Raw genomic sequence first — 57,671 nt, 5'->3', positions numbered from 1 at the left:
CCCTGCTGCTGTCGGTGCTGCTCTATATCGTCGTGCCGGTCATCGTCTCGCAACTCTGGCGCCGTGCGTTGCTGCGTAGCACGGACGGGGCGTTGGAGCGCGCCTTGCGGGTGCTGCAACCGGTCTCGCTCGTGGCGCTGCTCGGGACGCTCGTGCTGCTGTTCGGCTTCCAGGGCGAGCAGATCCTGAAGCAGCCGGTCGTCATCGCGATCCTGGCCGTGCCGATCCTGATCCAGGTCTATCTGAACGCGGGGATCGCCTATTGGCTGAGCCGCCGGCTCGGCGTGGCCTGGTGCGTCGCGGCTCCGGCCGCCTTGATCGGCGCCAGCAATTTCTTCGAGCTGGCGGTTGCCGCCGCGATCAGCCTGTTCGGGCTCGACTCGGGGGCTGCGCTCGCGACCGTCGTCGGGGTTCTCGTCGAAGTCCCCGTGATGCTCTCGGTCGTGCGCATCGTCAAGGCGACGCGTCGCTGGTACGAAGCGGGCCTGCCGGCCTAGCCTTGGTCCGTGCCTTGGTCAGAAGCCGGTTCGCCTCACCGCCGCGGCTCGTCCTGATCGTCGTCGTCGCCTTCGCGGTCCCGGCGCGCGGGCTCGTAGCTCAGCAGCTGGCTGTCGGCCCGCGCATGCAGCGCCGCGAGATGCGCATAGGCCGCCAGGGTGCCGACATCGGCACGGGCCACCGGCACCAGCGTGGGTGCCGTCTCCCGGCCGGCTTGTGACATCCCCAGGAGGCCGCCCAGCCCCGCCAGCACGGCTGCCAATGTCATCGTCTTACGCATTCTCGTCTCCGAACTCACCGCGCCCCCGGCTCGCTCCGTCCGGGCGGGATCATGTCGCAACGAGGCTGACGGCATCCTGTCAGGTTGAGTCAGCGAGACGTCAGCTTGTCTCGGGCAGGATGCCGATCCCTTGCGAGTTTCCACCCGCGCATCGGCCTGAGCGCAATTCCGACATCGGAAGTTCAAACTAAAATCCGCACCAGCTCCTTAGCATCTGCGAACGCTCCGCAAGTCGACCCCCGCAATTCGAACCCAGTGGCGCGCGCGCAACGAATGACGACGAGCTTTGAAGATCAGAGCGTCAGGCCCCGGGAAGATCATGCATTTGCCTCAAATCGGACGGTTCATGCGCATCACGGCATTTGCGATGCTGATCTCGACGGCGGCGTCCGCGGCGACGGTGGCGCGCGAGGACGATCGCGAGCGCCGTGATGCCGTGCGTCGCGCGGTGGAGGCGGGCGACGTCCTACCGCTGTCGCAGATCCTGCCGAGATTGCGCGGCCGGATCGCCGGCGACGTGATGGGAATCGATGTCGACCGCCAGCGTGGCCGCTGGCGGTATGAGTTTCGGGTGATCGGCCGTGATGGCCGCGTGCGCGAGGTCTATGTCGATGCGCGCAGCGGCGAGATCGAGCGGATCGAGGAAAAATAGATGCGTGTGCTGCTGGTCGAGGACGATCCGCGGCTGTCGTCCGACCTGGCGCGGACGCTGCAGGCGGCGGGCTATCTGGTCGAAACGTCCGACAACGGCGAGCAGGCCTGGTTTCTCGGCGACACGGAGGATTATGGCGCCGTGATCCTCGATCTCGGCCTCCCCGGCATGGACGGCCTGTCGGTGCTGAAGCGCTGGCGCGGCGCGGCGCGGCATATGCCGGTGCTGATCCTGACGGCGCGCGCGAGCTGGGCCGAGCGGGTCGACGGCATCGATGCCGGCGCCGACGATTATCTGCCGAAGCCGTTTCGCAACGAGGAGCTGCTGGCGCGACTGCGCGCGATCATCAGGCGCTCCGCCGGCCATGCCGCTCCGGTGCTTTCGTCGGGCGACCTGATGCTCGACGAGCGCCAGATGAAGGTCAGCCTGTCCGGCGTGCCGGTGACGCTGTCGCAGCTCGAATACCGGCTGATCGCCTATCTGCTGCGGCAGAGCGGCCGCGTCGTGCCGCAGCATGAGCTGGAGGAGAACGTCTACGGTCTCGGCCACGAGCACGACTCCAACGCGCTCGAGGTGCTGATCCGGCGCGTGCGCAAGAAGCTCGGCGCCGACATCATCGAGACCCGCCGCGGCTTCGGCTACATGATCCCGGAGACGACGGAATGAGGCTCGGCTCGCTGCGGCTGCGACTGGTGGCGGCGGGCACCATCGCGCTGCTGGTCGCGCTCGGCGTCGCCGGCTTCGGCATGGTCGTGCTGTTCAAGCGCCACGTCGCGCGCACGCTCGCCTCCGATCTCGACATCCACCTGCGTCAATTGCTGAACGGCCTCGAGGTCGATGCGGAAGGGCGCATCGTGGTCGCGCGGCCGCCGGCCGATCCGCGCTTCGTGGTGCCGCTGTCGGGGCTGTACTGGCAGATCTCGGACGATCACGGCCAGTTGCTGCGCTCGCGCTCGCTGTGGGACACCATCCTGCCGCTGCCCATCGACGAGCCCGGACCGAGCGACGTGCATCAGCATGAGCTCGCCGGGCCGGATGGCGAACACGTGCTGGTTGCCGAGCGCGGCATCCTGATGAATCCGGAAAGCCAGATCCGCGTGCGCGCGGCCGTGGCCTACGACCTCGACGGCGCCACCAGTGCGGTGCGGACCTTCGCCAAGGATCTGTCGATCGCGCTCGCCGTGCTGGCCGTCATCCTCGCCGTCGGCACCTCGGTTCAGGTCACGCTCGGCCTGCGTCCGCTCGGCGTGCTGCGCCGTGGCGTCGCCGAGATCCGCAGCGGCCGGCGCCAGCATCTTCCCGTGGACGTGCCGACCGAGGTGGCGCCGCTGGTCGAGGAGGTCAACGCGCTGCTCGATGCGCAGAGCCGCGAGATCATGCGCTCGCGCAGCCGTGCGGCCGATCTCGCCCACGGCTTCAAGACGCCGCTCGCCGCACTCGCGGCCGACGCCGCGCGCTTGAAGGAGCTCGGCCAGATCGAGCTGGCGCGCAATGTCGAGGATGTCGCCGAGGCGATGAGCCGGCAGGTCGATCGCGAGCTGGCGCTGGCGCGGCTGCGCGGCAAGGCTCGCGGCGGGCCGGAGGCCGCAACCGAGCTGGCGCCGCTGGTGAATGCGCTGCTCGGGACGCTCGGCCGCACGCCGGCGGCCGCCCATGTCAGCTTCGATGGCGAGGTGCCTCCAAGCCTGCGCGTCGGCATGGACCGCACGGATCTCGCCGAGGTGCTCGGCAATCTCCTGGAGAACGCCGCGCGTCATGCGGCGAGCACGGTTCGCATCGTCGCCAGTGCGACCCCTCTGATCGTCACTGTCGAGGACGACGGTCCGGGCATTCCGGACGCGAAGATCGGCCGCGTGCTCGAGCGCGGCGGCCGCCTCGATGAGCAGGGGCCGGGCAGCGGGCTGGGGCTCGCGATCGTGCAGGACGTGCTCGAAGCCTATGGCTGGCGGCTGCACATCGGACGTTCCCAGCTCGGCGGCGCCAGGATCACGATCGCGCCGGCCATCGTCTCGGCGCTCCGCTGGTCGCAGCCCGCGACGTCGCAGGCCACCCCGGCGCCGTCCATTCTGACAGCAGGCTGACATCCCGCGTCAGCGGCGCAACGCCCCCGGTCGGCTATTTCCTCCGGTCCTACCACCCCGCGCTCCGGCCTGCCGGCAGCGGGGCCCAATGGCCGAAGGAAGCTGATCATGCGCATTCGAAACTCCGCCAAGACGTATGGCTCCGTCGCGATCGCACTGCACTGGATCGTCGCCGTGCTGGTGCCGGCGGCCTGGATTTCAGGCCATCTCGGCGACGTGCTGCCACGTCCCGCTCATGACATGGGCCTGTTCATGCACGTCTCGCTCGGGCTGTCGATGCTCGGCTTCGCGCTGGCGCGCCTGGCCTGGCGCCTGGCCGATCCGCCGCCGGTGCCTGAAGCGACCAAATTCGGCGCGTGGACCGTTCATGTCGGCGAGATCACGCATCTGCTGATCTACGGCATCATGTTCGCCATTCCGGTGCTTGGCATCGTCACCCAGTTTGCCCGCGGCTACGGCTTGCCGGTGTTCGGCCTGTTCGAGATCGCCTCACCCTGGATCGGCGACCGCGGCTTCGCCCACGACATGAAGGAGATGCACGAGGCGCTGGCCAATGGCCTGATGATCCTGATCGGCCTGCACGCAGGCGCCGCCTTGCTGCACCATTACTGGCTGCACGATCGCACCCTGCGGCGGATGGTGCCGGGACTGCGGTGATCGCGCCTGTCATCCGGGCCTGCTAAGAAGGTCTCCGTCGAACACGCCATCGGAGGCCGCCATGCCGGCAACGCCGCACATCGAAAAGCACTTCACCGCGTCGGAGGTCGTCCGCGACGTCGTCATCGGCATGGCCGACGGCCTCACCGTGCCGTTCGCGCTCGCCGCCGGTCTTTCGGCGGCGGTCGCCAGGACCGACGTGATCGTCACGGCCGGCCTCGCCGAGGTCGTCGCCGGCGCGATCGCGATGGGGCTCGGCGGCTATCTCGCCGCCCGCTCCGACGCAGAGCACTACGCCGCCGAGGAGAAGCGGGAGCACGACGAGATCGAGAAGCTCCGCGGTCGCGAGGTCGAGGAGGTCGCGGCGATCTTTCGCGGTTATGGTCTCGAAGGCCAGGCCTTGACCACCGTGGTCGACGCCATCGCGTCCGATCGCAAACGGTGGGTCGACTTCATGATGCGCTTCGAGCTCGGTCTCGAACGCCCCGATCCGAAGCGCGCGCCGGTCAGCGCCGTGACCATCGGCGGCTCCTACGTGATCGGCGGCCTGATCCCGCTGATCCCCTATATGCTGGCACCCGATATCTCATCGGCACTCCGCATCTCCGTGGTGGCCACCGGCATCGCGCTCCTGATCTTCGGCGCCATCAAGGGCCACTTCACCGGCGTCAACAAGATCAAGTCCGCGCTGCAGACGGCGCTGGTCGGCGGCCTCGCCGCCGGCGCCGCATTCTGGCTGGCGCATCTGTTCGGGTAGGGCGGGATAGGATTGCGGCTGCGACATTCGCGAGCCCGTCACGGGTCTTGGTGGTTCCGCCTGCCATGCGGCGCAACGCGTCCGCACGTCACTTTGCCAACCGCAGCCAAGATATCTCCCCACGTCATTCCGGGGCATCGCGAAGCGATGAGCCCGGAATCCATAACCACGAACTGCTGTGGCGTGCGTGACGGCGGCGACGAGCTTCTTGGGCCCTAGGGGCATCCTGAGTATGGATTCCGGGCTCGCGCTGACGCGCGCCCCGGAATGACGACGAGAGGAGAGCTGCCAAGCGCACTTGCATCCGTGCGTGCAGGACCATTCCACGTAGATCGTCAATCCATCGGGGACGAGGAAGCATAAGCGACAACGCCGCGTCGCATCGTGCCCACCACATTCGGGCGGTGGCAATGGTGGTCACGCGCAGCCGGACGGCAGGGCGTGCCACCTCGACGCAAGCGTCAAGAATGATGGCACGCCGGATCAACGAGCACGGTGTCGTCCCGGCGAACGCCGGGACCCATAACCCCAGGGAGCGGTTTGGGGCAGGCACGTTGGCGCGGATGCACGGCGGGCACGCGCCGCCCTTGCCAGCTCGACGCAGCGTCAACAATGATTGATGGCACGCTGGATCAACGAGGTGTCGTCGGGTGGGCAAAGGCGCGCCGGGATACGGCCTCGTCAGGCGAGCTTTCGCGCGAGCCGTGCCCACCGCCCGCACCCAGCGCCCCGATGGTGGGCACGCGGCCTTTGGCCTCGCTTTGCCTACCCTACGGCGGCGTCTGCCGCGGGAAGCCCGGAGCCGTCGGAACTTGATGCGGCTCTTCCGAAACGTGAAACGTATCTTCCCCGTAGGACAACTGATGCTGCCTCCGCCGGTCAAAAAACATCCAAGCCGGACTTTTTGACCAATCACCCTTGAAGTCTGCCTTGAGGGTCGCTGGAGCGACTTTCTCAAGAAGATCTTCGGGTGGTCGATTCGTTGCTTCAGCGACGGCCGAAACGATGCGTGGCCTTTCAGTTTCGCTTACGCCGTCAAAATAAGGATTGCGATCGAAGCTAAACCCTCGCCATGCTTTCGGTTCATCAGCGCTGTCCAAGAAGTAGCCGTCATATCTGGCCCCATCGACCCCAGTTCGATCTCGACTTATCCCAAGGCAGAGTCGGGCTATGTCCAACTTCTTATGTTCTTTCATCGCAGCCTTGAATGCGTCGTCTATCGCGCCAGCTTTGGGCCCACTATCCCACGGTTCGGCATCCTGCCCTCCTGCGAACTCTTTCACCGCAGCCCGGCAAAGACCCGCATAGACAACAACAAGACGATTATCGCTCAAACGAAACGGCAGGACGGAACCGATTTCTTGCCTGCACACGCCACCTGTGCTGATCCGAATGTTCTGCAACTCCCCGGTTGCCGCTGAGGCGTACTGTTCGCCTTTGACCTCAATCGTGACATTCAAGCGATATGCAAAGCGAACACCGCAGAAGGGATTAAGTGAAAACCGGGGCTGGTCTCGCTCGTAAGCAATGACGAGCGCTGCAATCGCGCCGACGAAGACAAGGCAGACTACCCAGACCATAGAGCGGCGGAACATTATATCAGCCCGAGCAAACGACTCTGTCGCAGCTATGTTACGCACAAATTGATGCTTCGTGAAATGCACCTCGCGCATTGCTTAGATGTTCGCTTAGGGTCAGAAACCGACTACCAGTCACCGTCTCAGGCGCGATAGGAGCGCGGCCGCGTTCGACTGCCTCGCAGCCCACCTGATGTTATGTTCGCCATCGATCTGCACCCAACCTGTACGTTCAGGCATGTCGCTCCCATCAAGTGAGTTGAAAGTGCATGTTGCCCTTTCGCGAATGACGGCACCGATAGGCTCCTGAGCTTGGTAATCGATCAGCGCGACATACTGAACCGGCGACACTCGCGCGACTTCGGCTATAGCTTCCCTGGCTGCTGGAGAAACAGCTCGTATCGGGTCCTTGAAGAACTCGTCGAACGTGATTGTCTTGCGAGAGTCGTCTACACTAATGCGTTCATAGGTGGAGGGAACAGCCAGCCTCTCCTTAATGGCTCTATCACATGTCTGCACAAAATGAGACGTGAAGGATGGATAGCCACGCGGGTAATTCGCTTATCTCCAGTCGCTGGCCTTTTTCCAACTGCACCTCTCTGATGAAGTCATCGAGAATTTGCTGCGCTGTCTTTGCCACGGCCTGACCATTCACTGTTGTAAGCACAATCGGGTTACCAAAGACGCTATGGCACGGAGAGCTCGCGACGTCAGCAACGGGGTCAGAAGCGCCCGTCACTGATTGGGTTTCGCGAGGTCGGACAAGCGCGGCGCATCCCATATCGTGCTCCAATCGCCAATGCCGTTTCGCCGGACCTCTACGCGAAGAAGCACAAAATTAGACGGCGGCCCGTCGAACCGATACGTATATCGTGCAGGGATATTTGAGATATCCGATGTTGTTTCAGCTCTGAAGAAGCCAGCGTCTTTGTCCCAAGTCAAAAAGCCAGGAGCGTCACCAGATGCTCCGATCCCATCCGGGTAAGCGAGGAACGGGAATTTAATGGCCAATGGCTTCTGCAAGTCTGACAGGTCGAACGCCCGTTGAGTTGTCTTCAATGGCCCTCCACAAGGGACAAGAGCGAGACGGCCATGCGCAACGCGGATGAAATGAATTGGCGCCACCCTAAGACCATCCTCATACCGGCAGCCGGATTGTTCAACGGCCAGCTTCAGAAAGTTCGGCACGTGCTGAGGGTCGGAAACTTCGAACGCCGTCCGCCCTTGAGCGAGGTTGAACCACTCTCGGCGGAGGTCCCGCAAAACGTCTGCGCCCGAGCGGTCTTGTGAAAGTCCTGCTGTTAAAAACGTGAGTAGGAACAGGCCTGCCAGGAAGATGGGCGAAAGAATTGCATTGATACCGCGCATTCTATCACCCTACTCACCCGAGGACGGCGCATCGATGTGCAAGTTCCGCTGTGGGTCATAACCGCCGGTCGGGATCCCGAGACACAACGTCCGGCCTGTGCCGGACATCGTAGAGACCGTTAGTATCCCAAATGATGCGCAGGCAGTTAATGAACTTTAACCGAAGAGGCGTCACTACCGGTCGAAATTCGCCTCACTTGATTGCGCAGAAGCGTCGCTTGTTCATTGCATTCGCCAAGCGTTGCATTGAGCGGCAGCCCTAACCGACGCAAACGGCCGACGATAATCAATGTCGAGAGAACGGACGCGAGCAAACACGAAAAGAGAATTGCGCTGGTGGGTTGTCCTTGCCAAAGAAGGATCGGAATAAGACCGAGTACAACCCACAAAACATTGTTCAGAACCATCGGCAGGCTATTCATCGAGCGGCCTCATTTCGGCGGTTGTGCAAAAAGTATGGCACAGCCTTGAGCCAAGTGTCCATCCGCGAGCTTGCGATGCTACCTCCCAGCTCCTAGTCAGCTCCGGGTCTTGGTCGTGTAAAAACGGACACAGCGAGGGGCAAAACCGGACGTGGCTTTGTCGCTCGTATGGGGGCTGACGTCCTGCATCCAAATCCTTCTTGAAGCACGGCGCAAATCGGAGTGCTCGGGTCGACTCCGGTCGCGGGCTCCCGCCTTTCGTTCGGCCGACCGGCGCAAGGACAGCCCGACCGGCACCCCTTCGAACGCGTGCGAAAAGGCGCTCGCCGTCGACCAAAAATTTCTATTTCGCGTTTCCAGAAAACGTGCTACAGCATCACCATCCCGTGCTCCTCGAGAGGGGCGCTTCGCGATCGTCACGGAACGTTGGGCGCGGGATGCGGTGGCTGCAGGGTGACGCAGCGTGGGGCGACCCGCGCGGACGAACGGCAGCTTGCGGACGCGAAGTCGCGTGGTCCTGGCGCCCCGACGCTGGCGCCAAGTCCTCGGGCGATGATCCCGAGGGCGACGGTGGCTCACAAGCCGGACACCGGGGAGATCGCGTATAAGCGTGAAAACCATCGCGCGGGGAATGCCGGGATGTCTCGGTTGAACCTGTGGTGACTGCCGCCTGCTTTTTTTCTGCAGGCGGGCCATGGGGGCGGCCAGCTCCCGGCATTCCCCGTGCCCTCTGCCTGATCAGGGGGCAACATCGATGACATCCCTCGGGCGCATGGCGCCGCGCGGTCGGTGACGCACGTCTTCGTGGCGACGCCCAGAGGGGAGGGAGCCCCGTCGCGGGAACCAAATTCCGCAGCCAAGGTTAGCTGGCATGCAGGAGACCCCCCACATGCGCCGTCCGAAAATTCAGCCGTCCCGCAACAAGCTCGACATGGCCGATCAGGCCCAGGTCCGCGTGGTGACCAAGCGGCTGAAGATGTCGCCCGGCGAGTTGGCTGCGATGGTCGAGCGCATCGGCAACTCCATCGCGGCCATCACCAAGGAAGTCGCGCTGCAGCGGGCCGCGAAGGCTTCGGCGCCGGAAGGAGCGGTCATCGCCTCGGTGACGGTGACCGAGACCAAGGCGGAAGTGATCATGCCGGACGAGACGCCGGCGGCAACCTAGCAAGCGGCGGCGCGGATCATCGAGACGCCCGGCAATCAATCCGGGCATTGGACGAAGGGGGCAAAGGATGGACCAACGCACCGATCACGGTGACGCTTTGATGCAGGCCGCGTTCAACCTGCGCAAGGCCAAGATCAGCGAAGGCCGTCCGTTTCCGCTGGGCGCGACCTGGGACGGTCTCGGCGTCAATTTTGCGATCTTTTCCGCGCATGCGACCAAGGTCGAGCTGTGCCTGTTCGACGACACCGGCGAGACCGAACTCGAGCGCATCGAGCTGCCGGAATACACCGACGAGGTGTGGCACGGCTATCTGCCGACCGCCCGTCCCGGCACGGTCTACGGCTATCGCGTGCACGGTCCCTACGAGCCCGACGCCGGCCACCGCTTCAATCCGAACAAGCTCGTGATCGATCCCTATGCCAAGCAGCTCGTCGGCAACCTGCGCTGGGGTCCGGAGCTGTTCGGCTATCAGCTCGACCACGCCGACAAGGACCTGTCGTTCGACGGCCGCGACAGCGCGCCCCTGATGCTGAAGTGCCGGGTCATCGATCCCGCCTTCACCTGGGGCACCTCGCGCAAGCCGGAAATTCCGTGGGAGCGGACGATCTTCTACGAGATGCACGTCAAGGGCTTCACCAAGCTGCATCCGCTGGTGCCCGAGGCCGATCGCGGCACCTTCGCCGGTCTCGCGCACCAGGACATTCCGGCCTATCTGCGCTCCCTCGGCATCACCTCTGCCGAGTTGCTGCCGATCCATGCCTTCATCGACGACAGCTATCTGGTCGAGAAGGGCCTGCGCAACTACTGGGGCTACAATTCGATCGGCTTCTTCGCGCCGGAGCCGCGCTATCTCAAGACGCCGCTCGCGACCGAATTCAAGACCATGGTCAACCAGTTCCACGCCAACGGCATCGAGGTCATCCTCGACGTGGTCTACAACCACACCGCCGAAGGCAACGAGCTCGGGCCGACCCTGTCGTTCAAGGGCATCGACAATGCCAGCTACTACCGGCTGATGCCGGACCAGAAGCGCTACTACATCAACGACACCGGCACCGGCAACACCGTGAACCTGTCGCACCAGCGCGTGCTGCAGCTCGTCGCGGACTCGCTTCGCTATTGGGCGACGGAGATGCGGGTCGACGGCTTCCGCTTCGATCTCGCCACCATCCTGGCGCGCGAGCCCTACGGCTTCGACGAAGGCGGCAGCTTCCTCGACGCCTGCCGGCAGGATCCGGTGCTGTCCAGCGTCAAGCTGATCGCCGAGCCCTGGGACATCGGTCCGGGCGGCTATCAGGTCGGCCAGTTTCCGCCGGGCTGGGCGGAGTGGAACGACAAGTTCCGCGACACCGCGCGCGCGTTCTGGAAGGGCGACGGCGGCACGCTGGCCGATTTCGCCAAGCGCATCTCGGGCTCGGGCGATCTGTTCAACAAGCGCGGCCGAAGGCCCTGGGCGAGCGTGAACTTCATCACCGCCCATGACGGCTTCAACCTCAACGACCTCGTCTCCTACAACGAGAAGCACAACGAGGCGAATGGCGAGGACAATCGCGACGGCCACAGCAACAATCATTCCTGGAATTGCGGCGTCGAAGGGCCGACCGAAGACCCCGAGATCACGGCGTTACGCGAGCGCCAGAAGCGCAATCTCCTGGCCACGATGCTGCTGTCGCACGGCACGCCGATGCTGCTGGCGGGCGACGAGTTCGGCCATACCCAGAACGGCAGCAACAATGCCTATGCGCAGGACAACGAGACCACCTGGCTCGACTGGATGGGCATCACGCCGCAGGGCAGGGCGTTGCGCGAGTTCACGCGCAAGCTGATCGCGATGCGCAAGGCCTTCCCGATCCTCTATCGCAGCCGCTTCCTGGTCGGCTCGCACAATGAGGAGCTCGACGTCAAGGATGTGACCTGGCTCGATCCGTCCGGCGAGGAGATGACGACCGAGCAGTGGACCGACGATCATGCGCGCTGTTTTGGCATGCTGCTCGACGGCCGCGCCCAGGAGACCGGCGTCAAGCGGCGCGGCTCGGACGCGACGCTCTTGCTGGTCTACAACGCGCATTACGACGTCGTGAACTTCACGCTGCCGTCCGTGCCCGAGGGCCACAACTGGCTGGCGCTGCTCGACACCAACCAGCCGGACGCGCAGCCGCAGTCGTTTCCGTTCGGGCATGTCTACGAGGTCACGGGGCGGTCCATGCTGGCGCTCGGCCTGTCCTCGGAGCAGCAGCCAATGCGCGGCCTGCGCCACGGCCTCGGCGCGCTGCTCGACATCGCGGAGGCGCCGCTGGGGTAGGGCGGCGACACAGCCCGGCGCCGGCTTGTCGTTCGCGGGATGTCGTGCAAAAGCTGTCCGGGTGAAACGCCCGGACAGAGGTCAAGAAAAGCTCAAATGCGCACCCATTCCATCGCCGCCATTCCCGCCGACGGCATCGGCCCCGAGGTCATCTCCGAGGGCGTCCGCGTGCTCGAGGCACTCGCCAAGCGCGCGGGCGACATCAGCTTCAACGTCAAGACTTTCGACTGGGGCTCGGACTACTACAAGAAGCACGGCGTGATGATGCCGGCCGACGGCCTTACCGAACTCAAGAAATTCGATGCGATCTATTTCGGCGCGGTCGGCGCGCCCGACGTGCCCGATCATATCACGCTGTGGGGTCTGCGGCTGCCGATCTGCCAGGGTTTTGATCAGTACGCCAATGTGCGCCCGACCAAGATCCTGCCCGGCGTGGCCTCGCCGCTGCGCAATGTCGGCGCCGGCGATATCGACTGGGTGATCGTGCGCGAGAATTCCGAGGGCGAATATGCCGGCATGGGCGGCCGCGCGCATCGCGGCCTGCCGGAGGAGGTGGGCACGGAGGTCGCGATCTTCACCCGCGTCGGCGTCGTCAGAATCATGCGCTACGCGTTCAAGCTGGCGCAGTCGCGGCCGCGCAAGTTCCTCACCGTCGTCACCAAGTCGAACGCTCAGCGCCATGGCATGGTGATGTGGGACGAGATCGCCGCCGAGGTCGCGCGCGAATTCCCCGACGTGAGCTGGGACAAGATGCTGGTCGATGCGATGACCGTGCGCATGACCCTGCAGCCGAAGAGTCTCGACACCATCGTCGCGACCAACCTTCACGCCGACATCCTCTCCGATCTCGCCGGCGCGCTCGCCGGCAGCCTCGGCGTCGCGCCGACCGGCAACATCGATCCGGAGCGGCGCTTCCCGTCGATGTTCGAGCCGATCCATGGCTCGGCGTTCGACATCACCGGCAAGGGCATCGCCAATCCGGTGGCGACGTTCTGGACCGGCGTGCAGATGCTCGAGCATCTCGGCGAGAGGGACGCGGCCGTGCGATTGATGGCGGCCGTGGAAAAGGTGTGTGCAGCCGGCATCCTGACGCCCGACGTGGGCGGCAAGGCGACGACCAAGGAGGTGACCGACGCCGTCATCGACGCGATCCACGGCTCCAACGTCTGAGGCGTGCCACTCTCTTGCACAATTTCGGCGTGTTCCGCGTCGCGCTTGCAATGGACGCTGCGGGGCGTATATCAGCGCTTCCGCTGCGTCAGCGCATGCTAATCACATGCATGTCATAGTGACGCGAGACACGGACTTAAGTGGCCTGGGCTTCAGGAGAAAGGACACATCATGCGTCGTCACCGTCGAGCCAAGATCGTCGCGACTGTCGGTCCCGCGAGCAATTCTCCGGAGATGCTGAAAGCGCTGTTCCTCGCCGGTGTAGACACATTTCGTCTCAATTTCAGTCACGGCACGCAGGCCGATCACGCCAGGGTCCATGCCGCGGTCCGCGCCCTCGAGAAGGAGGTGCAGCGGCCAATCGGCATCTTGATGGATCTGCAGGGTCCGAAGATTCGTGTCGGCACGCTGCGCGACAAGAAGATCCAGGTCGAAGCCGGCGAGACGATTCGGTTTGTCCTCAACGGCACCGAGGGCGACAAGACGTCGATTCCGTTGCCACATCCGGAGATCTTTGCGGCGGTCGCGCCCGGTCACGATCTTCTGATCGATGACGGCCGCGTGCGGGTGCGCGTCATGGGCCTCGGCGACGACTGGATCGAAGCCAAGGTGATCGTCGGCGGCGCGATCTCCAATCACAAGGGCGTCAATCTGCCGGGCACGATTCTGGAGCTGTCGCCGCTGACGGCCAAGGACCGCTCCGATCTTGCCTTTGGGCTCGACCTCGGCGTCGACTGGGTGGCGCTGTCGTTCGTGCAGAAGCCGTCCGACGTGCTGGAGGCGAGGGGCCTGATCAATGGCCGGGCCGGCATCATGTCCAAGATCGAGAAGCCGGCGGCGCTGGAGCGCATCGACGACATCATCCAGCTGTCGGACGCGATCATGGTCGCGCGCGGCGATCTCGGCGTCGAGATTCCCAACGAGGACGTGCCGGGCAAGCAGAAGGAGCTGGTGCGCGCCTGCCGGCTCGCGGTGAAGCCGGTGATCGTCGCGACGCAGATGCTGGATTCGATGGTCGCGACGCCGACGCCGACCCGCGCCGAGGTCTCCGACGTCGCGACCGCGATCTATGACGGCGCCGACGCGGTGATGCTGTCGGCGGAATCGGCCAGCGGGCAATACCCGCGCGAGGCGGTCGCGATGATGGACAGCATCATCAAGGCAACCGAGGGCCACAAGATGTACCGCTCCATCGTCGAGGCGACGCAGCCGGGCGAGGAGCAGACCGCACCGCATGCGGTGGCGACCGCCGCGGCCGACCTGGCGTCGGCGATCCACGCCAGGGCGATCGTGGCCTATACGTCGAGCGGAACTTCGGCCTCCCGCGTTGCGCGCAAGCGGCCGAGCCTGCCGATTCTGGCGATCACGCCGAACGAGGACACCTCGCGGCGCATGTGCCTGTTGTGGGGCGCGCACAGCGTGCTGTCGCAGGACGTGCAGAACTACGAGGAAATGGTCGAGCGCGCGACCTTCTTTGCCATGCAGGAGGAATTCGCGGAAGCCGGCGACCTGCTCGTCGTCGTCGCCGGCATCCCGTTCGCGCAGGCCGGCACCACCAACAATCTGCGCGTCGTCACTATGCCGAGATAGGACGCCGATTTTCCCTGTTCGCGCCGCCCGCCTGTCGCCTGATTGTCGCACCCCGCTGGTATCGCGGGGCAGTGACGAGGGACGTCGCGAGTCGTCGCACGAGCGGTGTCCGGTCGCGGTCCGGCAGGATGGGTTCTGCCGGTGCGGCCGTTCGTCATCGCAGTGTCATCAGGGGCTGTTAGGTGGGCGCGCATGGGACTTGAGACTGCTGGTGAAGAAAGCCCGGCTCGGCGCTTTCGGACGTTGTTCATCTCGGACGTTCATCTCGGAGCCCGCGGCTCGCAGGCCAATCTCCTGGTCGATTTCCTGCGCCACCATGATGCCGATACGATCTATCTGGTCGGCGACATCATCGATGGCTGGGCGCTCAAATCGAGCTGGCATTGGCCGCAGTCGCATAACGACCTGGTGCAGAAGATGCTGCGCAAGGCGCGCAAGGGCGCCAAGGTCGTTTACGTCCCCGGCAATCACGACGAGTTCCTGCGCGGCTACTACGGCACGCATTTCGGCGGCATCGACGTCGTCGAGAACATCGTGCACACCGGCACCGACGGAAAGCGCTATCTGGTGATCCATGGCGACATCTTCGATCTGGTCGTGCAGAACGCGCGCTGGCTCGCCCATCTCGGCGACAAGGCCTACGATTTTGCGATCCAGATGAACCGGCTGGTCAACTTCTTCCGCCGCATGTTCGGCGTGCCCTATTGGTCGCTGTCGCAATGGGCCAAGCAGAAGGTCAAGAACGCGGTGAACTATATCGGCGCGTTCGAGACGGCACTGGCCTCCGAGGCGCGGCGGCATGGCGCTGACGGCGTGATCTGCGGCCACATCCATTGCGCCGTCATCCGCGACCAGGACGACATCCGTTACATGAATTGCGGCGACTGGGTCGAGAGCTGCACGGCGCTGGTCGAGCACGAGGACGGCCGTTTCGAGATCCTCACCTGGACCGATCCGCAGCGGCAGCCCGCGCCGGTTCCGCAGCTGGCCGCCCGCGCCGCCTGACACCGGCTCCCTTGCCTCTCGGCAATCGGGCGCGGTAAAATAGGGATATGACAGCTCATTCCCCGATCCTGCCCGTGACCGCCGCCGACATCGATGCGGCGGCACGCGTCCTCGCGCCCGTGGCCGTGCGGACTCCGCTGCTGCCGGCTCCCGTGCTCAACGAGCGGTTCAAAGCGAACGTCTTCGTGAAGCCGGAGGTGCTGCAGCGGACCGGCTCGTTCAAGTTCCGTGGCGCCTACAACAAGCTGGCGTCGATCCCGCAAGCAGCGCGCGGCAACGGCGTCGTCGCATTCTCCTCCGGCAATCATGCGCAGGGCGTCGCCCATGCCGCCACATTGCTGGGCATGGACGCCACGATCGTGATGCCCTCGGATGCGCCGGCGGCCAAGCGCGAGCGCACCAAGGCGTTCGGCGCCGACGTCGTGCTCTATGATCGCGACCGCGAGGACCGCGAAGCGATCGCGCGCGGCATCGCTGCAAAGCGCGGCTCGACGGTGGTGCCGCCCTATGACGATCCCTTCGTCATCGCCGGGCAGGGCACCGTTGGCCGCGAGATCGCCGACGACCTTGCTGCGCTCGGCCTGTCACCGGATCTGGTGATTGTGCCTGCTTCCGGCGGCGGGCTGCTTGCCGGCGTCTCGACCGCGGTGAAGGCGCGATATCCGCAGACGCAGATGATCGTTGCCGAGCCAAGCGGCTTCGACGACCATGCGCGCTCGCTGCGGGCCGGTCACCGCGAGGCCCACGATGCAAAGGGCCGGACCATCTGCGACGCGCTGATGGCGGCGATTCCGGGCGAGATCACCTTCGCGATCAACAGCCAACTTCTGTCGGCTGCGGTCGAGGCCTCGGATGAGGAGGTGGGGCGGGCGGTCGGCTTTGCCTTCCGGGAGCTGAAGCTCGTGGTCGAGCCCGGCGGGTCGGTCGGGCTCGCGGCATTGCTGGCCGGCCGGCTGGACGCGGCGGGCAAGACTGTGGTGATCGTGCTCTCCGGCGGCAATGTCGACGCTGAGCTCTACGCCCGGCTGATTGCCTGACGATCAAGCCTCAGCGAAAGCCGAGGCCGCCTCTTGTCGATCCTCCACCACCCATCCGCGGTCCGGACTGCGCGACGTGCGGCGCGCCCCGCGTCAGGCCGCCTTGACCCCGCGCCATCGACGGATGCGACGCGTTGATGTTCGGCTTGAACGGTCCGGAATTGCCGGGGAAGGGACGCCGGACCTCGCGGGTGTCGAATGGCCGACCAGGACTGCGCTTCAGTGGGTCGCGCTGGATTTTCGTAGTCACGGGCGGATTTGCCGGCGGCATGATCCTGTCGCGCAATTTCGTCTGAGAGATCGGCCCGGGATCGACGACCTTTTTGGGAATCGCGTTGTTGACGGCATCGCCTTTCGTGACGACCGTGGGCGGCAGCGGCCCGCGCGGCGGCATGGTGGTGGTCGGCAGCTTCGGCTGCGGGATCTGGGCGCCCGGATTGAACGGTCGCGCGATCGGCGCCAGTTGCGGCGGCATCATGAGGCGGCTCGGCTGCAGCAAGGGGATGGGCCGAGGCTGCCCCTGCAGCCGCAGCGCGACCGGCGCATATGGACTGTCGGCATAGGATTCACGGAAGCTCCGATAGGCGGCCGGCGAATTCGCCAGTACGGCCTCGTGCCACGCCGCGGCCTGCACGAGGCCGGCGAGCAGGGCGCGGATGCGGTCGGCGAGCGGATCGCGCGGATACATCGCGATGAACTCGCGATAATATTGCGGACGGTTCTCCGACAGCACGTAGTCATAGGCCTGCCGCACGGACCGGCTGGGCAGGTCGGCCGCCATCTGGATCACCGGCGCATTCTCGGCAGGGCGCGCGGCCGCGACCAGCGTATCCCCGAAGAAGGTGAATTCGCCGGTGAGCGAAGAGCTTTCCCACGGCGTCTGCCGGCCGTCGGTGGTCTGGTTGACCTGCAGACGGATGCGCTTGAACAATTGCTCGATCGGCAGGTTCGGCTGTCGCGCGAGGTCGAGGAAGGCCTGCGCATAAGGGCTGTGCTCGCCGCGGCCGTCGAGCGCCTCCGCGCCGGGCGAGGTCGAATATCCGAGGATGGAGCCGTTCGGCGCGTCGACGATGGCCAACCCGCGTCCGGCATCGTTGATGGCAGGGAATGGATTGTTGCGGCAGGCGTCCAGCACGACGATCCGCATGCGGCTCGGGATGGCGTCGAGCGTTGCCATCAGATCCACCAGCCGGATGGTCCCCGTCGTCAGGTCGGAGGGCGCTGAGATACGGGCATCGATCGGGATTAGATAGTTCTCCCCCGCGAGCTGAACCCCATGGCCGGCGTAGTAGACCATTGCCACGGTGTTCGGCCCGTGTGCTGCCACCCGGCTCGAAAAATCCTCCACGACCTTGAGCATCTCGTTCTGCGTCAGGTCGGTCGCCGTGATCACCTCGAAGCCGGCCGAGTTCAACAGCTTGGCAACAGCATGGGCGTCGTTGTCCGGGTTCTCCAGCGGCGGCGCGTTCTGATAGCCCGCATTGCCGATCACGAGCGCGACGCGTGGCTCGGCTCCTTGAGGGATCGCGGCGGGCCTGTTGCTCTCCCTTGCCGGTGAGGGAGCTGCCAGCGCGCGCGGTGGCGTGTGAAGGTTGTCGAGCTCACCGCCGGCGGCGAACGCCGAGTCCGGGCCGATCCAGGCCATCAGGCCCAGAAGCGCGGACATGAGCAGGGATTTCCAGGCGGACGTTACAGCGCGAAATTTCGGAACGGGCACGGCGTTCTCCTCGAGCATGCGCAAAGCGAATGGCTTGAGGATCAGGCTACGCAGATCACGCAGTGGCGTACGTGATCAGCGTCACCCATCAACGCGGCACCCTTGGTGCTCAGTGATCGAGGTTCAACAGGAGGTGGCCGAGATGCTCTCGGCCTACGAGAAGAATGCGATCTTCTCAGGCTGGGTCATGCGACGGATCGGCGCCAGCGAGTCATTGGCGGGCGCCTGTGGCCGCTGCAGAAGGCCGTTCGACAGGAGTGTCGATCCCAGCGACGGCTCGTAGGCAGGCTTGGGCATCGCGGATGCGCTGGTGCTGTGAGCCGCGGCGGCGGTCGGGCGGAACTGCTGGCTCGGCAAAACGTCGGCCTGCGGGGCCGCTGCGGGAGATTGAGCTGCGACCGCAGCCGCCACGGCGGCCAGGGTCTCGATGGTGATCGCCTCCGGAAGCGGTGGCGATACGGGCGCGCTGGGGATTGGCGCCGGGACTGGAGGCGATGCCATGCGCGGGGCCGCCGTGGGCGGGGCCGGCATCGGAGGGGCAGACATCGACGGAGCAGACACCGGCGGGGCAGACACCGGCGGGGCAGGCATCGTGGGCGCAGCCGGAGCCGGCGCCGCCGTGGCAACCGGGGCTTCTGCCGTGGTCAGCACGAGATCCGGCTCCGACGGCGCTGTCTCGCTGAAGCTCGCGACGATGTCGTCGTCGACCGAGGTCGGCTCCTCAATGTCGAAGCCGAGCGTCCTGACCCGGCTGAACTCCTCGTCGTCGATCGGGTCGAGGACACCCATCTCCGCCGCGACCAATTCCAGAATAGCTTCGTCTTCGGCTTCTGCGGCGGCGGCGTCATCCAGGGCCGCCGCGGCGTGCTGCTCGATCTCGAGCAGGGCTTCGTCCACCGACGGCTCCGTCGCAGCTTCCGGGGGCTGCACCACTGCCGCAGTTTCGGCGTCAACGATCCTGGCGTCGACTGCTGCGGCCGCCACGATCACAGCGTCAGCAGCCGAGGAGGTCTCAACCACTTCCATCGCGGCCACCGCCGCAACGAGCGGAATGGCGATCTCGAGCGCTGCCTGGGACGCCTCGCTCTGTTCCGGTGCAGGCTCCGGCTCCGAGACCACCATCTCGGCGGACGGACTTGATGCGACATAAGGCGCTGGCGAAGCGGCGGCCTCGGCCGCCGGACTGATCTCGTCGGCCGCAGGCGGAACGCTCGCTTTCTCCGCCTCGAGCTCCTTCAGCCGCGTCTTGATGATCTCGAACGCCGCAAGCAGCGCGAGCTTGGGGTCGGCGCTCGCAAGCTGATCGCAGGCGGCCTCGATCGATGTCACCTGCGAATCGATCAGGTCACAGATCCGGGAATCGGCGCCGATCTCGCGCCAGCGCCAGGAAATCTCCTTGATGATTCGGATGCCCTTGCGCACCGGCGCCAGGTTCTGCTCGAGGGCCATGCGGTCGACCGCAGAGGCGGCGGCCAACGCGGCGTCTTCGACCGTGGCGCGGATCGCGGCGAGCGCTTCGGGCAGCGCCTTGCTGTCCGCCTGCTCGAATTCCTGCTGCTGCTGACGCTGCGAGGCAAGAGCGTGCTCGATGCGGGCGACGGCGTCGAGCACCATGCTGGTGTCAGCATTGCGGTTGCGCTTGGCATATTCACCGAGGAACCAGCGGCCTCGGGACGTCTCCATGAAGGCGTCGCGGATCGCCTCGTAATCGGCCTCGTTCGGCTGAGCCGCACGGGCGGATATCGGCGAGAGGGCGAAGACTTCATCGACCATGGCAAACCTATCGCGCACATTGCTGCGCGTTGGCATAACGATCACCATGATATTGATCGAATCGCAATTGAATTGATGCCACTGTCCCGACAAATCTCCACCACATCGCCGGTATTGTCGCGCCGATTCGCGGACAGGTTGGGGCTGTTCTATGGCGCGGTGTTCATGCTGTCGGGCACGCATCTGCCGTTCTTTCCCGTATGGCTACGGGCGATCGGGCTGGATGCCGCATGGATTGGCGTCATCATTGCGGTTCCCGCCGTAACCCGCTTCACCGTCCTGCCGCTGATCACTGCGGTCGCCGAGCGCCGGCAGGCCCTGCGCACCGCGATGGGGCTGGCCACCTTCGCAACGGCATCGGGCTTTGTGGTTCTTGCCTTCCAGCGCGAACCCTGGCTGGTATTCCTGGTCTACGTGGCGACCTGCTGCCTATGGACACCCGTTGTCCCGCTGACGGACGCCTATGCGCTTCGTGGCGTGATGAGCTATGGCCTGAACTACGGTCGCCTGCGGCTGTGGGGATCGGCGGCCTTCATCGCTGGAACGCTGCTGTGCGGCGGGCTGGCCGATCTCGCGCCGTCGTCCGAGCTGATCTGGATCATCGTCTCGGTTGCGCTGTGCGGTGCGGCAAGCAGCCTGCTGCTGCAGGCGCTGCCGCCCTTGCCGCAAGGCGCCGCCCCGTCCCGGGACGGCCGCAGTCTGCTGGGCAATCCGAGCTTCCTCTGCATCATCGCAGCTTCGGCGCTGATTCAGGCCAGCCATGCGGCCTACTACACGTTCTCCGCCATCGAGTGGAAGGCGCAGGGCTTCAGCGGGCTGACCATCGCTTGGCTCTGGACCATGGGCGTGCTCGCCGAGATCGTCGTGTTTGCCCTGTCGCCACGGTTCACGCTGGCGCCCGCCAGCCTGGTCATGATCGGTGCGATGGCGGCCGTGCTGCGCTGGAGCCTCACGGCGCAGGAGCCGCATGCGGCGGGGCTCGCGGCGGTCCAGATCAGCCATGGCTTCACTTTCGGGCTGACGCTGGTCGGAACCATGGGGCTGCTGGTGCGCCAGGTGCCGGCGCATCTGACCGCGCGCGGGCAGGGCTATTATGCCGCCGCCAGCGGCGTGGTCGGCTCGGCGGCGTCGGCCCTCTCGGGGCCGGTCTATGCGGCCTATGGCCCCGGCGTCTACTACGTGATGGCTGCGATGGCCGGAGCGGGCGGCGCGCTGATGTGGCTCGCGCGCCGCGGCGTCTCGCTTCAGCCCCACAACGCCTGATCGGGCGGATAGACCAGGCTGTCCTCGTAGTGCAGGCCGTGCTCGCAATCCTCGGCGAGCAGCAGCGGTCCGTCCAGATCGACGAAACGGGCGAACGGCGTCAGCAGCATGGCCGGCGCCATCGACAGCGACGTCGCCACCATGCAGCCGACCATGATGTCGAAGCCGAGCGCGCGCGCGGCATCGGCCATGGCAAGCGCCTCGGTGAGTCCTCCGGTCTTATCGAGCTTGATGTTGACGGCGTCGTAGCGCCCACGCAGCGCGTCCAGCGAGCTGCGGTCGTGCACGCTCTCGTCGGCGCAGACGGCGAGCGGGCGCGCGATCCTTCCGAGCGCTTCGTCGTTGCCTGCGGGCAGCGGCTGCTCGACCAGCGTGACGCCGGCGGCGGCGCAGGCTGCGAGATTGGATTCCAGGACGGCCTCGGTCCAGGCCTCGTTGGCGTCGACGATCAGTTGTGACTGCGGCGCCGCGGCTCGCACGGCTGCAATCCGCGCCGGATCGCCGTCGCCGCCGAGCTTGATCTTGAGCAGCGGGCGGTGCGCGGCCTTGGCCGCAGCTTTGGCCATCACATCGGGGGTCCCGAGCGAAATCGTGTAGGCCGTGACGCACGGCGCCGGTGCGCGGCGTCCGAGCAGGTCCCAGATGCGCCGGCCGTTTCGTTTGGCTTCGAGGTCGAGCAGCGCGCAATCGAGGGCATTGCGCGCCGCGCCCGGCGGCATCGCCGTCTGCAGGGCGTTGCGGTCGAGACCAGAGGCGATCGCATCGCGCATCGCGAGCAGGGCGCTCAGCGCCGCATCGGGCGTTTCGCCATAACGCGGATAGGGCACGCATTCGCCGTGGCCAACCATCGTCCCGTGTCGCAGCTCCGCGATCACTGTCACGGCTTCGGTCTTGACGCCGCGGCTGATCGTGAAGCTGCCGGCGATCGGCCAGTGGCCGATCCGGGCGTCCAGTATTGGAAAACCGTTGGAAGTCATTTGAAAGTCTGGCGCTTTGTGAACCGGAATGAGGCGCTTGGGACTTGCGCGATGTGACCGACTATGGCTGTTGATAGTGGTCTCCGGCAAGGTGGTAGCGACGCGGTGGGATTTTTCTCGTCAAGGAGCGGACGTCCAAGGCTCCGAGGATGGCCGTCGTGAAGGGCGGCCCTGATCTGCAGCGCAGTGGCGATGGCAATGCGCTGTCGCTGCGCGCGACCGGCGCCTGGACTGCGCCCTTTGCGCCGTCGCTCGAACGGCTCGTCGCCGATGCCGAAAAGCTCGCCGGCAAGAAGATCGATGTCTCCATCGACGTCTCCCAGGTGTCCAAGCTCGACACGTTCGGCGCCTGGCTGATCGAGCGGCTGCGCCGCAGCTTCACGACCGGAACCGTCGAGGTCCGGATCGATGGGCTCTCTGCGAACTACGCCAGCCTGGTCGACGAGGTTCGCCGCGTCAGCACCGCGCCCAATGGCGACGCGACGATGGTGACCATCACCGGCATGCTCGGCCAGATCGGTCTCAGTGTCGCCGGCATCTTCGGCACGGTCGCCGCACTCATCGACATGCTCGGCGCCGTGATCGTCGCTAGCGGCCGGGTCCTCATTCATCCCCGCAGCTTCCGACTGACCTCGACCATCCATCATCTCGAGCAGGTGTGCTGGCGTGCGGTGCCGATCATCGTGCTGATCACCTTCCTGATCGGCTGCATCATCGCTCAGCAGGGCATCTTCCATTTCCGAAGGTTCGGCGCCGACATCTTCGTCGTCGACATGCTCGGCGTGCTGGTGCTGCGCGAGATCGGCGTGCTGCTTGTGGCGATCATGATCGCCGGCCGGTCGGGCAGCGCCTACACGGCCGAGCTCGGCTCGATGAAGATGCGCGAGGAGATCGACGCGCTGCGCACCATGGGCTTCGATCCGATCGAGGTCCTGATCCTGCCGCGCATGCTGGCGCTGGTGATCGCGCTGCCGATCCTGGCCTTCCTCGGCGACATCGCCGCGCTCTATGGCGGCGGGCTGGTGGCCTGGTTTTATGGCGGCGTCGATCCCGAGGCCTTCCTGCTGCGCCTGCGCGATGCGATCTCGATCGATCATTTCAAGGTTGGCCTGCTCAAGGCGCCGGTGATGGCTGCCGTGATCGGGATCGTCGCCTGCGTCGAAGGACTGGCCGTGCAGGGCAGCGCCGAGTCGCTGGGGCGCCACACCACTTCGTCGGTGGTGAAGGGCATCTTCTTCGTCATCGTGATGGACGGCGTGTTCGCGATCTTCTTCGCCGCGGTCGGGATGTGAGCTGAGATGGTGCAGCAGGTCTCCGATCCCATCATCCGCGTGCGTGACGTCACCGTGCAGTTCGGCAAGACGCGCGTGCTCGACGGACTCGACCTCGACGTCAAGCGCGGCGAGATCCTGGGCTTCGTCGGTCCCTCTGGCGCGGGCAAGTCGGTGCTGACGCGCACCATCATCGGCCTGGTGCCGAAGCTGTCGGGCAACATCGAGGTGTTCGGCGTCGATCTCGACGCCGCCGATCGTGCCGGCCGCCGCGCCGTCGAGCGGCGCTGGGGCGTGCTGTTCCAACAGGGCGCGTTGTTCTCCTCGCTCACGGTGCGGCAGAACATCCAGTTCCCGGTCCGGGAGTATCTCAAGGTCTCGCAGCGTCTGCTCGACGAGATCATGATCGCAAAGCTGGTGATGGTCGGATTGCGGCCCGATGTTGCTGATCGTTTCCCGAGCGAGCTGTCGGGGGGCATGATCAAGCGGGTCGCGCTGGCACGCGCGCTCGCGCTCGATCCGGAACTGGTGTTCCTCGATGAGCCGACCTCGGGACTCGACCCGATCGGCGCCGGCGATTTCGACGAGCTCGTCCGGACCCTGCAGCGCACTTTGGGACTGACGGTTTTCATGGTAACCCATGATCTCGACAGCCTGTATACGGCGTGCGACCGCATCGCCGTGCTTGGCGACGGCAAGATTATCGCCGCGGGATCGATGGCCGACATGCAGGCCTCGGAACATCCGTGGCTCCGACAGTATTTCCACGGCAAGCGTGCCCGAGCCGTGATGGGGTAGCGCGACGCGCCCCAGGGACGATTTTTGTGAGCGGGAGTGGGGACTGCCGCGACAAAGTTGATGGGGTGGGTGCCGCTGTCCGGCGCCAACCGACAGTGCGCGGAAGCGGGGGCTGGATGACCGCCGTGACGTGCCGGTACCGGAGTTGGTAATGGAAACGCGGGCGAATTACGTCCTGATCGGGTCGTTCACGCTGGCAGTGATTGCCGCGGCGATCGGGTTTGTCCTCTGGTTTCAGAGCCTGCACACGACCAAGCAGCGCAGCCCGCTGCGGGTCGTGTTCGAGGGGCCGGCCGCGGGTCTGCGCAACGGCGGCAGCGTCAACTTCAATGGTATCCGGGTCGGCGAGGTCATTTCGGTCAAGCTCGACAATCCGCGCCGCGTCGTGGCGCTGGCGATGGTCGAGAACAACGCGCCGATCCGCAAGGACACCCTGGTCGGGCTCGAGTTCCAGGGCCTGACCGGCGTCGCCGCGATCTCGCTGAAGGGCGGCGAGGAGGCTGCGCCGCCGCCGCCGCTCGACGAGGATGGCGTGCCGGTGCTGCGTGCCGATCCGACCCGGCTGCAGGACGTGACCGAAGCGATCCGCGCCACCTTGCAGAACATCAACAAGGTCGTCGCCGACAACCAGGACGCCGTAAAGAACTCAATCAAGAATCTCGAGGTGTTCACCCAGTCGCTGGCCCGTAATTCCGAGCGCATCGATGGCGTCATGAGCCGGGTCGACGGCATCATGGGCAAGGCCGATACCCTGATGCTCGGTCTCAACACGCTGGCCGGCGGCAAGGATGGCGGCGAGCTGTTCCTGACGGTGAAGTCGATCCGCGAGCTCGCCGAGGATCTGGACAAGCGCTCCGGCGCGCTTATGGCCGATGGACGGCGTACGCTGTCCGACATCAGCCGCGCCGTGAACAATTTCGACCGCAATCCGACCCGGGTCCTGTTCGGCGCCAGCAACTCCAGCCCGAGCAACGCCCAGGCCTCGCAGCCGGCGCCCGCGCCCTCCGCCAGCGGACGGCGGTGAGGCCTTGGCGAATAGGGAGTAGCGAATAGGGTGCGTGAGCTCTCCTGCCGCGCGCCGCTGGTGGCTCCTTGGTCGGTGCGTCGTCGTCTCGTCTGACGGACCGTGACGTCCGAGTCCTGGGCGACCTCGACTGCAGGATGCGCCACCCGGCGCCAGGCCTTCCTGTCCGGTTGAGCGGAAGCGGGGCGGGAACGAGCGAAGCCGGAAAAAGCGTTGCTGGACCTGCAAAAGCAAAACGGAGGCCTCGCGGCCTCCGTTTGTTTTTCGATCGTTGGTCGGCTACTCGCCATTCGCCCCCTTCGTCACGCCAGCCTTCCGGCGGCGTGGGCGAGCAGGGTGTAGACCAGCCCGGTCTCCGAGGTGAGCTGGGCACGCAGCGCCTGCGGATTGCGGTCGTCGCGGGCGACCTCGTCGAGCAGTCGCTCGAACTCGGTGATGTAGCGGTCCACCGTCTGCTTGAAGGTGCGGTCGGCGCGGTACTTGCGGGCGACCTCGTCGAATGCCTTCTGGCCGGCCGGGGTGTAGAGACGCTTGGAGAACGCCTTGGTCTCGCCGCGCTGGTAGCGGTCCCACATCTCGGCCGCGAGATTGCGGTCCATCAGCCGGGCGATGTCGAGCGACAGCGACTCCAGTGGATTGCCCGACTGCTGCGCCGGACCGCGGCCACGCGGAGGCTGCGGCTGGCCGGCGGTGCTGTTGTCGGCCCGGTTGAGCAGGTCGGACAGCCAGTTGTCGCTGCGCTGATCGGCGACCGGACCCATCGGCGGCGCTTCGACCCGGCGTGGCTGCGGCGGCGGGGCCGGCGGCTGCATGCCGAGATCCGGCGGCGGCAGGTTGGCGACGCTGGTCGCAGCCGGCTCGCGCAGGCGCATGTCGGGCCGGCCGCCGACGGCTGCGGCGACGATCGGCTCTTCCTGACGGATCACGGCGGCGGGCGCGGCGACCGCGGCGGGGCGCGACGCGCTGACCACGTCGAGGCCGCGGCCATGATGGGCGACGATCCGGTTGAGCTCGGCCAGCGCCTCGATCTGGTCGACGATGACCTTGCGCATCTGCGCCGTGCTCTCGGCGGCCTCCTGCGGCATCTCCAGCACGCCGCGGCGCAGCTCGTTGCGCGTCGCCTCGAGCTCGCGATGCATCTCGGCGGTCATCTGCTTCATGCTCGACACCAGCGTGGCGAACTTCTCGGCCGACTGCTTGAACATCGCATCGGCTTCCTGCGTGCTCTGCTGGTAGATCTCCTGCATCTGCGACGTGGTGAGGCGGCGCTCCTCCTCGGCGTTGGTGCGGATGGCTTCGAACTGGCGGCTGAGCGCGGTGGAGCCGGCACCCGCCGTTTCCGCCACGACGCGGGCGATGTCGCGGGCGCGCTCCTCGGCGGCCGCCAAGGACTCGTCGAGCAGGGTGGTGAAGCGGGTCAGACGCTGGTCGAGATCGGCCGTGCGCAGATCGATGGTGGTGACCAGCGATTCCAGCGTCGTCTTGCGATCCGAGATCGAGACGGTCGCATCGCGGTTGCTCTGCTCGACGATCGCCGCCGCCTCGATCAGCGCCTTGCCATGCGCGTCGAACTGGCTGGACAGCGAGTTGAGATCCTCCAGCGCCCGCGACGTCTTGGAGTTGAACACGTTGAGCTGGTCCTCGAGCGTCTGCGTCGCGGTGCCGTTGCGCGCGGTGACGTCGTTCATCGCGGTGACGAAGTCGGCCACCCGGGTGACCAGCGCCCGCTCCAGCGAGTTGAGGTTGTCGTGGGCTCCGGTCAGGACCTCCTGCAGCAGGATGTTGCCCTCGCGCAGACGCTCGAACAGGGCGACCGTGTCGGTGCGCAGGATCTTGCTCGTCTCCTGCATCTCGGTGACCGCGGCCACCGAGACCTGGCGCGACTGCTCGATCGCCGCGCGCGAGGCCTGCTCCAGCTCCTTGAGCGACTTGGTGATCGCGGTGGTCGCAAGCTCGCCCGCCGAGGTGATGGTGCGGGCGACCTCGGAGCCGTTGCCATTGACGCTCTGGGCGAAGTTCTGGCCGCGCACCTCGATCGCCTTCAGCGCGTCGGTGGTGACGCGATCGATCTCGATCGTGAGTTGGTTGGTCTTGGAGTTGAGCGCCTCGACCAGGGTGCCGCGCTTGCCGTCGAGCATCTGCGACAGCCGCTCGCTCTGCTGCTGCACATAGGTGACGATCTCGTCGGTCTTGCCGGTCATGGCCGAGCCGAACGAGTTGCCGGCGGCGAGCACCGAGCGCTCGATCTCGGTCGAGGTCGACTTGACCCGCGTGGAGACCTCGTTGGAGGCGGCGACGAGCGCGCTCTGCGCATTGAGCGCGCTGCTCTGGATCGCGTCGGTGGTGTTCGCCGCGACGGAATTGATGACGCGCTCGATCTCCGACGACATCGCCTTGAGCTGGCCCGCGGTGTCGGTGGAGGTGGCCGTCAGCAGGTTCTGCGCCTCGCGCGCGCCGCCGACGATCACCGCGACCGTCTCGGTCGTGGTCGTCGTCAGCACCGCCTGGGCTTCGCGTGCGCTGCCGACCAGGGTGGCCGCGGTGTCGGCCGACGTGGCGGTCAGCGACATCTGCGCCTGGCGCGCGCTGTTGAGGATCGAGGTCGCGGTATCGGCGCCGACGGACGACAACGTCCGCTCGACGTCGACGGCCAGCGACTTGACGTGCTCGGTTGCTTCCGTCGAGGCGGTGACGAGCTTCGACTGGACGTCGCGGGCGCTGTCGACGATCGCCGCGGCCGTGCTGGTCCCGACCGCCGCGAGCGTGCGCTCGACGTCGGCCGCCAGCGACTTGACGTGATTGGCCGCTTCGGACGAAGCGCTGATCAGCGTGTTCTGCGCTTCCCGGGCGCCGCCGGTGATCGTTTCCGCGGTGGTCGTCCCCGCGATCGACAGCGAGCGCTGGACGTCGACGGTCAGCGCCTTGACCTGTTCGGCCGCTTCGCTCGATGCCGCGAGCAGGGCATGCTGGGCATCGCGAGCGCCCGCCGTGATGGCTTCGGCGGTTTCCGTCCCGGCACTGGTCAGCGAGCGCTGCACGTCGGCTGCGAGCGACTTCACGTGGTCGGCTGCGTTGGAGGAGGCGGACACCAGCGTGTTCTGGACCTCGCGCGCACCGGCGAGGATCGAGGCTGCCGTGGCCGAGCCGGCGGCCGTCAGCGCCTGCTCGACGTCGACGGCGAGCGACTTGACGTGGGTGGCGGCGTCGGAGGAGGCGGACACCAGCGTGTTCTGGGCCTCGCGCGCACCGGCGAGGATCGAGGCTGCGGTGGTCGACCCTGCCGCCGTGAGCGTACGCTCGACGTCGGCCGACAGCGACTTGATCTGGTCGGCGGTCTCGCCGGAGGCCGCGACCAGCGCGGCCTGGGCCTCGCGCGCACTGGTCAGGACGGCCTCGGCCGCGCCGCTGCCTGCGTTCGACAGGGCACGCTCGACCTCGGCGGACGTGTTCTTCAGCTGCGAGCCGACGTCAGTCGAGACGTTGAGCAGCGACTGCTGTGCCGAGCGGGCACCGGTCTGGATCGTCTCGCTGGTGTTGACCACGAGGTTTGTGAGCGCCCGCTCCGCATCTTCCACATGCGACTTGATGCTGGCGGACAGCAGCTCGGCGCGGGTCATCAGCTCGTCGCTGGCCTGACGGCCGCTGCTCTCGATGCGGCCGGCCACGGCCTCGACGCGCGAGCCCAAGAGGTCCTCGAACTGCGAGACGCGCTGGTCGATGTCCTTGGCGATCGAGCCGACGCGGGTCTCGATGCCCTGATGGATGTCCTGGAAGCGTGCGGTGACGGCTTCGGTCAGCTCGTAGCTGCGGCCGTCGATGATGTTCGACAGGCTGTGGATGCGCTGATCGATGGCTTCGAGCGCCTTGTCGGTGCCGTCGGTCAGCGAGGAGGTCAGAATGTTGAGGCGGGAATCGATCGACTGGATCGCCTGCGCCGAACCGTCGGTCAGCGAGGTGGTCAGAACGGTCAGCCGCGAGTCGATCGCGTGCAGAACCTGCGCCGCGCCGTCGGTCAGCGAATTGGACAGGGTGCCGAGGCGGCCCTCGATCGTCGAGGTGACCGAGGTCGCGCGGGTGTCGAAGTTCTCCTCGAGCGACTTGAGGCGGCCCTCGACGCTGTCGTCGAAGGTCTTGATCTTCGCATCGAGCGAGGTGTCGAGGGTGGTGATGCGGGCCTGCAGATTGGTCTCGAACTGGTTCAGCCGCTGATCCAGCGTCGCCGTGATCTCACCGCTGTTGGACGACAGCCGCGTATCGAACGTGTCGACATAAGACTTGAGATTGTCGGAGATTTCCTGGGTCCGCTGGCCCATGCGCTCGACGATCTCGCCGCCATAGGTCTTCACCGTGCGGTCGAACTCTGTGATGTGCCGGGTGATCAGCGCGCCCAAGGTCGAGCTGTCGCGTGCGAAGCGCTCGGCGAGCTCGGTGCCCTGGTTCTTCACCAGCTCGTCGAAGGCACTGATCTGGATCGACAGCGTGTCGTGGGTGCTCTCGGTCTGGCTGACGACCTTGGCGACCAGCGAATTGACGGTCGCATCGAGCGACTCGCTCGCCTTCTCGCCTGACGTGACGATGTGGCCGGACATGCGCTGGCTCGCCTCGTCGATCTTGGTGACGAGATCGCCGCTGCGCAGTTCGAGCTCCAGCAGGAGGGACTCGCCGGAGGCCTTGAGCTGGTCGTGGAGCTGCTCGGTGCGCACCGAAATGCCGTCGACGATGGCCGCCGTGCGCTGCTCGAACTCGCCGGTGATGCGGTCGATGCGCTCGTTGAGCATCTCGTGGACTCGGTCCGACAGGTCGGCGAACTCGTCGTGGACGTGGCCGGTCTTGAAATTGAGGCTGGTGGTGAGCCGCTCCGAGGCGTCGAGCACGGCGCGGGTGGTCTCGGCGCTGGCCTCTTCGAGCCGGTCGAGCAGATCGCCACCGCGCTCGCCGAGCGCGAGGATCATGTTGTCGCCGGCGTTGCCGAGCGCGGCCGTGATGTGGGCGCCGCGCTCTTCCAGCGCGCCGGTGATGCTCTTGGCGACCTCGTCGACCCGCGACGCGATGGCGTCCGAGATCAGCGCGATGTCGTGGCGAAGGTCGATCTGGACGCCCGAGATGGCGCTGCGGACCTGCTCGGCCTGGCCGACGAGGTTGTCGCGCTGGTGGGCGATGTCCTGCAGCAGGGCGCGGATGCGGACCTCGTTGTCGCTGTAGGCGCGCTCGAGGGCCGCGACCTCGTTGGCGACCAGCATCTCGAGCTCGCCCGCGCGCGCGATCGCGCGCTCGACGCCGTCGCCCATCGCCGCGACCTCGCGGCGGATGGCCTGGCCGACGGTCACGATCGAATCGCTGACGGCGCCCTCCGGCTCTGAGAAGCGGATCGCCACCTGCGCCATCGACTGCGCGATCATGCGCAGCTCCTGGCCGCGCCAGGCGAGGCTCGCGAGGAAATAGAACAGCAGAACGGGTGCGAAGAACACCGCGGCGAGGCCGGCGAGCACCAGCACGCCGCCGCTCTGGCCGATCAAGGCCTGCAAGGCGGGCAGGAAACCGATGGTCAGCAGCACGCAGCCGACGATCCAGATGCCTGCAAAGGCGGTTGCCAGCGTGTACACGCCGCGCGACGGGCGGCCCTTCTGGATCGCCTGCAGCAACTGGCCGATGGTTTCGCGGTCGTCATTGGCCGGACGGCGCGCGGCGAGCGGCGGCGGCTCAATCTCGTCAAGGCTGCTGCGATCGATGCCCGGACGGGAGTCGAACGAATCCAGGCTCGACACGCCGTTCGGCATGATCGGCGGGGCTCCGTCAGCGTGGACCGAGCTCTGCGAGTCCGTGGGCGCGGACGAATCGCTGATGTTCAAAGCCTCCTGAATGGCGGACAGCGCAACTTCAGTCGGGTCTTTGACCTTTTTCGGAGTGTTCGCCATGTTGAGTCCGAGCCCTCGTCTTAATTTCGATCCGGCGAGCCGCGTACGAGTGCCCTCTCGCAACGCTCGAACCGGACGTCATCCCTCGCAGGCACCAGGGGTGGCAAATTCCGCCAGGTGACCCACTCCATCCGGGCATCATCCTATTGGCTGTGCCTGTTGAAAGAAATGGCCGTGGTTAAGAGATTCTTAATCATCGTTAACAGCAGCCGCCGTTAACGCTTTAGAAGTTCTGCGAATTCCCGTTTCTGCCGCGATTGGGGCGGAGCCGGGCCCAAATCGCGGCAACCCCGCGGCAATTGGGCCGGTAACAATGCATTAACCATTGTCGTGCTTGGCTTACCACAGGCGCGCGCGGCGCGCCTGCCCGGACCGGATTGCCGCCATGATTCCCGACCTTTCACGGATCGAATGGATGCCCTCGCCCCCGCTGGTTCCCGACGACGGGCCGATCAGCCTGGACCTGCTGCGCCGGATGACGCTCGGCGACAGCGCGCTCGAGCGCGAGGTGCTGGCCATGTTCTCCAGCCAGGCCGTCCGCCTGCTGGAGCGGTTGCAGGTGATGCCGGAGGATGCCGCCACCGTCGCCCACACGCTGAAGGGCTCGGCCCGCGCCGTCGGCGCGCTCGACGTCGCCGACGCGGCGGAAGGGCTCGAAGCGGCGCTGCGGGCGGGCGATCCGGCCGATGCGCTGGCCTGGCTCGGCACGGCGATCGCGCAGGCCCGCGCGGCGATTTCGGAGATGCTCGGCGCGGCCTGAGCGGCCGGCGGCAGCACTAGCGCGGAGCGGAGCGGTCCGTTATAGGACAGCCCGACCTCATTTCCTGCGCAGCACGAGCACACATGGCCAAGATCACCTTTGTCGACCATACCGGCGAATCCCGAACCGTTGACATCGAGAACGGCGCGACCGTGATGGAAGCGGCAATCCGCAACGCCATTCCCGGCATCGAGGCCGAATGTGGCGGCGCGTGCGCCTGCGCGACCTGCCATGTCTATGTCGACGAAGCCTGGCGCGAGAAGGTCGGCCCGCCGACCCCGATGGAAGAGGACATGCTCGATTTCGGCTACGATGTCCGGCCGAATTCCCGTCTTTCCTGCCAGATCAAGGTCTCCGACGAACTCGACGGCCTCGTCGTCTCCACCCCCGAGCGTCAGGCCTGACCGGTCGCCTCGCGCCCTCGTCGCCGCGCCTCCGATGATCGCCGCCAGGCCTATGCCGGCGGCGCGATCGTAACGCCACGGCGGACCCAGGGCTGTAGCGCAGCAATGAGATTCGGCGTGAGCGGCGCCGGCTTGCGCGTTACTTCGTCGATCAGAACCATGACCGCGGTGGCCGACGCCACGCAGCGCCCGTCCGAGAACACGACCTGCTCGCAGGTCACCGACGTGCGCCCCAGCCTCACGACCCCCAGTCCCAGCTCGATGGTGCCCGGCCAGCGCAGTTCGGCGCGGAAATGCATGTCGAGCCGCACCATGATCCAGGCCAGCCCCTCCTGTCCGAGGCCGTGGCGCGGGTCCTTCATCAGGGTCACCCGGCCGGTCTCGAAATAGGTCGCGTAGACCGCATTGTTGACGTGCTGGTTGGGGTCGAGATCGCCGAAGCGGACATTGTCCGTGAGGCGGTAGGGAAAGTCCTCCAGGCGTGGCGCGTGGTCGCGGCGGGCCGTCTCTGTCACCGATTGATCTCCATCATTCATATCCCCTTCAAACCCGGCTAAGCCCGCCGCTGCAAGCCGCGCGCGCGAGCAGGGGCCGGCTTTTGTGCCTTCCCTGCGACCACCCCGTTGGCTACAAATTCGGAACCGCCATCTGCCGCCCTCTGTCGAGCGGCGCCTCCAACGAGAAGAGCGACATGAGCGAAGCGATCAAGACCGATGTGCTGATCATTGGCGCGGGCCCTTGCGGACTGTTTGCCGTTTTTGAACTGGGGCTGCTCGACATCAAGGCGCATCTGATCGACATCCTCGATAAGGTCGGCGGCCAATGCGCCGAGCTGTATCCGGAGAAGCCGATCTACGACATTCCCGGCGTGCCGATGGTGACGGGGCAGGGCCTCACCGATCAATTGATGGAGCAGATCAAGCCGTTCAGTCCGACCTTCCATCTCGGCGAGATGGTCGAGAAGGTCGAGAAGATCGGCGATCCCGGTTTTCGCGTCACCACCGATGCCGGCAAGGTGTTCGAGTGCAAGGTCGTGGTGATCGCCGCCGGCGGCGGCTCGTTCCAGCCCAAGCGTCCGCCGGTGCCGGGCATCGAGGCCTACGAAGGCACCTCGGTATTTTATGCCGTGCGCAAGATGGAGCAGTTCCGCGACAAGCATGTCGTCATCGTCGGCGGCGGCGATTCCGCGCTCGACTGGACGCTCAATCTGCATCCCCTTGCCAAGCGCATCACGCTCGTCCATCGCCGCGACGACTTCCGTGCCGCGCCGCACAGCGTCGAGCAGATGCGCGCGCTGGTCGCGAGCGGCAAGATGGATCTGCGCATCGGTCAGGTGACCGCGCTCGAAGGTGCGAACGGTCAGCTTTCCGCGGCCACCATCAAGGGCAACGACAATGCGGTCGAGACCGTGCCGTGCGAGATGATGCTGCCGTTCTTCGGCCTGACGATGAAGCTCGGCCCGGTCGCCGAGTGGGGCCTCGCGCTCGAGCACAATCTCATTCCGGTCGAGACGTCGGCGTTCGAGACCTCGGTGCCCGGCATCTTCGCGATCGGCGACATCAATACCTATCCCGGCAAGATCAAGCTGATCCTGTGCGGCTTCCACGAGGGCGCGCTGATGGCGCAGAAGGCGCACCGCTACGTGTATCCGGAGAAGCGGCTGGTGTTCCAGTACACGACGTCGTCGTCGAGCCTGCAGAAGAAGCTCGGCGTCAACTAATTCGTTCGCACAGTGGAACCCGGCACCGCCGGACCAACTCAAATGTGAAGAAATGTTTCCTGCGCGTGCCGGTTTCACCGGCGCGCCAGACCTGTTATGGGCTGGAACGATGCTCGAAACGGCCGTACTGTGCGGCCATTCATTTTGTGACTTGGTCAAGGTGAGATGATGATGCGCAATGCGTTTCCCCGACTTCGGCTGGTGCCTGGTGTGACGAAGCTCGCGATCGGCGCGCTCGTTGTTGCCGGTGCTCTGCTGACGCGGCCTGCGCTCGCGGCTGAGCCGACCGCGGCCGGTCTGTGGCAGAAGGTGGAGGATGGCAGGCCCGTCGGCTGGTTTCTCTTCATCGACCACGACGGCGTGTTCGAGGGCGTGATCGCCAAGACGTTTCCGCGTCCCGGCGACAATCCGAACGAGGTCTGTTCGAAGTGCAGCGATGACCGCAAGAATGCGCCGGTGCTCGGCATCTCCTTCGTGCGTGACATGAAGCGCGAGGGGCTGAAATACGAAGGCGGCAACGTGCTCAACCCGCGCGACGGCAACATCTGGAAGGCCAACATGCGGGTCACTCCGGATGGGCAGTCGCTGATCCTGCACGGCTATCTCGGCATCTCGCTGTTCGGCAAGGACGAGACCTGGACCCGCCTGCCGGACAGCAACATGGCGCAGATCGATCCGGCGATCCTCGCCAAATATCTGCCCTCGCAGGCGACGACGGCAACAGGCCCTGCCACCAAGCAGGCGCCGCCGATGATGAAGAAGCCGGCTGCAATCAAGTAGACGGCTTCCGAACTACGACCGTCGCTCCGGGCCGACAAGGGAGCGCGATCTCGGACACCGCGTCGGCGAAGAACTTGATCCAGGTCAAACGCGTGGTCGAGGACAAGGTCTCCATGATCATCCGAGCGTTGCTTGCCGGTGGTTGTGCGGGCCATTGGCCGCAGCGGTCGGAATTCGAGAAGGGAGCGATGCTGATGCTGCGTTGGATAATCGCGGGGAGCGCGGCCATCTCCATGATCCCGATCGCCGCTGCTCAAACCCATGATTCCAATTATCCTGTCTGCCTACAAAAGTGGGAATGGGGTGGTAGCACCTCTTTCGAATGCACCTATACATCCTGGGATCAGTGTCGAAGGGCAGGTTGGGGTCTCGCGGCCATGTGCGTGAACAACCCATATTGGGCACAACGACAATCAGGATCGCTTGGCGGTGGTCGCCGCCGACTTGCGCGCTGAGCGTTGGGACGTCGAGGGGGCGGCCCAGCTCTCCGTCCGCTCCCAACTCACCATGAGGCTCAGAGATCTCGCTGCCACACGGCCATTGTCCCTGAGCGCCCGCTCACGGAGGGCCTCCCGAAAGACGCTGTGCGGAGCGGAGCGCTTCAGGCCGTTCTTCCTCTGCGATCTCTGCCCGAATGGCCGACTACTGCCTCACCACGCCCGCGGGCGGCAGCGGCTGGCTGGTGACGTTGGGCTCGGCCGCATCGAGGTTGAGCACTTGCGCCGCAGCCGGAAAGGCGGCGTCGGCCATCGCGGCATGGCCCTCCGCCGTCGGATGCACGGCGCCGCCATAGACCGCGGACAGCACGCCCCAGCTCGCATCGTGGATGTCGGAGGGCTGCATCGCCGCCGGCAGCCCTTGCGGATAGGTCATCGCCGAGAAGTAGCTGTCGTTGGCGTCGCGGATCCAGCGCGCGCGCGGCAGATAGGGGCGATACTCGCTGGCGCCGCGGCCGCACAGCAGCGGCTCGTTGGCGGCGCTGACGATGTTCGGATCGAAGCTGGCGCCGTCGGCCGAAAAGCATTCGCGGTCGAACGGCGGATCCTGCGGCGAGCGGGCGCAGAAGCCGTGATCGGCAAACGCGGCCTGATGCGCATCGACGAAGGTCATGCGGTCGGCCTGCGGGTCGCGGCACAGGACTCCCGCGGTGCATTGCGCCAGCCCGCGCAGTGACGGCAGGAACTCGTTCTCGACGAAGCCCGCGACCTTGGCAAGCCGCTGCGGATTGGCATTGAACGACGGGTGGACCTCGAAGCCGGCCGGACCACCCGGGCAAGGCGTGCCCGGGCCGCTCAGCGCCGGGTTGCCGTAGGATGTGTAGATGACGTGCGAGAGGTCGCCGACCAGCGGCTTCAGCGCCTCGCGCAGCTTGGCAAAACCCTGCGGCAGGTCGCGCGCCAGCTCGCTGCGCGATTCCTCGACCGAGCCGATCACGCCGGAGCGCTTGAACAGCGTGCGCTCGGTGGGCGTATCGACGATGACGTCGGCGACGAGGCCGGAGAAGTTGATGTCGTTGGCGCCGATCGACAGCAGAATCAGATCGAGCTTGCGGTCCGGCTGGCGGCGCTTGGCCGCGGTCAGCGCCTCGCGCAGCTCGCCGAGCTGGCCGTTGACGCCGCCGGCGCAAGTGGCCGCAGAGCGGCCCGGCGTGCATTCGCGCGCGCGCTGACTGCCGAACAGGCCGTCGGCGATGGTCGCGCCGGTGCAGGCAAGCGGCAGGTAGGTGACCGCGACATGCGGATAGCGCACGGCGAGCGCCAGCGCCGTCCGTGTCTGGTAGCTGTAGAGCGAGCGGTGGCAGGCGGCGTTGAGCCAGACCGCGCTGTGCTTCTGCCAGTTCTGCAGCGTGTCCGGCGCCTCGCAGGCGCGGCCGCCTTTGAAGCCGGCGCGGCTCGGCCGATAATATTGCGCGGTCGGACCGCCGAGATAGGAGCGGAAGCAGAAGCCTTCGTCGGCGAGCGCGATCGGGCGGTCCGGATTGCCCTCGCCGGAGGCGATGCTGTCGCCGAGGCCGGCGATCAGGACGTCGCGGACCTGGATTCCGGTCGAGACCTGCAGCGTCCCATCCGGGCTGGCGACATCGACGGATGCCACGGTCTGCCGGCCGTAGCGGACGCGCAGGTTGACCGGCTCGGCGCAGTCGAATGTCGAGGTCTGCGGCCCGTCGCCGTCGTCGAACGACCACGCGCAGGTGGCGCCGACCGGAACCGGGCCGGTCAGGCGCACGGTGACCGGGTGGTCGATCGGCGTGAGATAGCTTTCCTTGACGTTGTCGCGCGTGCATGGCTCGTTGATGCGACCGGCGAGGTCGATGCAGAGCCGGTTGACGACGTTGCGGGCCCAGCCGCGGCCGTCGCTCTGCACCGCCAACGCCTGCTCGGCGGCGAGGATGGAGCGGTCGCGCGTGCTCTCGGTATGCAGCAGGAAGTCGCGCTCCTCCCGGAAGAGACGGAAGCGGTTGCGCACCTCCCAGCTGATCTGCAGCGGCGGCGCCGTGCCGAACTGCGCGGCGGCCTCGGTGGCGGCGAGAGGGGCAAGCAGGCCGGCCAGGACGCAGGCGGCGAGCAACGGACGATGGGGCATTCGGGTCATGCGCAAGGATTCACGTCAGCGATGGGGCGGAAATAAGAGGATCGCACGCGACTTCAACCGGCCGAGGGGCGAGCCGCTGCGTCGTCCGCGAGAGAATTGATGCTCAGCGCTGGGAGTGCCGCTTGATGCGCTGGGGAACCGCAGCGTGCGCCGTGGTCGCGGCGCGCTTGGCGGCGATCTCGTCCGACACCGCGCCCTGCAGCCGGCGCCGCTCCTGCCACGGCTTGACCACATTCAGCCAGAGTTCCCTGATGCCCATGATGGAGATCGCCGTCGCGAACGGGATCACGAAATACAGCACGCGGAAAACGAGCAGGGTGGCCAGCAACTGCTCGCGGCCGAACTGCGGCAGCGCCACCAGCATCGCGGCATCGAACACGCCGATGCTGCCGGGCGCATGGCTGGCAAAGCCGAGCAGGGTAGCGAGGATGAACACCACCGACAGCGACAGGAAATCGATCGGCGGAGCGGCGGGGACGAGGAGGTACATCGCCAGCGCGCAGAAGCCGAGGTCGACCACTCCGATCAGGATCTGCACGAGCGTGAGCTGCGCCGAGGGCAGCACCACCTTCCAACCGTTCTGGCCGAGCTGGCGCCGGTTCTTGCCGGCGGTCAGCCATCCGAGATAGGCGAAGATCGCCCCGAGGATGCCGATCGCGATCAACTGGTTCACCGCCGGGGGCAACTGGTCCATCGCGGTGGCGGCGGCCGGATGCAAGGTCATGCCGATACCGAGCACGAACAGATTGCCGAGCCAGAAGGTCAGGCCCGATAGGAAGCAGATCTTGGCGACGTCGATCGCGGACAGGCCGTAGTCGGAGTAGATCCGGAACCGGATGGCGCCGCCGGTGAACACGGTGGCGCCGATGTTGTGGCCGATCGAGTAGCTGGTGAAGGCGCTCATCGCCGCGATGCGATAGGGCACGTGTTTCTTGCCAATCGTTCGCAGCGCAAAATAATCATAGAAGGTCAGCGTGCAGAACGCGCCGACCACACACAAGGCCGCGAGCGCGATGTGACCGGGCGGGATTTCGGTGAGCGCGGTCAGGATGACGCCGGCGTCAACGCCCTTCAGCGTGCGCACGAGGGTCGTGATCGCGAAGGCGATGATCGCAAGGCTCGCTGCAATCCCCAGCCGCTTCCAGCCGATCCATTTCTTGAAGCCACGCCCAAGCGTGGTCAGCAGGCGCTGCATTCATCCTCCCGGCGGGGCGGTACTAGATCTTGGAAAAGAGGCGAAACCATTGATCGATGGGGCGGGCAATTCGTGACAGCCTGTTTCTTATGCTAAAATGCGCAGCTTGTGCAGTCCTTGACACAGGTCAGCTCCGACCCATGCGGCGCAGGTCTGTCACACTCCGGTCACATAGCTGGCGGCCCGTCCGCCTCAGTTCGGTCCAACTGGTTACCCGCGAGTTTCACGGGCAAACCTGGTCTTCCGCGCCCGGTTCCGGACGGCAGGCTCGGTGACACAGGAACGACCGCCGCTGCCGCCGGTTAGCGCCCGCGAGCACAGCGAACATGGCGACCACCGGTCGGGGGGCGGGACCTGCCATGTTCCCGAATTAGGAGGACGTGAAGCAAATGGGATTGTTCACAAAGGACATCAAGACGATGAACGATCTGTTCGTTCATCAGCTGCAGGACATCTATTACGCCGAAAACCAGCTCGTCAAAGCGCTGCCCAAGATGGCGGAGAAGGCGACGGATCAGAAGCTCAAGCAGGGTTTTCTGGCCCATCTCGACGAAACCAGGACGCATGTGAAGCGGCTCGAGCAGGTGTTCGAGATGCATGGCATCGCGCCCAAGGCAGTCGACTGCCCGGCGATCGACGGCATCATCGAAGAGGCGGAGGAGGTCGCCGGCGAGGTCGCGGACAAGACCGTGCTCGACGCCGCCCTGATCAATGCCGGCCAGGCGGCCGAGCACTATGAGATCACCCGCTACGGCAGCCTGATCGCCTGGGCCAAGCAGCTCGGCCGCAGCGACTGCGCCGCCGTGCTGCAGAAGACGCTCGACGAGGAGAAGGCGACCGACATGAAGCTGACCAAGCTCGCCGAGACCAGCGTCAACCTGCGCGCCGCGAGCTGACGCTCGATCGCTGATGAGGCAAAACGCCGCGCGGGTCGCCCGCGCGGTGTCGGCGTGTGCGGATCGCATGGATTCTGGATCGCATGGATCAGGTCTTGCGCAGCGCGAAATTGGCGCCGCAGAACGCCATCAGGGCGCCGAGGCAGAGCGCGGCCAGGCCTGCCAGTACGCCCGAGGCCGACGGCACGGGGCTCGGACCGGAGATCGCTTGGCCGATGCCGGCCAGCATCAGGACGCCGACCACGACCAGGAAGTTGCGCATCCGCTGCGGGATCTCGCCCGACACCGCGCTGTGCATGATGTTGGCGATGAAGTAGCCTGAGGAGAACCCGACGGTGGCGATCAGCCACCATGCGATCGCCGATCCCGCCGGCATGAAGGCGCCGCTCTCGGTCTGCCACAGGCCGCCGAGATCGAGCCCGTAGCGGGCGCCGAGCATGTGCACCGCCAGCGCCAGCAGCACGCCGGCGGCCATCGCCCCGGCCAGGATCAAATGGCGCGGAAAATAGATCGTTTCGCTCATGCTCCGCTTGTAGGATAAGGCGCGTGCCACACGCAACAGGACCGATCCATTTCCGAGCGCACCACCACGGCCGGCGATGATGCGATCCGCTACGCCTACAAGGCGTCGCTGATCGGGGCCGCGCACCAGTTCGAACTGACGGAGCAGGGCCTGTCGTGGCGGTTCGCCGGCCGGACCGGCCTGTGGCCTTACGCCGAGATCGCCGCGATCCGGCTGTCCTACCGACCGGTGTCGATGCAGGCGAAGCGTTTTCGGGCCGACATCACCCATCGCGACGGCCGCCGCCTCGGCATCGTCTCCGTCTCGTGGCAGACGGCTGCCCTGATGGCGCCGCAGAGCGAGGCCTATCGCGCCTTCATTCTCGCCCTGCATGCGCGGCTCGCCGTCAGCGGCAGCAACGCGCGGCTGACCGCGGGCCTCGGCCGCGTCACCTACGGCGCGGCGCTCGCCGCGATCGCGCTGCTCGCCGTCGCGATGGCCGGGCTTCTGGTGCGTGCGCTCGTCATCGCCGAATGGTCGGGCGCGTTGTTCCTGATCGGCTTCGCCGCGCTGTTCGCCTGGTATGTCGGCGGCTTCATCACCCGCAACAGGCCGCGCAGCTACACGTTCACGGACATTCCGGCCGCGCTGCTGCCGTGATCACGCAATCGCATCGCCGGTCACCGAATGTGATCGTGCAGATTTGGCGCACCATGCCAGACTGAGCGAGTCGCTTTCGGAGTGGGACGATGCAGGATCGCGCGCTGCGCAGGCCGGATGACGCCGAGATCGCCGCGATCAACGCGCGGCATTTCGCCGACACGCCGCTGCGGCCGGCCGATCTGCTGTTCGTGTTCGGCACCCGCGTCGACGAGGAGCTGCGTGCCGAGACGGCGGCGAAGCTATGGCAGCAGGGCTACTTCCGCCACGCCATCGTCAGCGGCGGGATCACGCCGGGCGCGGATGTTTCGGAGTGTACGCTGATCAAGGCTGCCATGGTGAGGCACGGCATTCCGGCCGAGCGCATCCTCGAAGAGCATCATGCCACGAACACCGGCGAGAACGTCGTGCTCGCGCTGCCGGTGATCGACGCCGCGCTCGGCCTCGCCAATGTCGGCAGCGTGATCTGTCTCGGCAACAGCTGGACCGCGCGGCGCTACGCGATGACCTTGCAGCGGCACTGGCCCGAGGTGGAGAAGATGCTGCTGACGGTGGACGGCTTCGGCGTGCCGCGCCATCTCTGGCACACACATCCCGAATTCCGCCGCCGCGTGCTCGGCGAATGGGACAAGATCGCGCCGTACAAGGCGAAGGACTACATTGCGGAGTGGCCGTGAGGCGCAAAGCTCCAGGCAAAGGTGCCCCGTAGGGTGGACAAAGTCATCGGGGCGCGCGAGCCGCACGATGATTTGCCCACCGTCTCTCCATCCGCGCGAGACGGTGGGCACGGCGCCCTCAGATGGCACGGACAAGCACGCTGATCGGGCGCGCCTTTGCCGACCCTACGCACTGCCCTCTATGACGGAGCTTCTATGAGCCGAGGTGCGAGCCGGATCGTCGCCCATTATGAGCGTCACGCATTGGCGTGGGACGCTGACCGCCGCGCGGCCGCCTGGACTGACAAGCCTCCCATCGAACGCTTCGTTACGCTCCTGCGGCCGGGCGCGAACGTGCTCGATCTTGGCTGCGGGGGTGGTGTGCCGGTCGCAGCGCACATCTCGGCGCAAGGATTTTCCGTCACCGGGGTGGACAGCTCGCCGACGATGATCGCGCTGTGTCGGACGCGAATGCCGGATCAGGAATGGGTCGTTGCCGACATGCGGTCGTGGACCTCAGGGCGGCGATTTGACGGGGTGTTGGCGTGGGACAGCTTCTTCCATCTCGGACATGATGACCAGCGGCGCATGTTTCCGATCTTCGCGGCCTGCGCGGCTTCGGGCGGCGTGCTGCTGTTCAACGCCGGACCCGCACATGGCGAAGCCATCGGGTCCTACCGCGGCGATCCGCTCTATCATGCGTCTCTCGATCCGTCCGAGTACGCTGCGTTGCTGCGCGACAATGGATTCGAACTGATCGCACAGTCAGTCGGCGAGCCGGCCAACGGCGAGCGCAGCTTCTGGCTTGCCCGCGCCGTTCGGGCTCCGCCCGTCTGACCCAACACTTGCTCAGGGTCTTCCAACACGCGCGTGAGATTCGATGGGATCGTTTCACGCTAGCCGGATCCTTATTCACAGCCAACCGAAGCAAGATCTCGATCGAGATCACGCCGACGCATGATCGGGGGCATTCGGACAACCGCGTGGTTCATTCCGTCAGCGGACTGCGTTCACTGACCTATCTTTTTGATGCAGATCGGTTGGCCATTGGGGACAGGAGTGCAATCCCAGTCCGGACCAAATCCGGTATTCGGATTAGGATTGGGAAACCAGTAGAAGCCAGAAACGAGAAGGCAAAGCAGCGCGACGATGAATAGGATACCCAATACGTCACCAGCCCTTGGATAAGGCAGAGGCCATCTCATGACGGTGTCCTTAGTCGGCGCTTCGGTCGGGCAATATGATCGAGAAACGCCAATGCAATGGCAATGACCACGAAGTGGAAATTGGTCCACGCGCAGGATGCGTCGGACGGGCCGCGTCTTACGGCCTCACCACGAGCACCGAGCACTTGGCGTAGCGCACGACGTGGCCGGCGTTGCTGCCGAGGAAGTAGGTCCGCATCGCCGGGCGGTGCGAGGTCATTACGATCAGGTCGGCCTTGACCTTGGCTGCCTCCTCGAGGATCTCGTGATAGATGCCGCCCTGGCGCACCGTATAGCTGATGCGCTCCGCCGGGATGCCGGATTCGCGCGCCACGATCGACAGCGCTTCCTCGGCGGTCTCGCGCTGCTGCGCGTCGAAATCGGCCGGGACGTATTCGGCGAGCATCACCGGCGTCATCGGCATGACGTTGAGCAGATGCACCGTGCCGCTCCAGGTCTGTGCCAACGTGGCCGCGGTGGCGATGGCGGGCTTGGCGAGGTCGGTGTCGGCCAGATCGATCGGCACCAGAATCGAGTTGAACATCGAAGGTCCTCCTCTGTCCGCCGGGATTACGCGCCGGACCGGACCTGCCTGTCAATCGACCGAGCCATGCTTGAGCAGCTTGGGCGTGACGAATCTCAGGAGACGGCCGCGGGTGAAGCTGACGTCGCCCCAATCGTCGGTGTCGAAATCGAGCACCGCCAAACCCGCGGTCGGCATGTTGCGCATCAGCTCGTGGCGGGCCTCTGAATCGCCCCCGCCGGTCAGCGCCAGCGCGAGCTCGTGCATTCCGGGATTGTGCCCGACGAGCAGGAGCTGCTTCGGATCGTGCACTGCCGCGAGGCGGATGTGATGCAGCATCTGCATCGGCTCGGCGCCGTAGAGCCCGGGAACGGTCTCGACCTGCGGGGCCGGGACACGGTCCTTCATCGCCGCAAGCGCGAGGTCCCAGGTCTGCTGTGCCCGGACCGCGGTCGAGACCAGCACCAGCTCCGGCACCGGCGGGTGGCTGGCGATGAAATCGCCGATCATGGCGGCATCCTGGTGCCCGCGCTCGTCGAGACGGCGGTCCTGGTCGCGGCCGGTCGGCGCGTCAGTCTCGGTCTTGGCGTGGCGCAGCAGCATCAATCGGCGCATGGAATTCCGTCTCGAATCGTTCAGGCTGGGTCCGGCTGTACCACGTCTCTTTGTCGCCATTAAAAGCGTCATGACGTCCGGCGCAGGGTTCGCTAAGAAAACGCCATGAGCGAGACTTCCACAAGCGTGAACGATGACGCGGATGCCGCAGGTGCACACGGCCGCACCAGGCTGAATTTCGACCTCGACGTCGACGTCTGCGTGGTCGGGGCGGGATTGGCCGGCTTGACGGTGGCATTGTGCGCGGCCCGGCAGGGGGCGAGCGTCGCGGTGCTGGAAGGCCGCCAGGTCGGGTGGAACGCATCCGGCCACATGATCGGCACGGTGATGCCTGGGTTCGACCTGCCGCTGCCGGATCTGATCGAGCGCGTCGGGCTCGCGCATGCCCGGGCGCTATGGGCGTTGTCCTGGTCCGGTGCCGAGTTCATCCGCGCCCAGGCCACCGAGGCAGCGATGCCGGGCATCGGGCTCAGCGAGGGCGCGCTCGAAGTCTCCAATGTCGACGCCGGCGACGCCTTGATCCGCCGCCTGCAGATGCTGCACGAGGATTTCGACACCGAGGTCGAGGGCTGGCAGGTCGAGCGCGTCAGGACCGAGCTCAAGACCGACCGCTACTTCCACGGCGTCCATTATCCCAAGGCGTTCCAGCTCGACGGCCGCAGGTACGTTCACGCGCTGGCGCGGCTCGCGCACAAGGCCGGGGCGCGGATCTTCGAGGACACGCCGGTGGTCAGCATCGATGCGTCGGGCGTGCGCAAGCGCATCGTGACGCCGTCGGCGCGGATGCGCGCCTCGCACATCGTGCTGGCCGGCAACATCCATCTCGGCGCGCCGCTGCAGAAGCTGTCCGATACGCTGCTGCCGGTGTGGCGCTATGGCGGCGTCACCGCGCCGCTCGGCGAGCGCCTCGCCGAGGCGATTTCCTTCCAGGGATCGGTCAGCGACACCGACGGCATCGATCATTTCCGTATCGTCGACGGTGACCGGCTGATGTGGGCGAGCCCGGAGACGACCTGGGACGCGCGGCCCAGCGGATTTGCCGCGGCGCTGCAGCGCCGGATCCGGACGGTGTTTCCGCAGCTCGGCCGGGTCGAGATCGCCGACACCTTCGGCGGCGTCACCGGCCAGACCGTGCACGGCATGCCGCAGATCGGCCAGCTCCGCAAAGGCCTGTGGGTCGCGAGCGGCTTCGGCCGGCAGGGGCTCAACACTTCGGCGATGGCCGGACAGCTGATCGCCCAGGCGATCCTCGCCGGCGACGACCGCTGGAAGCTGTTCTCGCCGTTCGAACTGGTCTGGGCCGGCGGCGTCAGCGGCCGGGTTGCCGGGCATGTCGTCAATCTCTGGGTCCGCGGCCGCTCCGCCGCCGCCGGGACGCTGGCGCGACACCGCGAGCGCGTGCGTGCGCAGGAGCGCATGCGCGAGATCCGGGCGGCCGAAGCGCGGCGCCGGGCGGCCGAGCGGCCCGGCTCGCGGCTGCCGCTGCGGCCGCAGCCATCCGATCTGAACCGCCATCCCGACGCCGGGGAGGGCTGACACCTCGCAAGAAAGTGAGCCGCCGCGCCCGCGCCCGACGTAACTTCGCGGGATCCCATCCGTAGATCCGGTAACCCATCGCCGTACGGAGACCGCCATGATCGACCGCCGCCTGATGTTGACCACCGCCGCCGGACTGTTCGGCTTCGCCGCCCTGCGCTGGCTCGGCGGTTCCGCGCCGGCCCGCGCCGCCGAGAAGTTCGAGGTCGAGAAAACCGAGGCCGAGTGGCGCGCGCAACTGACGCCGCAGCAATACGAGATCCTACGCGAGGAGGGCACCGAGCGGCCCTGGACCAGCCCGCTGCTGAAGGAGCATCGCAAGGGTACCTTCGCCTGCGCCGGCTGCGACCTGCCGCTGTTCTCCTCCGACACCAAGTTCGACAGCGGCACCGGCTGGCCGAGCTTCTTCAAGCCGCTCGACAATGCCGTGGCGACCCGCCAGGACAAGACCTACGGCATGGTCCGCACCGAGGTGCATTGCCGCCGTTGCGGCGGCCATCTCGGCCACGTGTTCGACGATGGCCCCAAGCCGACCGGCCTGCGCTACTGCATGGACGGGCTGTCGCTCACGTTCCACCCGGCAAATCCGTCGTCGACCTGACGGGAATCTGCGCCCGGATATTCCGGCTCGTCCGTTCAAGGCTCAGATGGGGGTCTTGAGGACGCGCCGTCAGCCGTGACGAGCGGCCGCGCCGGAGCGCGATTTGGCGTGTCCGGCCCGGCAAGAACTGCCGGCTCGGCAATTGTTCACCAGTTTTGACGCTGGTTTTTTGACGTTGTTGTTTTTCAACCCGCTGATTTCACAGTATTTTCGCATCTGGCACAGCGATTGCGACAGCTCTCCACGAAACGCGGTGCGGGCCGACCTGTCACCGGCATCACAGTGGAGAGATTGGTATGGGTATCTTCGACGCGATGAATACTTCGGTGAGCGGTCTGTCCGCTCAATCATTCGCGCTGCAGAACATTTCCGGTAACATCGCGAACGCGTCGACCGTCGGCTACAAGGGCATCGGCACCAGCTTCGAAGACCTCATCCCCAACGCGACCAACCCGACGCGCCAGAATGCCGGCGGCGTCACCGCCTTCGCCAAGGCCACCATCACCACCCAGGGCACCGTCTCGACGTCCTCGGTCGCCACCAACATGGCGATCAACGGCGACGGCTTCTTCAACGTGCAGAAGGCCTCCTCGGTCGTCGACAACGTGCCGGTCTTCACTGGCGTCACCAACTACACCCGGCGCGGCGACTTCCAGCTCAACGCCAACGGCAACCTGATCAACGGCGCCGGCTATTACCTGATGGGCGTCGCGGTCGATCCGAAGACCGGCAACGCCACCGGCAACGTGCCGACCGTGCTGCAATTCGCCAACAATTTCGTGCCGGCGCAGGCGACCACCGCAATCCAGTACGCCGCCAACCTGCCGACGCAGCCGAAGACCGCCGCGAGCGGCAATGCCGCGACCGGCACCCTGGTCGCGGCCGGCGGCCTCAACTCGGCCGACCTCTCCAACGTGCCGCTGCCGGTGGGCACCAACTTCTACGCCGACTCCACCGTCACCGGCGGTACGGCGGTCAACAAGAACGCGGCGAACATCACCACGTCGACGCTGCTGTCGGGTGGTGTGGCCACCGATTCGATCACGAGCAACTTTGCCACCGGCGACACGATCACCATGACCGGCAGCGCGGGCGACGTCATCACCTTCACTTTCGTCGCGTCCGGCGCCTCGGGCACCCAGATCAACGTCGGCGACTCCGTCGGCACGCTGATGGCGAAGATCGCGGCCGTCACCGGCGTGACGCCCACCATCACCGCCGGCAAGATCACGCTGCATTCCGGCAGCGGCGAGGACTGGACCATGAGCAGCGCGTCCCCGGGTTTCACCGCGCTCGGCCTCACGTCACCGGTGGCACTGACGCGCACGGCGAGTCCCGGCACCGGCATCGTGATCGGCAACGATCTCACCAACTTCAACAACGAGACGATCTCTGGCGGCGCGGTCACGGCCTACAACTCGTCGGGCACGCCGGTGAACGTGCAGTTGCGCTGGGGCAAGGTCGACAGCGCGACGCTCGGCACCGGCCACAAGGACACCTGGAACCTGTTCTACCAGACCGACTCGAACGCGACCGGCTCGACCGTGGCGTGGCAGAACGTCGGCACCAACTTCCAGTTCGCCTCCGACGGCTCGCTGGTGTCGCCGACGACCTCCAACATCTCCATCCCCAACGTCGTGGTCGACGGCACCACGCTCGGTACCGTCAGCCTCAACATCTCCTCGGGCGCGCTGACGCAATATGCGAGCACGATCGGCTCGGCGACCATCAACCAGATCAATCAGAACGGCTTCGCCGCCGGTCAGTTGCAGTCGGTCGCCGTAAACAACAGCGGCGTCGTCACCGGCACCTTCTCCAACGGCCAGACCATCAACCTGGCGCAGGTGACGCTGTCGCATTTCAACGGCACCAATTACCTGAAGGCGCTCGACGGCGGCGCCTATGAGGCGACCGATCAGTCCGGCCAGGCCATCATCGGCGCGACCGGCAAGATCTCGGGCGGCTCGCTGGAAGGCTCGAACACCGACATCGCCGACGAGTTCACCAAGCTGATCGTGACCCAGCAGGCCTATTCGGCCAACACCAAGGTGATCACGACGGCCAATTCGATGGTGCAGGATCTTCTGAACGTGCTGCGCTGATCGCGCTGAGACGTGGCAGTTGAATTGACATAAGGCTACCGCACATGGGTTTGAGTTCTGCCCTCGCCACCGCGATGTCCGGCCTGCGTTCGACGCAGGCCGCGCTCTCGATCATCTCGTCGAACGTCGCCAACGCGAACACCCCCGGCTACGTCGCGCAGAACCCGAACCAGATCGAGGTCGCCAGCGGCGGCTTCGGCTCGACGGTGACGACGACCGGCGTCAACCGTCAGCTCGATCTGTTCGTCCAGAACCAGCTCCGCACCGAGACCTCGGGCGGGACCTACGCCAATCAGATGGCCAACATCCTGAGCCAGCTGCAGACCGTGTACGGTACGCCCGGCGGCAGCGGCACGCTCGAGACGGCGCTGAACAATTTCACCACGGCGCTGCAGTCGCTGTCGAACAATCCGAGCAACCAGTCGGCGCAGTCGGTGGCGCTGTCGGCGGCGCAGGGCGTGGCGCTGCAGCTCAACGCGACCACCAAGGGCATCCAGACCCTGCGCAGCAATGTCGAGCAGGACATCGGCAATTCGGTCACGCAGGCCAACGCGGCGATCAAGCAGATTGCGACGCTCAACACGCAGCTGCAGGGCCTCGACAGCTCCGACCCGCTGGCGGCGACCCTGCAGGACCAGCGCGACAACGCGATCAACACGCTCGCCAAATATGTCGATATCCGCGTCGTGTCCGACCCGACCAACGGCACGAGCATATTCACCAATTCGGGCATCCAGCTGGTCGGCGCGGGCCTCAGCTCGGAGTTCACCTTCTCCTCGCCGGGGACGCTCGACGCCACCTCGCTCTACAACAGCGATCCGACCAAGACCGGCGTCGGCCAGCTCAACATCAAGCTGTCGAACGGCGTGTCGCTCGACGTCGTGTCGAACAATCTGCTGAACTCGGGCCAGATCGCAGCCGACCTCAAGCTGCGCGACCAGACCCTGGTGCAGGCCCAGACCCAGGTCGACCAGCTCGCGGCGACGATGGCTTCGGCACTGTCCGACAAGACCACGGCGGGCACCGCGGTGGCTGGGCCGCCGGCGGGCTTCGACGTCTCGACCACCGGACTGCTGGCGGGCAACACCATCAACCTGACCTACACGGACTCGAGCAACGTCCAGCGTCAGATCAAGGTCGTCAACGTCAACGATCCCGCTGCGCTGCCGCTGCAGAATGCGACCGGAGCCAACCCGTCCTATGTCGGCGTCGACTTCTCGCTCGGCATGGCCTCGGTGGTCTCGCAGCTCAACAGCGCGCTCGGGTCGGCGCATCTGCAGTTCTCCAATCCCTCCGGCAGCACGCTGCGGATCACCGACGACGGCAGCAGCCAGGCGACCGTCAAGGCGGCCTCGGCCACCACCACAACGCAGACGCTTGCCAGCGGCAATGCGCAGCTCCCGGTGTTCACCGACGGCGGCGCGCTCTACACCGGCGCGATCACCTCGACCGGCTCGCAGATGACGGGGCTCGCCGGGCGGCTCAACGTCAACCCGGCGCTGCTCAACGATCCGACCAAGCTGTCGACCTATTCGACCTCGCCGCAGACGGCGGCCGGCGACTCGACGCGGCCGGACTTCCTGTTCGCGCAGCTCACCTCGGCGACCTTCAGCTACTCGCCGACCACCGGCCTCGGCTCGGCGGCGCAGCCGTTCCAGGGCACGGTGTCCGGCTATCTGCAGCAATTCGTCAGCCAGCAGGGCAGTGCGTCGACGTTGGCGACCCAGCTCAGCCAGGGCCAGGCCGTCGTGGTCAGCACGCTGAAGGAGAAGTTCCAGGGCACCGCGGGGGTCAACATGGACAGCGAGATGTCCAACCTGATCCAGGTCCAGAACACCTATGCGGCAAACGCCCATATCATGTCGGTCGTGCAAAGCATGATGCAGAGCCTGCTCCAGGCGTTTTAGTGAGGCGCGTGTAAGATGACGATCAGCAGTGTCAATTACGGAAGCTCTCTGCTCGGCCTGTCCGTGCGGAACATCACGAGCCAGCTCGCGGACCTTTCCACGCAGCTCTCGAGCGGCGTCAAGGCGAACAACTACGCCGGCATGGGGCCCGACGAGGGGTTCGCGATCGCGGCGCGGGCGCAGCTGTCGAACATCTCGGCGTTCACGCTGACGATGACCCACGTCAATACCGTGATCGGCGCGGTCAATACCTCGCTGCAATCGCTGTCCAAGATTCATGACCAGGTCCAGAGTGGCGCCTCGGCGACACCACAGAACCTGACCAGCACTGGCCAGACCACGGGACAATTGACGGCGCTGTCCAACCTGTCGGCGATCACCGGCATCCTCAACACGCAGGTCGGCGACCGCTACATCTTCTCCGGCAGCGCCACCGACCGGCCGGCGATCGCATCGGCCGACGACATCCTGAACGGCACCACAACGCAGGCCGGGCTCAAGCAGGTCATCGCCGAGCGGCAGCAGGCGGATCTCGGGCTCAACGGTCTCGGGCGTCTCAACCTGTCGGCGTCGGCCACCATGCCGATCACGCTGGCGGAGGACGTCGCCGGCTCGCCGTTCGGCTTCAAGCTGAGCGGGGTGACGTCGTCGCTGACCAACGCCACGGTGACCGGACCGTCCGGCTCGCCCGCGGGCATCTCGGTCGATCTCACCGCCGGCAATCCGAATGCGGGCGACCAGATCAGCTTCACCTTCAAGCTGCCCGACGGCACCTCGGAATCGATCAAGCTGACGGCGTCCACCACGACGCCGGCGCCGACCAATACGTTCGCCATCGGTGCCACGCCCGCGGCCACCTCCGCCAATCTCAACGCGGCGCTCAACACGGCGCTGTCGACGCTGGCCAACACCTCGCTGACCGCCGCCTCGGCGGTCGTCGCCGGTGACAACTTCTTCAACACGGCGAGCTCCGTGTCGGGCACCGTAGTCAACAACAAGCTCGCAACGCCGGCTCCGATCACCGGAGCGACGCTGCTGTCGGGCGGTGCGGGCTCCGACTCGATCGCGACCAGCTTTGCAACCGGCGACACCATCACCGTCAACGGACAGACGCTGACCTTCGTCGCCTCCGGCGCCAACGGCAACAACCAGATCAATGTCGGCGACAGCGTGCAGACGCTGCTGTCGAAGATCGATACGCTCAGCGGCACGTCGACGCCGTCGACGGTCAGCGGCGGCGTGATCACCTTGCGCACCGACGCCGCCGCCAGCTTCTCGGTGTCGAGCTCGAACGCGGGTGCGTTCGGGGCGCTCGGCTTCTCCGGCACCGTGACGGCGCCGACGCCGCCGTTGCGCGTCTCCGGCTCGCCGCTGGGGTCGGCGACCAGCCTCGTCAACGGTTCGGCCAACACCGTCGCCTGGTACACCGGCAACAGCGGTCCCGGCTCGGCGCGGTCGAGCGCGACCATCCGGATCGACACGGCGCAGAGCATTCAGTTCGGCGCCCAGGGCAACGAGTATGCGATCCGCAACCTCGTGCAGCAGACCGCGGTCTATGCCGCCGTCAACACGCCGCCGGCGGGTGCGAATGCCCCGCAGCAGATCGGCGCGCTCAGCCAGCGCATCGCCGCCAACCTGACGCCGCAGCTCGGCCAGCAGGCGATCTCGGACATCCAGACCGAGTTTGCCAACGCCCAGACCACGATGAAGGACGCCACGGCGCGCCAGACCCAGGCCAAGGCGGCAATGCAGGCCATGGTCGACCAGACCGAGGGCATCTCGCAGCAGGAGGTGGCGAGCCAGATCCTGCAGCTCCAGACCAACCTCCAGGCGTCCTACCAGACGACGGCGATGCTCGCCCAGTTGACGCTGGTGAAATATCTGTAGCGCCCCGGGGACGGCGGTTAGGTTTTCGTTAACCACGTCTCTTTAGCTTTTGTTCAGATCTGGGGCGAGAGCCTCTTTGTCTGGAGGCGGAACGTGAGTGACGGAACCGACGAGCGCATTCATCTGGTGGTCGCGACACCATGCTTCGGCGGCCAGGTGTCGAGCATCTATGCGAGCTCGATCTTCGCCCTGCAGCGCGAGTTGCGCGCCACCTCCAACGTCGGCCTCACCGTCCACATGCGCGACGGTGATGCGCTGATCACCCGGGCGAGGGCCAATCTCGTCACCCTGTTCCTCAATGATCCCACAGCAACCCATCTGCTGTTCGTCGATGCCGACATCGGCTTTACGCCCAGGCAGGTCTTCCGGCTGATCGAGTCCGGCGGCGATATGGTCGCCGGTGTCTATCCGGTCAAGAAGGTCAACTGGAGCAAGGCGCGCCGCGCCATCAACGACAACCGGATGGACGTGCCGGCGGCGTCGCTCGACTACGTGCTGGAGATTGACAATCCGGACCACGTCGCGGTGGTCAACGGCTTTACCCGCGTGCGCTATGCCGGCACCGGCTTCCTGATGATCCGCCGCCGCGTCATCGAGGCGATGATCGCGCATCCGGCCTACGCGCCGCTGCAGTTCTTCCGCGAGCATTCGCAGGATGCGCTGGCCGGCAGCCCGAACCGCTTCGCGCTGTTCGAATGCATGATCGATCCGGCGACCGGCACCTATCTCAGCGAGGATTTCGCGTTCTGCAGGCGATGGACCGATCTCGGCGGCGAGATCTGGGCCGATCTCGACAGCCGGCTCGATCACGTCGGTCCGTCCGTCTTCCATGGCAATGTCGCCTCGCAATTCGCCTCGGCGGTGGCGGTTCCGACCGCTGCTGCGGCTGACGCAGCCTGACGATCCGTACCATGACCCCGGCGGCAACCCGGTCGCAGATCTCCCAGCCATCCCGCATCGACCGGCGCGAGCAGGGCGTCGCGGCCGGACTGCGTGATCTGTTTGCCCTGCTCGGCGATCTCCTGATCGATGGCGGCGACGCCCGCCTGGCGCTCGATCGCCCCTGGGGCCGCAACGTCTATGGCTGCGGGCCGTCGCCCGAACCCGATGTGCTGTGCTTCGCATCGAGCACGGCGTCGCCGATTTCGGAACGCGCCTATGCGCGCGTCGAGCTGGCGCGCGAGCAACTGATGCATGCGGCGATCTCGCTCGGCCTCGACGCCGCGCTCGATCGGCGCACCGAGGAGATGCGCTGCGAACTGCGCGGACATCTCGGCCTTGCCGACGACATCGACATCGTGTTCTCGCCGTCCGGCACCGACTCGCAACTGCATGCGCTGGCGCTGGTGCGGGCGATGCTCGGCGAGAGCGTCACGAGCATCGTCGTCGGCAGCGACCAGACCGGAAGCGGCACTGCCGCGAGCGCCCGGGGACACCATTTCAGCACGCGGACGGCGAACGGCCTGGCGGTGCGGACGAACACGCCGATCGAGGGGCTCTCGGGCGACGCCGTGTCGCTGCCGCTGCTCGACGGCGCATCGATGCAGCCGCGCGGCGATATCGATGCCGAGGTGCTCGACAGCGTCGAGGCGCTGGCGCGGAAGGGCCGTAGCGTCCTGCTGCAGGTCATGGAGTCCTCCAAGCTCGGCTGGCGCGCGCCGGACATGGCCTGCCTGGACGAGGTGGCGCGGCGCTGGCCGGGGCGCGTGCAGGTCGTCGTCGATGCCTGCCAGATGCGGCTCGGCACGGCGCGGCTGCGCGCCCATCTCGATCGCGGCCATCTGGTGCTCGTCACGGGCGCGAAGTTCTTTGGCGGACCCGCCTTCAGCGGCGCCCTGCTGGTGCCCGCGGCCGCAGCGGCTGCGCTGCGCTGCGGACATCCGATCGCGCCCGGCCTGTTCGACTATGTCAATCGCAGCGATTGGCCGCTCGCCTGGACGGATCTGCGCGCGCGCACGGCGCCGCGCGCCAATATCGGCCAATGGCTGCGCTGGGAAGCCGCGCTGGCGGAGATCGCCGCATATCACGCCGTGCCCGAGCCGTTCCGCCGGATGGCGATCCGGCAGCTCGGCGAGTCCATCGAAAGCCTGCTGATGCTGTCGCCGGCGCTGCGTTCGATCGCCGCCCGCGCGCCTGCGCCGGATGCGAGCGATGGCGAGTTCGGCTTTCCCACCATCTTCCCGTTCGCGCTCCAGCGTGACGGCGGCCCGCTCGGCCTCGGTGAGACGCAGGCGGTATATCGCGCGCTGCAGCGCGATCTCGGCAGCCGCTTCACCGGGCGAGCGGCCGAGGTTGCCGCGCGCCAGTGCCTGATCGGCCAGCCGGTGCGGATCGAACGCGCGGGCGAGGCGCCGACGGCCGCGCTGCGGCTGTGCATCGGGGCGCGCCAGGTGACGGACGCATGGTGTGACGACGTCACCGCCGCCCGGGTCAATCTCGAATCCGACATCGACCGCGTCGCCGACATCGTTGCCAAAACAGAGCTGCTCGTATCGGATCTGAGCAGCCAGGATCTCAGGGACATCTGCAATGCCGACTGATTTGCTCGCGCTGGCCGACGCCACCGGCGCAGGATGTGCCGACCGCGTCGGCATGGCCAAGCTCGCCAAGGCCGCCTTCGACGGCCAGGACCTGAAACCGTTGTGGGCCGCCTTGCTCGCCAAGCTGCTCGACGGCCGCGCGGAGCCGGGCGAGGGGCTCGACCTGGCGCTGATCGCGCAGCTCATCGGCGAGAAATCGTCCGGGCTTGCAATCCAGCACGACGTGCTGCAGTCGCAGCAGCTCTATCGCGTGCGCTGCAAGAGCGAGACGCCGCGCCTGCGCGTGCTCGCGCTCGCTGCGGCCACCGACATGGGCAGCAACACGCCGATCGAGTTCCTGCTCGAGGATACCGACTTCGAGCTGCTGCTGCTCTACGTCGTTCCAGGCGCGAACCTGCTGGCACCGCTGCCGGCCCATGACGTCGCCATCGTCATCGCCTCCGATTCCGAGGATTGCCAGCACGCGCTGCGCGAGATCGATGCCGTCGCGGCGCGCTGGCCGCGTCCGCTGCTCAATCCGCCGGAGCGGATCTGGCATCTCGACCGCGACAAGCTGCATGCGCTGCTGGCCTGCATCGACGGGCTCACCATTCCGGCGACCATCCCCGTCGACCGCGAGCGCCTGATCGAGATCGCCGACGAGCGCGAATGGATCACCGACGTCGACCACTCGCTCGCCTTCCCGGTCATCGTGCGGCCGCGCGGCTCGCATGCCGGCGTCGGCCTCGAGAAGATCGACGAGCCGCTCGAGCTGTCGCTCTATCTCGACGAGCGCGACGAGCAGGAGTTCTTCGTCTCGCGCTTCGTCGACTATGCCAGCGAGGACGGCCAGTTCCGCAAGTACCGCATCGTGTTCGTCGACGGCACGGCCTACGCCTGCCACATGGCGATCGCGCGGCGCTGGGACATCTGGTACCTCAACGCCAACATGGCCGGCAGCGAGAGCAAGCGCCTCGAAGAGGCGACCTTCATGCAGACCTTCGACATCGGCTTCGGCCGCCGTCATCGCAGTGTGCTCGATGCGATCGCCGCGCGCGTCGGCCTCGACTATTTCATCATCGATTGCGCCGAGACCAGGGACGGCGCGCTGCTAGTGTTCGAGGCCGACAATACGGCCGTCGTCCACAACATGGATTCGCCGGAGATCTTCCCCTACAAGCCGCCGCAGATGCAGAAGATCTTCGCGGCCTTCGCGGCCATGATCGAGAAGCGCGCCGCGTCGCGGGCGGAGCAGGCGGCGTGACCGCCGGGCTGCGCATCGATCCCGCGTCGCGGACGGCGGAGACGCTCGATCCGCAACATTGGGACCAGATGCGCGCGCTCGGTCATCGCATGCTCGACGACATGATCGACTATGTCGCCGATATCCGCGACCGGCCGGTGTGGCAGCCGATGTCGCCGGCGACACGGCAGAGCTTCCGCAGCGCGCTGCCGCATGCGCCGACCGATCTCGCCGAGGTCTATCGCGATTTCAGCGAGCTCGTCGTTCCCTACGCGACCGGCAACGTGCATCCCGGATTCATGGGTTGGGTGCACGGCGGCGGCACCGTGGTCGGCATGCTTGCCGAGATGCTGGCTGCCGGACTGAACGCCAATCTCGGCGGCCGCGACCATGCGCCGATCGAGATCGAGCGGCAGGTCGTCGACTGGACGCGCCAGTTGTTCGGCTTTCCGGTATGCGCCAGCGGCATCTTCGTCACCGGCACCTCGATGGCGAACCTGATGGCGGTGCTGGTGGCGCGCCGCGCCGAGCTCGGCGCGTCGGTTCGCTCGGCGGGTCTCGGTGAGGAGGGGCGGCGCTTGCGCGCCTACACGTCGAAGGCGGCGCATGGCTGCATCGCCAAGGCGATGGACATCTGCGGACTGGGCAGCGACGCGCTCGGCTGCATCGCGGTGGATGCCGCACATCGCGTCGACGTCGGCGAGCTGCGGACCGCGATCGCGCGCGATCGCGCCGCGGGCCTGCATCCGTTTCTCGTCGTCGCCTCCGCTGGCACCGTCGATATCGGCGCCATCGACGACCTCGCGGCTGTTGCCGAACTCTGCCGTGCCGAGGGGCTCTGGTTTCACGTCGACGGCGCCTTCGGTGCGCTCGCGATGCTGTCAGCGGAGCTCGCACCGAAGCTCGCCGGCATCGAGCTGGCGGATTCGATTGCGCTGGATTTTCACAAATGGGGGCAGGTGCCCTACGATGCGGGCTTCCTGCTGGTGCGCGATGGCACCAAGCATCGTGACGCCTTCGCCTCGCCGGCCGCCTATCTGCGCCGGGAAACCCGCGGTCTCGCGGCGGGCGCCGAATGGCCCTGCGATCTCGGTCCTGATCTGTCGCGCGGCTTCCGGGCGCTGAAGACCTGGTTCACGCTGAGAACGTTCGGCACGGACGCGCTCGGTGCCGTGATCGCGCGAAGCTGCGAGCTCGCGCGCCATCTGGAGTCGCGGGTGCGCGCCGAGCCCGAGCTCGAGCTGCTGGCGCCGGTCAATCTCAACATCGTCTGCTTCCGCTATCGCGCAGACGATGCCGATGCGCTCAACGGCGAGATCGTCGCCGACATCCACGAATCCGGCCTCGCCGCACCGTCGACCACGATGCTCGACGGACGGCTGGCGATCCGTGCCGCGATCGTCAATCATCGCACCGGGACGAGCGACATCGACCGGCTGATTGCGGCGGTCCTCATGTTCGGCCGCCAGCGCGCGGCCGGTCTCACGCCGTTGATCGAGATCGAAGCTCCGCCGCTGGCGCTCTGATCGCAAACCGCATCTAGGCGTCGTCCGCTGGTCGATGACGACCGCCGACGGAATGTAGCCGCGCGTGTCGAAACCTTTCCAAAGGTGGTTGACGCGTTGTGAATGACGGGTGCGGTTGTTGAATCAATGAGCCTTTTCAAGGGGCGTTCCTGCGTGATGACGCAGCAATGAGCCGCGCCGATGTGCCTGTTCCGCCGATTGAGGCGGCCGCGGCCCACAACCCTTCAGCGTTTGTTAGCCACTGCCATTCACCGTGACGCCCGTCGTCCGGGTTGCTCAAGTCGACCTGGGCTTCACCCTGATCTCGAAGGGATCGGGGCTTATTTCACACCAGAAGGGTATGAAAATGTCAGGTATCGTCCTCTCGGCGTCGGTGCGCCAGAATCTGCTGTCGCTCCAGTCGACGGCTCAGCTCCTCGCCACCACCCAGAACAACCTCTCCACGGGCAAGAAGGTCAACTCGGCCCTCGACAATCCGACCAACTTCTTCACCGCCCAGGGTCTCGACAACCGCGCTTCCGACATCTCCAATCTGCTCGACGG

General features: G+C 66.2%; 48 protein-coding genes and 1 pseudogene (1 of these 49 running past the window's edge). 35 read left to right on the top strand and 14 right to left on the bottom strand.

Annotated elements, in window-relative coordinates; all coding sequences use genetic code 11:
• Positions 1 to 497, top strand: the 3' portion of a protein-coding gene (gene arsB, locus QX128_RS29630; RefSeq protein ID WP_316239287.1) for an ACR3 family arsenite efflux transporter. It extends 532 nt beyond the left edge of the window; the window shows 497 of its 1,029 coding nt (coding positions 533-1,029); the start codon falls outside the window, past its left edge; the stop codon is at positions 495 to 497.
• 35 nt (positions 498 to 532) lie between these two features.
• Here the strand turns inward: arsB and QX128_RS29625 are convergent, their stop codons facing one another.
• A complete protein-coding gene (locus QX128_RS29625) occupies positions 533 to 778 on the bottom strand; it encodes a hypothetical protein (protein ID WP_316218807.1) in 246 nt (81 codons plus the stop codon).
• 346 nt (positions 779 to 1,124) lie between these two features.
• Here QX128_RS29625 and QX128_RS29620 point away from each other — a divergent pair, with 346 nt between their 5' ends.
• The 5 genes from QX128_RS29620 (at position 1,125) to QX128_RS29600 (ending at position 4,925) form a co-directional block, all read left to right on the top strand.
• The gene (locus QX128_RS29620) at positions 1,125 to 1,430 is read left to right on the top strand and encodes a PepSY domain-containing protein (RefSeq protein ID WP_315805353.1); all 306 of its coding nucleotides are present in this window, start codon (positions 1,125 to 1,127) and stop codon (positions 1,428 to 1,430) included.
• Positions 1,431 to 2,096 (top strand): response regulator transcription factor, encoded by a 666-nt coding sequence (locus QX128_RS29615; protein WP_315805354.1) that lies wholly within the window; start codon positions 1,431 to 1,433, stop codon positions 2,094 to 2,096.
• Entirely contained in the window at positions 2,093 to 3,511 is a 1,419-nt protein-coding gene (locus QX128_RS29610) for a sensor histidine kinase (protein ID WP_316239286.1), read from the top strand. The genes QX128_RS29615 and QX128_RS29610 overlap by 4 nt, the downstream gene beginning before the upstream one ends.
• Before the next feature lie 108 nt (positions 3,512 to 3,619).
• On the top strand, positions 3,620 to 4,168 hold the full coding sequence (locus QX128_RS29605; RefSeq protein ID WP_316182968.1) for a cytochrome b: 549 nt from the start codon (positions 3,620 to 3,622) through the stop codon (positions 4,166 to 4,168).
• Between the two features lie 61 nt (positions 4,169 to 4,229).
• Positions 4,230 to 4,925 (top strand): VIT1/CCC1 transporter family protein, encoded by a 696-nt coding sequence (locus QX128_RS29600; protein WP_316239285.1) that lies wholly within the window; start codon positions 4,230 to 4,232, stop codon positions 4,923 to 4,925.
• Between the two features lie 770 nt (positions 4,926 to 5,695).
• Here the strand turns inward: QX128_RS29600 and QX128_RS29595 are convergent.
• From QX128_RS29595 to QX128_RS29585, 3 genes are all read right to left on the bottom strand, one after another.
• The gene (locus QX128_RS29595; RefSeq protein WP_316239284.1) at positions 5,696 to 6,520 is read right to left on the bottom strand and encodes a hypothetical protein; all 825 of its coding nucleotides are present in this window, start codon (positions 6,518 to 6,520) and stop codon (positions 5,696 to 5,698) included.
• Positions 6,521 to 7,237: 717 nt separating this feature from the next.
• Positions 7,238 to 7,870 carry a hypothetical protein gene (locus QX128_RS29590; RefSeq protein ID WP_316239283.1) on the bottom strand — a complete coding sequence of 211 codons (633 nt, stop codon included), beginning with the start codon at positions 7,868 to 7,870 and terminating at the stop codon, positions 7,238 to 7,240.
• A 146-nt stretch (positions 7,871 to 8,016) separates the two neighbouring features.
• Positions 8,017 to 8,292, bottom strand: coding sequence for a hypothetical protein (locus QX128_RS29585; protein WP_316239282.1), 276 nt, complete (start codon positions 8,290 to 8,292; stop codon positions 8,017 to 8,019).
• A gap of 889 nt (positions 8,293 to 9,181) precedes the next feature.
• Here QX128_RS29585 and QX128_RS29580 point away from each other — a divergent pair.
• The 6 genes from QX128_RS29580 to QX128_RS29555 all read left to right on the top strand — a co-directional run bounded on the left by QX128_RS29580 (position 9,182) and on the right by QX128_RS29555 (position 16,561).
• Positions 9,182 to 9,457, top strand: coding sequence for a DUF3606 domain-containing protein (locus QX128_RS29580; RefSeq protein ID WP_316239281.1), 276 nt, complete (start codon positions 9,182 to 9,184; stop codon positions 9,455 to 9,457).
• 67 nt (positions 9,458 to 9,524) lie between these two features.
• Positions 9,525 to 11,759 carry a glycogen debranching protein GlgX gene (gene glgX, locus QX128_RS29575; protein ID WP_316239280.1) on the top strand — a complete coding sequence of 745 codons (2,235 nt, stop codon included), beginning with the start codon at positions 9,525 to 9,527 and terminating at the stop codon, positions 11,757 to 11,759.
• A 96-nt stretch (positions 11,760 to 11,855) separates the two neighbouring features.
• Entirely contained in the window at positions 11,856 to 12,929 is a 1,074-nt protein-coding gene (locus tag QX128_RS29570) for a tartrate dehydrogenase (protein ID WP_316239279.1), read from the top strand.
• A gap of 171 nt (positions 12,930 to 13,100) precedes the next feature.
• The gene (gene pyk / locus QX128_RS29565) at positions 13,101 to 14,519 is read left to right on the top strand and encodes a pyruvate kinase (RefSeq protein ID WP_316239278.1); all 1,419 of its coding nucleotides are present in this window, start codon (positions 13,101 to 13,103) and stop codon (positions 14,517 to 14,519) included.
• 192 nt (positions 14,520 to 14,711) lie between these two features.
• On the top strand, positions 14,712 to 15,524 hold the full coding sequence (locus QX128_RS29560) for a UDP-2,3-diacylglucosamine diphosphatase (RefSeq protein WP_316239277.1): 813 nt from the start codon (positions 14,712 to 14,714) through the stop codon (positions 15,522 to 15,524).
• Between the two features lie 47 nt (positions 15,525 to 15,571).
• Complete coding sequence (locus QX128_RS29555) at positions 15,572 to 16,561, top strand: threonine/serine dehydratase (protein WP_316239276.1); 990 nt, start codon at positions 15,572 to 15,574, stop codon at positions 16,559 to 16,561.
• A gap of 10 nt (positions 16,562 to 16,571) precedes the next feature.
• On the opposite strand, the gene QX128_RS29550 is transcribed toward QX128_RS29555, so the two are convergent.
• A complete protein-coding gene (locus QX128_RS29550; RefSeq protein ID WP_316239275.1) occupies positions 16,572 to 18,278 on the bottom strand; it encodes a caspase family protein in 1,707 nt (568 codons plus the stop codon).
• A gap of 153 nt (positions 18,279 to 18,431) precedes the next feature.
• Positions 18,432 to 20,051, bottom strand: a complete 1,620-nt coding sequence (locus QX128_RS29545) for a hypothetical protein (RefSeq protein WP_316239274.1) — start codon at positions 20,049 to 20,051, stop codon at positions 18,432 to 18,434.
• Positions 20,052 to 20,126: 75 nt separating this feature from the next.
• Here QX128_RS29545 and QX128_RS29540 point away from each other — a divergent pair, with 75 nt between their 5' ends.
• Positions 20,127 to 21,314: an MFS transporter gene (locus tag QX128_RS29540; protein ID WP_316239273.1), complete on the top strand. Its 1,188-nt coding sequence runs from the start codon at positions 20,127 to 20,129 to the stop codon at positions 21,312 to 21,314.
• On the opposite strand, the gene dgcA is transcribed toward QX128_RS29540, so the two are convergent.
• On the bottom strand, positions 21,296 to 22,291 hold the full coding sequence (gene dgcA, locus QX128_RS29535; protein WP_316239272.1) for an N-acetyl-D-Glu racemase DgcA: 996 nt from the start codon (positions 22,289 to 22,291) through the stop codon (positions 21,296 to 21,298). The genes QX128_RS29540 and dgcA overlap by 19 nt on opposite strands.
• Before the next feature lie 158 nt (positions 22,292 to 22,449).
• Here dgcA and QX128_RS29530 point away from each other — a divergent pair, with 158 nt between their 5' ends.
• From QX128_RS29530 to QX128_RS29520, 3 genes are all read left to right on the top strand, one after another.
• Entirely contained in the window at positions 22,450 to 23,583 is a 1,134-nt protein-coding gene (locus QX128_RS29530) for an ABC transporter permease (protein WP_315804354.1), read from the top strand.
• 6 nt (positions 23,584 to 23,589) lie between these two features.
• Complete coding sequence (locus QX128_RS29525) at positions 23,590 to 24,360, top strand: ABC transporter ATP-binding protein (protein WP_315804333.1); 771 nt, start codon at positions 23,590 to 23,592, stop codon at positions 24,358 to 24,360.
• A gap of 151 nt (positions 24,361 to 24,511) precedes the next feature.
• The gene (locus QX128_RS29520; protein WP_315804332.1) at positions 24,512 to 25,384 is read left to right on the top strand and encodes an MlaD family protein; all 873 of its coding nucleotides are present in this window, start codon (positions 24,512 to 24,514) and stop codon (positions 25,382 to 25,384) included.
• A 302-nt stretch (positions 25,385 to 25,686) separates the two neighbouring features.
• On the opposite strand, the gene QX128_RS29515 is transcribed toward QX128_RS29520, so the two are convergent.
• Entirely contained in the window at positions 25,687 to 31,299 is a 5,613-nt protein-coding gene (locus QX128_RS29515; RefSeq protein WP_316239271.1) for a methyl-accepting chemotaxis protein, read from the bottom strand.
• Between the two features lie 415 nt (positions 31,300 to 31,714).
• On the opposite strand from QX128_RS29515, the gene QX128_RS29510 reads away from it, so the two are divergent.
• The gene (locus QX128_RS29510; RefSeq protein WP_315804330.1) at positions 31,715 to 32,059 is read left to right on the top strand and encodes an Hpt domain-containing protein; all 345 of its coding nucleotides are present in this window, start codon (positions 31,715 to 31,717) and stop codon (positions 32,057 to 32,059) included.
• 83 nt (positions 32,060 to 32,142) lie between these two features.
• Complete coding sequence (locus QX128_RS29505; RefSeq protein WP_006609837.1) at positions 32,143 to 32,463, top strand: 2Fe-2S iron-sulfur cluster-binding protein; 321 nt, start codon at positions 32,143 to 32,145, stop codon at positions 32,461 to 32,463.
• Positions 32,464 to 32,513: 50 nt separating this feature from the next.
• On the opposite strand, the gene QX128_RS29500 is transcribed toward QX128_RS29505, so the two are convergent.
• Positions 32,514 to 32,978 carry a thioesterase family protein gene (locus tag QX128_RS29500; RefSeq protein ID WP_316239270.1) on the bottom strand — a complete coding sequence of 155 codons (465 nt, stop codon included), beginning with the start codon at positions 32,976 to 32,978 and terminating at the stop codon, positions 32,514 to 32,516.
• Between the two features lie 176 nt (positions 32,979 to 33,154).
• Between QX128_RS29500 and QX128_RS29495 the strand changes: the two genes are divergently transcribed.
• The 3 genes from QX128_RS29495 (at position 33,155) to QX128_RS29485 (ending at position 35,418) form a co-directional block, all read left to right on the top strand.
• Positions 33,155 to 34,183, top strand: coding sequence for an NAD(P)/FAD-dependent oxidoreductase (locus QX128_RS29495; RefSeq protein ID WP_315804328.1), 1,029 nt, complete (start codon positions 33,155 to 33,157; stop codon positions 34,181 to 34,183).
• Between the two features lie 171 nt (positions 34,184 to 34,354).
• Positions 34,355 to 34,963, top strand: a complete 609-nt coding sequence (locus tag QX128_RS29490; RefSeq protein ID WP_315804353.1) for a DUF2147 domain-containing protein — start codon at positions 34,355 to 34,357, stop codon at positions 34,961 to 34,963.
• Positions 34,964 to 35,037: 74 nt separating this feature from the next.
• Positions 35,038 to 35,418 (top strand): DUF3551 domain-containing protein, encoded by a 381-nt coding sequence (locus tag QX128_RS29485; RefSeq protein WP_316239269.1) that lies wholly within the window; start codon positions 35,038 to 35,040, stop codon positions 35,416 to 35,418.
• A 187-nt stretch (positions 35,419 to 35,605) separates the two neighbouring features.
• On the opposite strand, the gene QX128_RS29480 is transcribed toward QX128_RS29485, so the two are convergent.
• Positions 35,606 to 37,555 (bottom strand): hypothetical protein, encoded by a 1,950-nt coding sequence (locus QX128_RS29480; RefSeq protein ID WP_316182982.1) that lies wholly within the window; start codon positions 37,553 to 37,555, stop codon positions 35,606 to 35,608.
• Between the two features lie 103 nt (positions 37,556 to 37,658).
• Complete coding sequence (locus QX128_RS29475; protein ID WP_315804325.1) at positions 37,659 to 38,750, bottom strand: YbhN family protein; 1,092 nt, start codon at positions 38,748 to 38,750, stop codon at positions 37,659 to 37,661.
• A 389-nt stretch (positions 38,751 to 39,139) separates the two neighbouring features.
• Here QX128_RS29475 and QX128_RS29470 point away from each other — a divergent pair, with 389 nt between their 5' ends.
• Positions 39,140 to 39,646, top strand: a complete 507-nt coding sequence (locus QX128_RS29470; RefSeq protein WP_316239268.1) for a ferritin-like domain-containing protein — start codon at positions 39,140 to 39,142, stop codon at positions 39,644 to 39,646.
• An 88-nt stretch (positions 39,647 to 39,734) separates the two neighbouring features.
• Here the strand turns inward: QX128_RS29470 and QX128_RS29465 are convergent, their stop codons facing one another.
• Complete coding sequence (locus QX128_RS29465; protein ID WP_315712681.1) at positions 39,735 to 40,169, bottom strand: hypothetical protein; 435 nt, start codon at positions 40,167 to 40,169, stop codon at positions 39,735 to 39,737.
• Positions 40,170 to 40,217: 48 nt separating this feature from the next.
• Between QX128_RS29465 and QX128_RS29460 the strand changes: the two genes are divergently transcribed.
• The 3 genes from QX128_RS29460 (at position 40,218) to QX128_RS29450 (ending at position 42,301) form a co-directional block, all read left to right on the top strand.
• Positions 40,218 to 40,808 (top strand): hypothetical protein, encoded by a 591-nt coding sequence (locus QX128_RS29460; protein ID WP_410053195.1) that lies wholly within the window; start codon positions 40,218 to 40,220, stop codon positions 40,806 to 40,808.
• A gap of 89 nt (positions 40,809 to 40,897) precedes the next feature.
• Entirely contained in the window at positions 40,898 to 41,485 is a 588-nt protein-coding gene (locus tag QX128_RS29455) for a YdcF family protein (RefSeq protein ID WP_316239267.1), read from the top strand.
• A gap of 195 nt (positions 41,486 to 41,680) precedes the next feature.
• Entirely contained in the window at positions 41,681 to 42,301 is a 621-nt protein-coding gene (locus tag QX128_RS29450) for a class I SAM-dependent methyltransferase (RefSeq protein ID WP_316239266.1), read from the top strand.
• Positions 42,302 to 42,787: 486 nt separating this feature from the next.
• Here QX128_RS29450 and QX128_RS29445 read toward each other — a convergent pair whose 3' ends face one another.
• On the bottom strand, positions 42,788 to 43,213 hold the full coding sequence (locus tag QX128_RS29445) for a universal stress protein (RefSeq protein WP_284420907.1): 426 nt from the start codon (positions 43,211 to 43,213) through the stop codon (positions 42,788 to 42,790).
• Positions 43,214 to 43,264: 51 nt separating this feature from the next.
• Positions 43,265 to 43,807, bottom strand: a complete 543-nt coding sequence (locus tag QX128_RS29440) for a histidine phosphatase family protein (RefSeq protein ID WP_315804320.1) — start codon at positions 43,805 to 43,807, stop codon at positions 43,265 to 43,267.
• 105 nt (positions 43,808 to 43,912) lie between these two features.
• On the opposite strand from QX128_RS29440, the gene QX128_RS29435 reads away from it, so the two are divergent.
• The 10 genes and pseudogenes from QX128_RS29435 to QX128_RS29390 form a co-directional block, all read left to right on the top strand.
• Complete coding sequence (locus QX128_RS29435) at positions 43,913 to 45,343, top strand: FAD-binding oxidoreductase (RefSeq protein ID WP_315804319.1); 1,431 nt, start codon at positions 43,913 to 43,915, stop codon at positions 45,341 to 45,343.
• A gap of 97 nt (positions 45,344 to 45,440) precedes the next feature.
• Positions 45,441 to 45,944, top strand: a complete 504-nt coding sequence (gene msrB / locus QX128_RS29430) for a peptide-methionine (R)-S-oxide reductase MsrB (RefSeq protein ID WP_316182987.1) — start codon at positions 45,441 to 45,443, stop codon at positions 45,942 to 45,944.
• A gap of 296 nt (positions 45,945 to 46,240) precedes the next feature.
• Positions 46,241 to 48,046 (top strand): flagellar hook-basal body complex protein, encoded by a 1,806-nt coding sequence (locus QX128_RS29425; RefSeq protein ID WP_315804317.1) that lies wholly within the window; start codon positions 46,241 to 46,243, stop codon positions 48,044 to 48,046.
• Between the two features lie 44 nt (positions 48,047 to 48,090).
• Positions 48,091 to 49,953, top strand: coding sequence for a flagellar hook-associated protein FlgK (gene flgK, locus QX128_RS29420; protein ID WP_315804316.1), 1,863 nt, complete (start codon positions 48,091 to 48,093; stop codon positions 49,951 to 49,953).
• A 15-nt stretch (positions 49,954 to 49,968) separates the two neighbouring features.
• Positions 49,969 to 51,840, top strand: coding sequence for a flagellar protein (locus QX128_RS29415; RefSeq protein WP_316216860.1), 1,872 nt, complete (start codon positions 49,969 to 49,971; stop codon positions 51,838 to 51,840).
• Between the two features lie 93 nt (positions 51,841 to 51,933).
• A complete protein-coding gene (locus QX128_RS29410; RefSeq protein ID WP_315804314.1) occupies positions 51,934 to 52,740 on the top strand; it encodes a hypothetical protein in 807 nt (268 codons plus the stop codon).
• A gap of 11 nt (positions 52,741 to 52,751) precedes the next feature.
• The gene (locus tag QX128_RS29405; RefSeq protein ID WP_316216858.1) at positions 52,752 to 54,380 is read left to right on the top strand and encodes a hypothetical protein; all 1,629 of its coding nucleotides are present in this window, start codon (positions 52,752 to 52,754) and stop codon (positions 54,378 to 54,380) included.
• Between the two features lie 52 nt (positions 54,381 to 54,432).
• The gene (locus QX128_RS29400; protein WP_315804351.1) at positions 54,433 to 55,623 is read left to right on the top strand and encodes a hypothetical protein; all 1,191 of its coding nucleotides are present in this window, start codon (positions 54,433 to 54,435) and stop codon (positions 55,621 to 55,623) included.
• Positions 55,624 to 55,691: 68 nt separating this feature from the next.
• A complete protein-coding gene (locus QX128_RS29395) occupies positions 55,692 to 57,128 on the top strand; it encodes an aspartate aminotransferase family protein (RefSeq protein ID WP_316239310.1) in 1,437 nt (478 codons plus the stop codon).
• A gap of 346 nt (positions 57,129 to 57,474) precedes the next feature.
• Positions 57,475 to 57,671 (top strand): annotated as a pseudogene (locus QX128_RS29390) (flagellar protein); the annotation flags it as partial.

Source organism: Bradyrhizobium sp. SZCCHNR1015 (genome assembly GCF_032489875.1).
Classification (GTDB): Bacteria; Pseudomonadota; Alphaproteobacteria; order Rhizobiales; family Xanthobacteraceae; genus Bradyrhizobium.
The sequence above is the reverse complement of the archived record's forward strand: the minus strand, read 5'-3'. Positions and strand labels throughout refer to the sequence as shown.

Bases quoted from the DNA above. Each gene is read 5' to 3' on its own strand.
- QX128_RS29625 (WP_316218807.1), bottom strand. From the start codon at position 778: ATGCGTAAGACGATGACATTGGCAGCCGTGCTGGCGGGGCTGGGCGGC.
- QX128_RS29620 (WP_315805353.1), top strand. From the start codon at position 1,125: ATGCGCATCACGGCATTTGCGATGCTGATCTCGACGGCGGCGTCCGCG.
- QX128_RS29615 (WP_315805354.1), top strand. From the start codon at position 1,431: ATGCGTGTGCTGCTGGTCGAGGACGATCCGCGGCTGTCGTCCGACCTG.
- QX128_RS29610 (WP_316239286.1), top strand. From the start codon at position 2,093: ATGAGGCTCGGCTCGCTGCGGCTGCGACTGGTGGCGGCGGGCACCATC.
- QX128_RS29605 (WP_316182968.1), top strand. From the start codon at position 3,620: ATGCGCATTCGAAACTCCGCCAAGACGTATGGCTCCGTCGCGATCGCA.
- QX128_RS29600 (WP_316239285.1), top strand. From the start codon at position 4,230: ATGCCGGCAACGCCGCACATCGAAAAGCACTTCACCGCGTCGGAGGTC.
- QX128_RS29595 (WP_316239284.1), bottom strand. From the start codon at position 6,520: ATGTTCCGCCGCTCTATGGTCTGGGTAGTCTGCCTTGTCTTCGTCGGC.
- QX128_RS29590 (WP_316239283.1), bottom strand. From the start codon at position 7,870: ATGCGCGGTATCAATGCAATTCTTTCGCCCATCTTCCTGGCAGGCCTG.
- QX128_RS29585 (WP_316239282.1), bottom strand. From the start codon at position 8,292: ATGAATAGCCTGCCGATGGTTCTGAACAATGTTTTGTGGGTTGTACTC.
- QX128_RS29580 (WP_316239281.1), top strand. From the start codon at position 9,182: ATGCGCCGTCCGAAAATTCAGCCGTCCCGCAACAAGCTCGACATGGCC.
- glgX (WP_316239280.1), top strand. From the start codon at position 9,525: ATGGACCAACGCACCGATCACGGTGACGCTTTGATGCAGGCCGCGTTC.
- QX128_RS29570 (WP_316239279.1), top strand. From the start codon at position 11,856: ATGCGCACCCATTCCATCGCCGCCATTCCCGCCGACGGCATCGGCCCC.
- pyk (WP_316239278.1), top strand. From the start codon at position 13,101: ATGCGTCGTCACCGTCGAGCCAAGATCGTCGCGACTGTCGGTCCCGCG.
- QX128_RS29560 (WP_316239277.1), top strand. From the start codon at position 14,712: ATGGGACTTGAGACTGCTGGTGAAGAAAGCCCGGCTCGGCGCTTTCGG.
- QX128_RS29555 (WP_316239276.1), top strand. From the start codon at position 15,572: ATGACAGCTCATTCCCCGATCCTGCCCGTGACCGCCGCCGACATCGAT.
- QX128_RS29545 (WP_316239274.1), bottom strand. From the start codon at position 20,051: ATGGTCGATGAAGTCTTCGCCCTCTCGCCGATATCCGCCCGTGCGGCT.
- QX128_RS29540 (WP_316239273.1), top strand. From the start codon at position 20,127: ATGCCACTGTCCCGACAAATCTCCACCACATCGCCGGTATTGTCGCGC.
- dgcA (WP_316239272.1), bottom strand. From the start codon at position 22,291: ATGACTTCCAACGGTTTTCCAATACTGGACGCCCGGATCGGCCACTGG.
- QX128_RS29525 (WP_315804333.1), top strand. From the start codon at position 23,590: ATGGTGCAGCAGGTCTCCGATCCCATCATCCGCGTGCGTGACGTCACC.
- QX128_RS29520 (WP_315804332.1), top strand. From the start codon at position 24,512: ATGGAAACGCGGGCGAATTACGTCCTGATCGGGTCGTTCACGCTGGCA.
- QX128_RS29515 (WP_316239271.1), bottom strand. From the start codon at position 31,299: ATGGCGAACACTCCGAAAAAGGTCAAAGACCCGACTGAAGTTGCGCTG.
- QX128_RS29510 (WP_315804330.1), top strand. From the start codon at position 31,715: ATGCCCTCGCCCCCGCTGGTTCCCGACGACGGGCCGATCAGCCTGGAC.
- QX128_RS29505 (WP_006609837.1), top strand. From the start codon at position 32,143: ATGGCCAAGATCACCTTTGTCGACCATACCGGCGAATCCCGAACCGTT.
- QX128_RS29495 (WP_315804328.1), top strand. From the start codon at position 33,155: ATGAGCGAAGCGATCAAGACCGATGTGCTGATCATTGGCGCGGGCCCT.
- QX128_RS29490 (WP_315804353.1), top strand. From the start codon at position 34,355: ATGCGCAATGCGTTTCCCCGACTTCGGCTGGTGCCTGGTGTGACGAAG.
- QX128_RS29480 (WP_316182982.1), bottom strand. From the start codon at position 37,555: ATGACCCGAATGCCCCATCGTCCGTTGCTCGCCGCCTGCGTCCTGGCC.
- QX128_RS29475 (WP_315804325.1), bottom strand. From the start codon at position 38,750: ATGCAGCGCCTGCTGACCACGCTTGGGCGTGGCTTCAAGAAATGGATC.
- QX128_RS29470 (WP_316239268.1), top strand. From the start codon at position 39,140: ATGGGATTGTTCACAAAGGACATCAAGACGATGAACGATCTGTTCGTT.
- QX128_RS29465 (WP_315712681.1), bottom strand. From the start codon at position 40,169: ATGAGCGAAACGATCTATTTTCCGCGCCATTTGATCCTGGCCGGGGCG.
- QX128_RS29455 (WP_316239267.1), top strand. From the start codon at position 40,898: ATGCAGGATCGCGCGCTGCGCAGGCCGGATGACGCCGAGATCGCCGCG.
- QX128_RS29450 (WP_316239266.1), top strand. From the start codon at position 41,681: ATGAGCCGAGGTGCGAGCCGGATCGTCGCCCATTATGAGCGTCACGCA.
- QX128_RS29445 (WP_284420907.1), bottom strand. From the start codon at position 43,213: ATGTTCAACTCGATTCTGGTGCCGATCGATCTGGCCGACACCGACCTC.
- QX128_RS29440 (WP_315804320.1), bottom strand. From the start codon at position 43,807: ATGCGCCGATTGATGCTGCTGCGCCACGCCAAGACCGAGACTGACGCG.
- QX128_RS29435 (WP_315804319.1), top strand. From the start codon at position 43,913: ATGAGCGAGACTTCCACAAGCGTGAACGATGACGCGGATGCCGCAGGT.
- msrB (WP_316182987.1), top strand. From the start codon at position 45,441: ATGATCGACCGCCGCCTGATGTTGACCACCGCCGCCGGACTGTTCGGC.
- QX128_RS29425 (WP_315804317.1), top strand. From the start codon at position 46,241: ATGGGTATCTTCGACGCGATGAATACTTCGGTGAGCGGTCTGTCCGCT.
- flgK (WP_315804316.1), top strand. From the start codon at position 48,091: ATGGGTTTGAGTTCTGCCCTCGCCACCGCGATGTCCGGCCTGCGTTCG.
- QX128_RS29415 (WP_316216860.1), top strand. From the start codon at position 49,969: ATGACGATCAGCAGTGTCAATTACGGAAGCTCTCTGCTCGGCCTGTCC.
- QX128_RS29405 (WP_316216858.1), top strand. From the start codon at position 52,752: ATGACCCCGGCGGCAACCCGGTCGCAGATCTCCCAGCCATCCCGCATC.
- QX128_RS29400 (WP_315804351.1), top strand. From the start codon at position 54,433: ATGGCCAAGCTCGCCAAGGCCGCCTTCGACGGCCAGGACCTGAAACCG.
- QX128_RS29395 (WP_316239310.1), top strand. From the start codon at position 55,692: ATGCGCGCGCTCGGTCATCGCATGCTCGACGACATGATCGACTATGTC.